The organism is Pseudoalteromonas sp. Cn5-37 (assembly GCF_021532495.1).
Classification (GTDB): domain Bacteria; phylum Pseudomonadota; class Gammaproteobacteria; order Enterobacterales; family Alteromonadaceae; genus Pseudoalteromonas; species Pseudoalteromonas simplex.
In genome coordinates this window covers 1-57,671 of record NZ_JAKGBA010000010.1, presented here as the reverse complement: position 1 = coordinate 57,671, position 57,671 = coordinate 1, and the positions used below count along the sequence as shown (strand labels likewise).

General features: G+C 41.9%; 52 protein-coding genes, 1 pseudogene and 1 riboswitch (1 of these 54 running past the window's edge). Of the genes and pseudogenes, 33 read left to right on the top strand and 20 right to left on the bottom strand.

Annotated elements, in window-relative coordinates; genetic code table 11:
• A protein-coding gene (locus tag L1266_RS13220; protein ID WP_235377677.1) for an endonuclease crosses the window boundary here: on the bottom strand, nt 1-1,384 show its 5' portion. The gene continues 257 nt to the left of window position 1, outside the view; only the first 1,384 of its 1,641 coding nucleotides appear in the window; it begins with the start codon at nt 1,382-1,384; its stop codon lies off the left edge, out of view.
• A 349-nt stretch (nt 1,385-1,733) separates the two neighbouring features.
• Here L1266_RS13220 and L1266_RS13215 point away from each other — a divergent pair, with 349 nt between their 5' ends.
• From L1266_RS13215 to L1266_RS13195, 5 genes are all read left to right on the top strand, one after another.
• Nucleotides 1,734-3,548: an assimilatory sulfite reductase (NADPH) flavoprotein subunit gene (locus L1266_RS13215; protein WP_235377676.1), complete on the top strand. Its 1,815-nt coding sequence runs from the start codon at nt 1,734-1,736 to the stop codon at nt 3,546-3,548.
• Between the two features lie 48 nt (nt 3,549-3,596).
• On the top strand, nt 3,597-5,294 hold the full coding sequence (gene cysI, locus L1266_RS13210) for an assimilatory sulfite reductase (NADPH) hemoprotein subunit (protein WP_138599061.1): 1,698 nt from the start codon (nt 3,597-3,599) through the stop codon (nt 5,292-5,294).
• Nucleotides 5,295-5,332: 38 nt separating this feature from the next.
• Nucleotides 5,333-6,073 (top strand): phosphoadenylyl-sulfate reductase, encoded by a 741-nt coding sequence (locus tag L1266_RS13205; protein WP_138618038.1) that lies wholly within the window; start codon nt 5,333-5,335, stop codon nt 6,071-6,073.
• 100 nt (nt 6,074-6,173) lie between these two features.
• Nucleotides 6,174-6,902: a substrate-binding periplasmic protein gene (locus L1266_RS13200; protein WP_054552380.1), complete on the top strand. Its 729-nt coding sequence runs from the start codon at nt 6,174-6,176 to the stop codon at nt 6,900-6,902.
• A 12-nt stretch (nt 6,903-6,914) separates the two neighbouring features.
• Nucleotides 6,915-7,457, top strand: a complete 543-nt coding sequence (locus tag L1266_RS13195; protein WP_235377675.1) for a DUF4124 domain-containing protein — start codon at nt 6,915-6,917, stop codon at nt 7,455-7,457.
• On the opposite strand, the gene L1266_RS13190 is transcribed toward L1266_RS13195, so the two are convergent.
• The 4 genes from L1266_RS13190 to L1266_RS13175 all read right to left on the bottom strand — a co-directional run bounded on the left by L1266_RS13190 (nt 7,454) and on the right by L1266_RS13175 (nt 11,921).
• Nucleotides 7,454-7,699: a hypothetical protein gene (locus L1266_RS13190; protein WP_054552382.1), complete on the bottom strand. Its 246-nt coding sequence runs from the start codon at nt 7,697-7,699 to the stop codon at nt 7,454-7,456. The genes L1266_RS13195 and L1266_RS13190 overlap by 4 nt on opposite strands.
• A gap of 386 nt (nt 7,700-8,085) precedes the next feature.
• The gene (gene acnA / locus L1266_RS13185; RefSeq protein ID WP_235377674.1) at nt 8,086-10,836 is read right to left on the bottom strand and encodes an aconitate hydratase AcnA; all 2,751 of its coding nucleotides are present in this window, start codon (nt 10,834-10,836) and stop codon (nt 8,086-8,088) included.
• Between the two features lie 220 nt (nt 10,837-11,056).
• Complete coding sequence (locus L1266_RS13180) at nt 11,057-11,476, bottom strand: hypothetical protein (RefSeq protein ID WP_054552384.1); 420 nt, start codon at nt 11,474-11,476, stop codon at nt 11,057-11,059.
• Nucleotides 11,477-11,546: 70 nt separating this feature from the next.
• Nucleotides 11,547-11,921: an RNA-binding S4 domain-containing protein gene (locus L1266_RS13175; RefSeq protein WP_138599152.1), complete on the bottom strand. Its 375-nt coding sequence runs from the start codon at nt 11,919-11,921 to the stop codon at nt 11,547-11,549.
• A gap of 235 nt (nt 11,922-12,156) precedes the next feature.
• On the opposite strand from L1266_RS13175, the gene L1266_RS13170 reads away from it, so the two are divergent.
• Nucleotides 12,157-12,444, top strand: coding sequence for a hypothetical protein (locus L1266_RS13170; RefSeq protein WP_062566674.1), 288 nt, complete (start codon nt 12,157-12,159; stop codon nt 12,442-12,444).
• 57 nt (nt 12,445-12,501) lie between these two features.
• Nucleotides 12,502-13,164 carry a hypothetical protein gene (locus L1266_RS13165; protein WP_054552386.1) on the top strand — a complete coding sequence of 221 codons (663 nt, stop codon included), beginning with the start codon at nt 12,502-12,504 and terminating at the stop codon, nt 13,162-13,164.
• Here L1266_RS13165 and L1266_RS13160 read toward each other — a convergent pair.
• The 5 genes from L1266_RS13160 to glnA form a co-directional block, all read right to left on the bottom strand.
• Nucleotides 13,161-13,619, bottom strand: coding sequence for a cyclic nucleotide-binding domain-containing protein (locus tag L1266_RS13160; RefSeq protein ID WP_138599054.1), 459 nt, complete (start codon nt 13,617-13,619; stop codon nt 13,161-13,163). The two genes, L1266_RS13165 and L1266_RS13160, sit on opposite strands and share 4 nt — an antisense overlap.
• Before the next feature lie 24 nt (nt 13,620-13,643).
• Nucleotides 13,644-15,029: a nitrogen regulation protein NR(I) gene (gene ntrC / locus L1266_RS13155; RefSeq protein ID WP_235377673.1), complete on the bottom strand. Its 1,386-nt coding sequence runs from the start codon at nt 15,027-15,029 to the stop codon at nt 13,644-13,646.
• An 18-nt stretch (nt 15,030-15,047) separates the two neighbouring features.
• On the bottom strand, nt 15,048-16,118 hold the full coding sequence (glnL, locus tag L1266_RS13150) for a nitrogen regulation protein NR(II) (RefSeq protein WP_054552389.1): 1,071 nt from the start codon (nt 16,116-16,118) through the stop codon (nt 15,048-15,050).
• An 80-nt stretch (nt 16,119-16,198) separates the two neighbouring features.
• Entirely contained in the window at nt 16,199-16,735 is a 537-nt protein-coding gene (locus L1266_RS13145) for a DUF4124 domain-containing protein (RefSeq protein ID WP_054552390.1), read from the bottom strand.
• 118 nt (nt 16,736-16,853) lie between these two features.
• Nucleotides 16,854-18,260, bottom strand: a complete 1,407-nt coding sequence (gene glnA, locus L1266_RS13140; RefSeq protein WP_054552391.1) for a glutamate--ammonia ligase — start codon at nt 18,258-18,260, stop codon at nt 16,854-16,856.
• A gap of 507 nt (nt 18,261-18,767) precedes the next feature.
• Between glnA and typA the strand changes: the two genes are divergently transcribed.
• Entirely contained in the window at nt 18,768-20,591 is a 1,824-nt protein-coding gene (gene typA / locus L1266_RS13135) for a translational GTPase TypA (protein WP_054552393.1), read from the top strand.
• Between the two features lie 393 nt (nt 20,592-20,984).
• A complete protein-coding gene (locus tag L1266_RS13130; protein WP_054552394.1) occupies nt 20,985-21,410 on the top strand; it encodes a BLUF domain-containing protein in 426 nt (141 codons plus the stop codon).
• A 15-nt stretch (nt 21,411-21,425) separates the two neighbouring features.
• Here L1266_RS13130 and L1266_RS13125 read toward each other — a convergent pair whose 3' ends face one another.
• Together L1266_RS13125 and L1266_RS13120 are read right to left on the bottom strand one after the other, a co-directional pair.
• Nucleotides 21,426-22,517: an MBL fold metallo-hydrolase gene (locus L1266_RS13125; RefSeq protein ID WP_138602667.1), complete on the bottom strand. Its 1,092-nt coding sequence runs from the start codon at nt 22,515-22,517 to the stop codon at nt 21,426-21,428.
• Nucleotides 22,518-22,649: 132 nt separating this feature from the next.
• Nucleotides 22,650-23,306, bottom strand: a complete 657-nt coding sequence (locus tag L1266_RS13120; protein WP_054552396.1) for a DUF2959 domain-containing protein — start codon at nt 23,304-23,306, stop codon at nt 22,650-22,652.
• An 86-nt stretch (nt 23,307-23,392) separates the two neighbouring features.
• Here L1266_RS13120 and L1266_RS13115 point away from each other — a divergent pair, with 86 nt between their 5' ends.
• The 3 genes from L1266_RS13115 to dtd are packed head-to-tail and all read left to right on the top strand — an operon-like array spanning nt 23,393 to nt 25,669.
• Nucleotides 23,393-24,265, top strand: coding sequence for a virulence factor BrkB family protein (locus tag L1266_RS13115; protein ID WP_054552397.1), 873 nt, complete (start codon nt 23,393-23,395; stop codon nt 24,263-24,265).
• A 25-nt stretch (nt 24,266-24,290) separates the two neighbouring features.
• The gene (locus tag L1266_RS13110; RefSeq protein ID WP_235377672.1) at nt 24,291-25,244 is read left to right on the top strand and encodes an alpha/beta fold hydrolase; all 954 of its coding nucleotides are present in this window, start codon (nt 24,291-24,293) and stop codon (nt 25,242-25,244) included.
• On the top strand, nt 25,232-25,669 hold the full coding sequence (dtd, locus tag L1266_RS13105; protein WP_054552399.1) for a D-aminoacyl-tRNA deacylase: 438 nt from the start codon (nt 25,232-25,234) through the stop codon (nt 25,667-25,669). The genes L1266_RS13110 and dtd overlap by 13 nt, the downstream gene beginning before the upstream one ends.
• 7 nt (nt 25,670-25,676) lie before the next feature.
• Here the strand turns inward: dtd and L1266_RS13100 are convergent, their stop codons facing one another.
• Nucleotides 25,677-26,366 (bottom strand): spermidine synthase, encoded by a 690-nt coding sequence (locus L1266_RS13100; protein ID WP_138618022.1) that lies wholly within the window; start codon nt 26,364-26,366, stop codon nt 25,677-25,679.
• Between the two features lie 228 nt (nt 26,367-26,594).
• Here L1266_RS13100 and L1266_RS13095 point away from each other — a divergent pair, with 228 nt between their 5' ends.
• Entirely contained in the window at nt 26,595-27,488 is an 894-nt protein-coding gene (locus L1266_RS13095; protein ID WP_054552401.1) for a bifunctional GNAT family N-acetyltransferase/hotdog fold thioesterase, read from the top strand.
• 66 nt (nt 27,489-27,554) lie between these two features.
• On the opposite strand, the gene L1266_RS13090 is transcribed toward L1266_RS13095, so the two are convergent.
• From L1266_RS13090 to dapA, 5 genes are all read right to left on the bottom strand, one after another.
• Complete coding sequence (locus L1266_RS13090) at nt 27,555-28,592, bottom strand: phospholipase A (protein WP_194442218.1); 1,038 nt, start codon at nt 28,590-28,592, stop codon at nt 27,555-27,557.
• Between the two features lie 186 nt (nt 28,593-28,778).
• Nucleotides 28,779-29,897 carry a succinylglutamate desuccinylase/aspartoacylase family protein gene (locus L1266_RS13085; RefSeq protein ID WP_235377671.1) on the bottom strand — a complete coding sequence of 373 codons (1,119 nt, stop codon included), beginning with the start codon at nt 29,895-29,897 and terminating at the stop codon, nt 28,779-28,781.
• A 5-nt stretch (nt 29,898-29,902) separates the two neighbouring features.
• A complete protein-coding gene (locus L1266_RS13080) occupies nt 29,903-31,108 on the bottom strand; it encodes a PLP-dependent decarboxylase (RefSeq protein WP_235377670.1) in 1,206 nt (401 codons plus the stop codon).
• Nucleotides 31,108-31,848: a 2,3,4,5-tetrahydropyridine-2,6-dicarboxylate N-succinyltransferase gene (locus tag L1266_RS13075; RefSeq protein ID WP_235377669.1), complete on the bottom strand. Its 741-nt coding sequence runs from the start codon at nt 31,846-31,848 to the stop codon at nt 31,108-31,110. Before L1266_RS13075 ends, L1266_RS13080 begins: the two co-directional genes overlap by 1 nt.
• Nucleotides 31,849-31,862: 14 nt before the next feature.
• Nucleotides 31,863-32,747 (bottom strand): 4-hydroxy-tetrahydrodipicolinate synthase, encoded by an 885-nt coding sequence (dapA, locus tag L1266_RS13070; protein ID WP_235377668.1) that lies wholly within the window; start codon nt 32,745-32,747, stop codon nt 31,863-31,865.
• 137 nt (nt 32,748-32,884) lie between these two features.
• A riboswitch (Lysine riboswitch) is annotated at nt 32,885-33,081 on the bottom strand.
• A gap of 183 nt (nt 33,082-33,264) precedes the next feature.
• On the opposite strand from dapA, the gene L1266_RS13065 reads away from it, so the two are divergent.
• From L1266_RS13065 to L1266_RS13035, 7 genes are all read left to right on the top strand, one after another.
• Nucleotides 33,265-33,960: a DNA-3-methyladenine glycosylase I gene (locus tag L1266_RS13065; protein ID WP_054552407.1), complete on the top strand. Its 696-nt coding sequence runs from the start codon at nt 33,265-33,267 to the stop codon at nt 33,958-33,960.
• Between the two features lie 8 nt (nt 33,961-33,968).
• On the top strand, nt 33,969-35,381 hold the full coding sequence (locus tag L1266_RS13060; protein ID WP_235377667.1) for a protein adenylyltransferase SelO: 1,413 nt from the start codon (nt 33,969-33,971) through the stop codon (nt 35,379-35,381).
• A gap of 329 nt (nt 35,382-35,710) precedes the next feature.
• A complete protein-coding gene (locus L1266_RS13055; RefSeq protein WP_054552409.1) occupies nt 35,711-36,772 on the top strand; it encodes an OmpA family protein in 1,062 nt (353 codons plus the stop codon).
• Nucleotides 36,773-37,221: 449 nt separating this feature from the next.
• Nucleotides 37,222-38,292, top strand: coding sequence for an OmpA family protein (locus L1266_RS13050; RefSeq protein ID WP_054552410.1), 1,071 nt, complete (start codon nt 37,222-37,224; stop codon nt 38,290-38,292).
• Nucleotides 38,293-38,588: 296 nt separating this feature from the next.
• Nucleotides 38,589-41,186, top strand: a complete 2,598-nt coding sequence (gene acnB, locus L1266_RS13045) for a bifunctional aconitate hydratase 2/2-methylisocitrate dehydratase (RefSeq protein ID WP_054552411.1) — start codon at nt 38,589-38,591, stop codon at nt 41,184-41,186.
• 195 nt (nt 41,187-41,381) lie between these two features.
• Entirely contained in the window at nt 41,382-42,014 is a 633-nt protein-coding gene (locus L1266_RS13040; RefSeq protein WP_235377666.1) for a 2OG-Fe dioxygenase family protein, read from the top strand.
• A gap of 9 nt (nt 42,015-42,023) precedes the next feature.
• Nucleotides 42,024-43,262: a cysteine desulfurase-like protein gene (locus L1266_RS13035; RefSeq protein WP_235377665.1), complete on the top strand. Its 1,239-nt coding sequence runs from the start codon at nt 42,024-42,026 to the stop codon at nt 43,260-43,262.
• 113 nt (nt 43,263-43,375) lie between these two features.
• On the opposite strand, the gene L1266_RS13030 is transcribed toward L1266_RS13035, so the two are convergent.
• Entirely contained in the window at nt 43,376-44,080 is a 705-nt protein-coding gene (locus L1266_RS13030) for a 2OG-Fe(II) oxygenase (protein ID WP_235377664.1), read from the bottom strand.
• Nucleotides 44,081-44,116: 36 nt separating this feature from the next.
• On the opposite strand from L1266_RS13030, the gene L1266_RS13025 reads away from it, so the two are divergent.
• From L1266_RS13025 to L1266_RS12965, 13 genes and pseudogenes are all read left to right on the top strand, one after another.
• Nucleotides 44,117-44,515, top strand: coding sequence for an acyl-CoA thioesterase (locus L1266_RS13025; RefSeq protein WP_187489512.1), 399 nt, complete (start codon nt 44,117-44,119; stop codon nt 44,513-44,515).
• 82 nt (nt 44,516-44,597) lie between these two features.
• Nucleotides 44,598-45,176, top strand: a complete 579-nt coding sequence (locus tag L1266_RS13020; RefSeq protein ID WP_138602457.1) for an anthranilate synthase component II — start codon at nt 44,598-44,600, stop codon at nt 45,174-45,176.
• Between the two features lie 48 nt (nt 45,177-45,224).
• Complete coding sequence (locus L1266_RS13015; RefSeq protein WP_138602479.1) at nt 45,225-46,385, top strand: HDOD domain-containing protein; 1,161 nt, start codon at nt 45,225-45,227, stop codon at nt 46,383-46,385.
• A gap of 369 nt (nt 46,386-46,754) precedes the next feature.
• Nucleotides 46,755-47,960: an aspartate aminotransferase family protein gene (locus L1266_RS13010; RefSeq protein WP_054552417.1), complete on the top strand. Its 1,206-nt coding sequence runs from the start codon at nt 46,755-46,757 to the stop codon at nt 47,958-47,960.
• Nucleotides 47,961-48,040: 80 nt separating this feature from the next.
• Nucleotides 48,041-49,057: an arginine N-succinyltransferase gene (gene astA / locus L1266_RS13005; protein WP_054552418.1), complete on the top strand. Its 1,017-nt coding sequence runs from the start codon at nt 48,041-48,043 to the stop codon at nt 49,055-49,057.
• Nucleotides 49,058-49,075: 18 nt separating this feature from the next.
• Nucleotides 49,076-50,545 carry a succinylglutamate-semialdehyde dehydrogenase gene (gene astD / locus L1266_RS13000; RefSeq protein ID WP_166340658.1) on the top strand — a complete coding sequence of 490 codons (1,470 nt, stop codon included), beginning with the start codon at nt 49,076-49,078 and terminating at the stop codon, nt 50,543-50,545.
• 128 nt (nt 50,546-50,673) lie between these two features.
• Complete coding sequence (locus L1266_RS12995; RefSeq protein ID WP_235377663.1) at nt 50,674-51,021, top strand: DUF3802 family protein; 348 nt, start codon at nt 50,674-50,676, stop codon at nt 51,019-51,021.
• Nucleotides 51,022-51,167: 146 nt separating this feature from the next.
• Complete coding sequence (locus L1266_RS12990; protein ID WP_054552421.1) at nt 51,168-51,581, top strand: OsmC family protein; 414 nt, start codon at nt 51,168-51,170, stop codon at nt 51,579-51,581.
• Between the two features lie 88 nt (nt 51,582-51,669).
• Nucleotides 51,670-52,482 carry an adenosylmethionine decarboxylase gene (gene speD, locus L1266_RS12985; RefSeq protein WP_054552422.1) on the top strand — a complete coding sequence of 271 codons (813 nt, stop codon included), beginning with the start codon at nt 51,670-51,672 and terminating at the stop codon, nt 52,480-52,482.
• 118 nt (nt 52,483-52,600) lie between these two features.
• On the top strand, nt 52,601-54,079 hold the full coding sequence (locus L1266_RS12980; protein WP_235377662.1) for an NAD(P)H-hydrate dehydratase: 1,479 nt from the start codon (nt 52,601-52,603) through the stop codon (nt 54,077-54,079).
• Nucleotides 54,080-54,499: 420 nt separating this feature from the next.
• Nucleotides 54,500-55,447: pseudogene (locus tag L1266_RS12975) on the top strand (IS30 family transposase).
• Between the two features lie 208 nt (nt 55,448-55,655).
• Nucleotides 55,656-56,360 carry an HNH endonuclease gene (locus L1266_RS12970; protein WP_235377661.1) on the top strand — a complete coding sequence of 235 codons (705 nt, stop codon included), beginning with the start codon at nt 55,656-55,658 and terminating at the stop codon, nt 56,358-56,360.
• A gap of 72 nt (nt 56,361-56,432) precedes the next feature.
• Nucleotides 56,433-56,879, top strand: a complete 447-nt coding sequence (locus L1266_RS12965; protein ID WP_235377660.1) for an MbcA/ParS/Xre antitoxin family protein — start codon at nt 56,433-56,435, stop codon at nt 56,877-56,879.
• A gap of 114 nt (nt 56,880-56,993) precedes the next feature.
• Here L1266_RS12965 and L1266_RS12960 read toward each other — a convergent pair whose 3' ends face one another.
• Nucleotides 56,994-57,182 (bottom strand): helix-turn-helix transcriptional regulator, encoded by a 189-nt coding sequence (locus tag L1266_RS12960; protein WP_235377659.1) that lies wholly within the window; start codon nt 57,180-57,182, stop codon nt 56,994-56,996.
• Nucleotides 57,183-57,671 lie beyond the last annotated feature (489 nt).

Sequence of the window (57,671 nt, the reverse complement as noted above, 5' to 3'; positions counted from 1 at the left end):
TTGCAAAGTCACCTTTAAATTCATCAATTGGTTCAAAAACCGTTCCTGAGTAATTTAATGAGCTGGCTGCACTACCTACTTTGCTGCCGTTACTAGAGGTATAGTTTGCACTAGCTACTTCACCAAATGGGTAGTTACTGCGTTTTGAATTGACATAACCGTCAGTGGCAAAAATATGATGTACGTCTGAATTCATTGGCTCAATTGTTCCACCAAACCAACTTTTCGGGAAAGAATGCTCACGGTTGTAGCAGTCTGCTTCGCTGTTGTATGTCCCACATTGGTCGCTCACAGCAACATAGTTGTAGCTGTCTTGGCCTGCAGGGTTTTCTGAATAACGATCTAAAATAGAGTTGTCGTTTTCAAAATACTTATCGCGTGAAGCAACATCGTAAAAGCTCCAAATCGCAGAATAGCCTTGTGAGTTGTGATCTTTAATGATGTTGTATAACTCTGTTTTTAGTGCATAACCACTAAGGCCTTGCGTTGTAACATAGTATCCCGATGGCTCTGTTGGGGTTGTACCACCACCGTCACCGCCGCCTGAGCTATCGCCTAGGCTAAACGGCGTTGCTTCTGAGCTTTGGAAGTTTGCACCACTGGCAAGTACTGTTTGACCTAATGAAAGGCTGTAACTGCCATTGCCGAATGAGCAGCATATGCCATCACCATAACTATCAAAAATAGTAAAGCTATAGTCACCATCCGTTAAACATGCTTGCTCACTGTACTGAGTATTTGCTACATAGCTGCCGCCTGATGCTACTGCACTACCTTGGCTATTGGTGATTTGCCAGCTGGTTTCTTCTCCATAGTTATCGGTAGTGAGGGTTAAAGACACTTGGTTATAGGCGCAGCTGCCCGAAGGTGGTGGGGTTGCGCCAGTGCTTGGTGCAAAGTTATCTACATAAACTACTTCGCTGCCATCAAAACCAGTTACGTCGTAAAAGCGCAGGCCAATATTAATTGATGTGGTAGCAGAGGCTGTGTACTGATAACTGATTTGTTGCCATTGATTAGTTAATGCTGAATTAGAATAGCCTTGATAGCCATCAACCACTAAGCGAGCTTTTACGCCGCCTTCTGTATGGTAAACCCAAGCTGAAAACTCATAAGTTTCACCCGCCACTACATCAACTAGCTGCTGTAAATCGGTATTACTTTGCGTGCCAGTATTAACCACGACTTGCGCTGAGTAATTACCTGAGTAAACCACATTACTATTAGCGCTAAGGCTAATACCGCTATCTATGGTGCTCCAGCTTGCAGGGGTGTTTGCTGACCAGCTTTCGAAGCTGGCGTTATTAACATTTGCCAATGCTGAACTCGCTAGGCACAGTAAGCCACTGGCTAGCATATATTTTTTACATGTCCCGTGTGACATTGTATTTTCCTTTTCATATTTTTTAATAGTTATTGCTGTTCTTAAAATGAACACAGCGAGTATAGGCTAATTGTCTTATGTTGCAATAATGTTAATTAATAAAAGTTTCTTATTTGGGAATTTTTGCTTTTAACATGTTTTTTTTGGATAAATACTAAATTAATAACTAAATGGAATATCAAAGCAGATTCTATTCTTTTTTAATCGCCTCAGACCTCGTTATTCTTCACGCTCAGATAAACCTTTAAAGCGTTTTTATTAGGTCTTTAAAGTCGAAAAAATTGTTCGCGAAATGACGGTAGCAAGTTCGTTTCGCAGTTAACTTTTCAGGGTTACGAGGAATAAATTCATGTTGTTAAGTCAACTAAATGCAGCGGCGAGCCCGCTATCGCAAGAGCAAGTACAAAAGCTGCAAGGCTTAGTGGCTGAACTTAATCCAATTCAGCAAGCGTGGGTAAGTGGTTACTTAGCTGCAAATGCCAACGCAGGTGCATTAACCGGTGGTGTTGCAGCCGCTCCAGATGCAGGTGATGCGGCCCCGCTAACTATTTTATACGGCTCGCAAACGGGTAACGCAAAAGGCGTGGCAAGTAAGTTAAAAGAGCAAGCAGAGTCGCGCGGTCTAACGGTTAAGTTAGTAAACATGGCTGACTACAAACCAACTGCCCTGAAAAAAGAAAAGTTCATCACGGTTGTTGTTTCAACTTACGGTGAGGGTGAACCACCAGAAGACGCTGAAAGTCTGCATGAATTCTTAACGACTAAAAAAGCACCAAAACTAGATGGTGTTAAAGTGGCTGTGATCGGCTTAGGTGATTCAAGCTACGAGTTCTTCTGCCAAACAGCAAAAGATTTTGAAGAGCGTTTTAACAAGCTTGGCGCAGAAACTATTTTCCAGCGTGCTGACTTAGATGTTGATTACGATGATGAAGCTGCTAAGTGGATTGACGGTGCACTTGATGCGTTTGAACCTGATCTTAAAGCGCAGCAGCAAGCAAGTGGTGGTCAAGTTGTGGCGATGCCATTTGGTGCCGCGGCACCAGCAGCAAGCCAATACACCAAGCAAAACCCATTTGCTGCAGAGCTAAGCGTTGTGCAAAAAATTACCGGTCGTGATTCAACCAAAGATGTGCGTCATGTTGAAATTTCATTAGAAGGTTCAGACATTACCTATACACCGGGTGACTCGCTAGGCGTTTACTTCTTAAATGACGAAGCGCTTGTTGATGAAGTACTTACGCTTACACAAATCGATTCATCTAGTACGGTTAAACTCGGCGACGAAGAACTAAGTATTCGTGATGCATTAATCGAAAAATTAGAATTAACTCAGTCTTATCCTGGCTTTGTTGAAAAATATGCAACAGCAACGGGCAACCCTGATTTATTAAAGCTAGTTGAAGATAGAGCGGCAATGCGTGAGTACATTGAGCCTCGCCAAATCTTCGATATTATTCGTCAAAACCCAGCTCAACTAGAAGCGCAAACATTAGTAGACTGCTTACGTAAACTACAAGCACGTTTATATTCGATTGCATCTAGCCAAGCAGAAGTTGAAGAAGAAGTTCATTTAACGGTGGGCTTGGTTGAGTTTGATGCATTCGGTAGCGAGCACTTAGGTGGTTGTTCTGGCTATTTAGCACGTCGTGCTGAGGAAGGCTGCAAAGTAAAAGTATTCAGCGAGCATAACGATAACTTCCGTTTACCGGCTAACGATGAAACGCCAATTATCATGGTAGGTCCGGGTACGGGTATTGCACCTTTCCGTGCGTTTTTACAAGAGCGTGATGCCCGTGAAGCAAGCGGTAAAAACTGGTTATTCTTTGGTAACCCACACTTTACCCAAGACTTTTTATATCAAGTAGAAATTCAAGGTTACTTGAAGTCAGGTTTACTGACTAAAGTGGATGTGGCGTTTAGCCGTGACCAAGCGGAAAAAGTATATGTTCAAGACAAACTTCGTAAAAACAGCCAAGAAGTATTTGCTTGGTTAGAAGCGGGTGCTCATTTCTATATCTGTGGTGATGCAAACCGTATGGCGAAAGATGTTCATCAGGCGCTTGTAGACATTATCAAAGAAAATAGCGGCAAAGATGATGAACAAGCTGAGCAATATTTAAAAGATTTACGTAGCGCAAATCGCTATCAGAAAGACGTGTACTAATCACGTTTAAAGCTAACAGCCGTCACTGTAACAAATTTAGGAAATACCATGAGCGAACAAGACAAAAACGTAAAGCTTTCTGATAACGAGCGTTTGAAAAGAGAAAGTAACTTTTTACGTGGCACAATTGAGCAAGATTTAAAAGACGAGATCACCGGTGGTTTCACTGCTGATAACTTCCAACTGATCCGTTTCCACGGCATGTACCAGCAAGATGACCGTGATATTCGCCCTGAGCGCGCTAAACAAAAATTAGAGCCGTTACATAACGTAATGTTACGTGCTCGTATGCCTGGCGGTATCATCAAGCCAGAGCAATGGTTAGCGATTGATAAGTTTGCTGAAGAGAAAACCAGCTATGGCAGTATTCGTTTAACCACGCGTCAAACGTTCCAGTTCCATGGTGTGCTTAAGCCAAACATTAAAGGCATGCACCAAATGCTCAATAGCGTGGGTATTGACTCAATTGCAACGGCGGGCGACGTAAACCGAAACGTATTATGTACAACGAACCCAGTTGAGTCTGAGCTTCACCAAGAAGCTTACGAGTGGGCAGCGAAGATCTCTGAGCACCTATTACCAAAAACCAAAGCGTACGCTGAAATTTGGTTAAATGGCGAAAAGAGTGAAACCACTGAAGAGCCAATCTTAGGTTCAACTTACTTACCGCGTAAGTTTAAAACCACAGTAACAATTCCACCGAACAATGAAGTGGATGTGCATGCGAACGACTTAAACTTCGTGGCAATCGCAGAAAACGGCAAGTTGGTTGGCTTTAACGTGTTAGTGGGTGGTGGTCTTGCGATGACTCACGGTGATACAGCAACGTATCCTCGTAAAGCAGATGACTTTGGTTTCATTCCACTTGAGCACACGTTAAAAATTGCTGAGCACGTGGTGTCTGTACAGCGTGATTGGGGTAACCGCTCAAATCGTAAAAATGCGAAAACTAAATACACACTAGACCGTGTAGGTTCTGATGTATTTAAAGCTGAAGTTGAAAAACGTGCCGGTGTTCAATTTCAGCAGAGCCGCCCGTATGAGTTCACTCACCGTGGTGACCGTATCGGTTGGGTTGAAGGTATTGATGGTAAGCACCACTTAACGCTGTTTATCCAAAGTGGCCGTATTTTAGATTACCCAAACCAACCACTTAAAACAGGCTGTCGTAAAATTGCTGAAATTCACCAAGGTGATTTCCGCATGACTGCAAACCAAAACTTGATCATCGCAGGTGTTCCGGCTGATCAAAAAGCGGTAATCGAAGAAATTGCTCGCAACCATGGCTTAATTGATGACAGCCATACAGAGCAGCGTAAAAACTCAATGGCGTGTGTGGCATTACCAACCTGTCCGCTAGCGATGGCTGAGGCAGAGCGTTATTTACCAAGCTTAATTGAGAAAACAGAAGCGCTATTAGCTAAGCACGGCATTAGCGATGACAACATCATTATGCGTGTTGTGGGTTGTCCGAATGGCTGTGGCCGCGCCATGTTGGCAGAAGCGGGTCTGGTTGGTAAAGGTCCGGGTAAATACAACGTGTACTTAGGCGGTAACCGCGAAGGCACGCGTATTCCAAAATTGTATTTAGAAAATGTCGGCGAAGACGTATACCTAGACGCATTCGATAAGCTAATTGGCCAATGGGCAAGTGAGCGTAATGAAGGCGAGTGTTTTGGTGATTTTGTAATTCGCAAAGGCATTGTTGCTGAAGTTAAAGTTTCAGTAACCGATTTTCACGCATAATTTTATAAGCGACACCGCTTTAAGGTTTGGAATTAACCATGAGTGAATTTAAAGACATCTTAACGATGAGTAAAGAAGACCAAACAGCCATGCTGGCTGATATTAATGGTCTTCTGACTGATAAAAGCGCAGAAGAGCGTGTTGCGTGGGCACTTGAAAACTTACCAAGCACTCACTTTTTGTCGTCGAGCTTTGGTATTCAAGCGGCGGTGATGTTGCATTTAGTGACATCGCAGCAGCCAGATATTCCAGTGGTACTGACTGACACGGGCTATTTGTTCCCTGAGACTTATCAGTTCATCGAGCAAATGACCGAGCGACTTTCGCTTAATCTTAAAGTTTATAAAGCACAGCTTAGCCCAGCGTGGCAAGAAGCGAAGTTTGGTAAACTTTGGGAGCAAGGTGAAGCCGGTATTAAGCAATACAATCAACTGAATAAAGTTGAGCCAATGACTCGCGCTTTAAACGAGCTGGAAGCAGGCACCTGGTTTAGTGGTTTGCGCCGTGACCAGTCATCAAGCCGTGCTGATAAGCAAATTGTTGAAATTAGCCGTGGCACAGTGAAAGTGTACCCACTTATCGAGTGGAATAACCGCGATATTTATCAGTATCTAACTAAGCATGATTTGCCGTATCACCCGCTTTGGGAGCAAGGTTATGTGTCTATGGGTGATGTTCACACCACCCGTAAACTTGAGCCAGGCATGACAGAAGAAGAAACGCGTTTCTTCGGTTTAAACCGTGAATGTGGCTTACATATTGATGGTGACGGTATCTAATCCTAAATTCCTATCAGAATTTTCTCAAAGCGCAGCTTAGCCTGCGCTTTTTTTGTGCTATTTATATACAATCCCTGGCTCAATTTTATGAGAGAAAATTATGAGTCGTGCCGTTGTTTTTTTATTATTGCTATTAATTACGCCTTTAGTGCGAGCAGAAACTTTACGTGTTGCGTTGTATGACACGGATTACCCACCTTATCATTTTGTTGATAGCGGTCAAAAAGGCCTAGTCGCTGACCTATTAAGCCGCTTTGCCGAAAAATATAATTATGATCTTCAGTACATGCTGGTACCAGAAGTGCGTTCGCAGCATTTACTTGATGAGGGTCAGGTTGATGTTCGTTTAGAGTCTGAGCAATGGTATCGTGGAGATAATCAATATTATTGGAGTGATAGTATTGCGATTGTTGAAGATATTTTAGTTATGCCCAGAGGTTGTCATATTCCAGCGATTGATGAGCTCGGCGGCTATGTGTTGATGGCTCGCTTTGGTTACACTTACCCGCAATTTGAAGCATTGTTTGCAGCTGGCAAGTTGCATCGTGAAGATTTTTACTCTGAAATAGATATGTTGAATGCTTTAGTCGATATGCAGCAAAATCAACGTGTTGCCGTCATCTCAAAAAACACATTGCAGTGGTATGCCTCAAGAAATCATGTCTTTAAGAAATTCACGGTAAGTGATTACAGTGTGGGTAGAGCGCCGATGCAATTACAGTTTACATACAATGAAAAAGGTAAGCATATGAGCGAGCAATTTAACGAATTTATGAAAAATCTTAAATCATCCGGTGAATTTGCTAAGATTGAGAGTAACTACCAATAATCGGTAAATGGAATGATTAAGCGTTTTTGTTATCTTGCGGTTATGTTGCTACTGACCAGTGTTGCCCTGCTGTTTTACATTAAAAAGCCAGACGGTAAACCTTACCTAGAGCTGAGCATGTTCGAGCGTTACGCAGAAAATGTAAGTGGTGATGTGAGTGATTTTGCTTCGCAAGGTGCCGATACACTGACCAGCCAAGCAAAAAAGCTCACTGAGACGTTGAGCTTTAGCAAAAACGCGGATGCACCTGTCGTCGTGTATAAATGGCAAGATGAACATGGTCAGTGGCACTATGCTGATACCCCTCACCCTAATTACGTTAGTACTACAGTAACTTTGGATCCGAACGATATAACTGTGTTACCTGCAGAGACTTTTCAAGCTGATGAAAAGCAAGCTGCAACAGTTAAAACTGACGAAGTACCTTCAGCGCTTGGGATATACGACCCTAAAAATGTACAAAAGATGATGCAAGATGCTGAGCAAGTAAAACAGCTTATGGAGCAACGTAACAAGCAACTTGAGCAGCAGCTCAAAGAGCAAGGTGGGAATTAGCTTTGTTTGTTTTGAGCTGTGAGATCGCTTTCCATTTTCATCAGTAAAATAGTGAGATAAATTTTGGTGGGTAACGAGAACAGCACACCAACAGCAATACACGCTGCGCTTATCATAATGCCATGTATACCCATGCTATCACTTAAGTAATTGCCGGCTAATAAAGAATGCCCCAAAATGATTAGACAAATACCTAAAATAATAAAGGTTTTTAAGATTCGAATGATGGTTTGTTCAGTCATACAAGCACCTCACTTTAGCCTTAATTAAAGTGTAGGTACTGTTGTCATTAAGAGGATTGTTCTAAATCAAGCAAGTGTCGGTTACTTGTCTAATTTTAACGCGCTGGTTTTTATGCGCTTTTCATTTTTTGTAAATAAGTGTGTTGCTCTAAACTGTAATTTATACCAATTCGCTTAATTAAGTGGTCTATTTTGAGGCAATAAAACCTCGTTGATAACAAGGCAAAAATTTCGTTATTTAGTTTGTTCTAAATCAGAAATTTTTAACGCAGGTAGCGACAGGTTTAATCCCTCAAAATGATTAAGTATTATTGCGGATTGGTATTACTGGTGTTCTAAACAAAAAAGGGGCTGAAAATTCAGCCCCTTAGTTAACTTAAAAGCAATTACTGCTCAGCCAGCATATTACGCAGAACATACTGTAAAATACCGCCATGTTTGTAGTAGTCCCATTCTTTCGGGGTATCTATACGTACATCAACACTAAAGCTAATTTGTTTTCCTTCGCTGTTAGTGGCAATCACACTGACTTCATTGGTTTTGTCGTATAAGCCTTCAAAATCGAACGACTCTTGGCCGGTTAAACCGAGTGACTCATAGCTTTCACCTTCTTTAAATTGTAGGGGTAAAACACCCATACCAATCAGGTTTGAACGGTGAATACGCTCATAGCTTTGTGCAATAACGGCTTTAACACCAAGCAGAAGTGAACCTTTAGCAGCCCAGTCGCGTGATGAGCCTGTGCCATATTCCGCGCCCGCTAAAATAATCAGTGGCGTGCCATCTTGCTGATATTGCATCGCTGCATCATAAATGCTGGCGAGCTCATCGCTTGGTTGCATACGGGTCACACCACCTTCGGTACCCGGTGCTAATAGATTACGTAAACGCACATTAGCAAAGGTACCTCGCATCATTACTTCGTGGTTACCACGACGCGAACCGTACGAGTTAAATTGTGCTTTTTGCACACCGTGCTCTTGCAAGTAAAGACCTGCTGGGGCATCTGCTTTAATCGCACCTGCTGGCGAAATGTGGTCAGTGGTTACTGAGTCACCTAATTTTGCTAAACAGCGCGCACCACTAATGCTAGGAATGCCAGGAGGCTCAATCTCCATGCCATCAAAGAATGGCGCTTTTTTGATGTAGGTTGACGCATCATCCCAATCATAAAGTTTGCCATCAGGAATTTGAATTTTCTGCCAACGATCATCACCTTGATACACATTGCCATAGCTTGATGCGAACATTTCTTTGGTGACAGTTTCGCGCACGAGTTCGTTCACTTCACTAACACTTGGCCAGATATTTTTTAGATAAATGTCATTACCATTAGGGTCTTGCGCAAGCGGCTCGTTATACACGTCTATATCTGTACGACCCGCAATTGCGTATGCAACCACAAGCGGTGGTGACGCTAAAAAGTTCATTTTCACATCTTGGTGAATACGGCCTTCAAAGTTACGGTTACCCGATAAAATAGAGCTTACAACTAGTTTATGCTTTTGAATAGCTTCACTGATTTCATCAGCTAGTGGGCCTGAGTTACCGATACAGGTTGTACAACCATAACCGACAAGGTTAAAGCCTAACGCATCTAAATCATCCATTAAGTCGGCTTTTTTCAAGTAATCAGTCACCACTTGTGAGCCCGGAGCAAGTGAGGTTTTAACCCATGGCTTAACCTTTAAGCCTAATTGTTTGGCTTTTTTAGCCACTAGGCCAGCAGCTAAAATAACACTTGGGTTTGACGTGTTTGTACAACTTGTAATTGCAGCAATGACACACGCACCATCATTAAGCTCAAACTCTTCGCCTTTAAAGTTAACCTTAGCTGCGCCCATAAACTGTGCTTCGTTTACTGGCTCATCAGGGTTAGTGGTTGGGCCCTCGTCTTCAATGCGCGCCTCTTGAACATCGCTTTTATCGCGATGTTGCATACGCTCTTCTTGAAAGCCTTTTAAATGCTCACCAATGATGCTACCTGCTTTATCAAGGGCAATTCTATCTTGCGGGCGCTTAGGTCCGGCAAGGCTTGGCACAACATCATCAAGTGATAGCTCTAGTGTGTCGGTATAATGAGCCTCATCGCCAGGGTTACGCCATAAACCTTGGTGCTTAGCATAGTCCTCGATGAGTTTGAGTTGTTTGTCATCGCGGTTAGTTAAACGTAGGTAGTTGATGGTTTCATCATCAATTGGGAAAATACCGCAGGTTGCACCATACTCAGGCGCCATGTTTGCAATAGTTGCACGGTCTGCAAGTGGTAAATCAGCTAGACCATCACCATAAAACTCAACAAATTTACCTACTACGCCATGCTTACGCAGCATTTCTGTCACGGTTAGTACAAGGTCGGTTGCAGTTGTGCCTTCTGGCAGGCGACCATTTAGCTTAAAGCCAATGACCTGTGGAATGAGTAAGCTGATTGGTTGACCAAGCATTGCGGCCTCGGCTTCAATACCACCGACACCCCAGCCTAGTACCCCAAGACCATTGATCATGGTGGTGTGCGAATCGGTTCCGACTAGGGTATCTGGGTAGGCGAGTGATTTACCATTTTTACTATCGTTAAATACCACGCGGGCTAAATATTCTAAATTTACTTGGTGTACGATGCCGGTTGCTGGTGGCACGACTTTCAAGTTATCGAAGGCAGTTTGCCCCCAGCGTAAAAATTCGTAACGCTCTTTGTTACGCTCATATTCAAGTTTTGCATTTAAGTCGAATGAACCATCTTCACCGTAGCCGTCAACTTGTACTGAATGGTCAATAACAAGCTCGGCAGGCGACAGCGGATTAATCTTCGCAGGGTCGCCGCCAAGTTTTTCCATGGCATCACGCATCGCGGCTAAATCGACAATGGCGGGTACGCCGGTAAAATCTTGCATGACAACACGAGCAGGCGTAAACGCGACTTCTGCTGATGGTTTCGCTTGAGGGTCCCAGTTTAATAAGGCATCGATATCTTGCTTTTTAATATTAACGCCATCTTCATTGCGCAACAGGTTTTCAAGTAAGATTTTTAGAGAGAATGGCAGACGTTTTGCTTTGTCGCCTAAACCTTGTAAAGAGTGAATATGGTATTGCTCACCATTAATCGTAAGCTGCTTTTGGGTATCAAAACTGTTATTCATTATTTGCCCCTGTGGTTTGAGCAAGCAATTTGGCTTGCTTTGTTGTTTCCTTTTCGAAATAGACACAGTGTTATTGCAAACTTAATACCAGCTGAGAAATTCATCTAGCTGATGAAAAAATATGCTACCTAATATAGTTGCTGCTGATGTGATTTATTTCAAGGGAAGGAGGCAGATAAAAAGGGTAGTCACTTTAAACTACCCTCAGAAATAAGTGTTTTTAGTTAAGCCAGTTTTGTTGTTTACCTTTATGGCTAATAAACAGTAATAGTAAACCAATAACGATAACACACAATGGCATTGCTAATGCGCTAGTACCAAACATAGCAAGGCTATCTATCACCACAAAATTATAATATTGCTGGACTAATACGGCGATAAACGAGATTAAAAATAACTCGCGCGCAAGGGCTTTTTTTACCAGTAATAAGATGCTCGCGAAGCTTGCTGCAAACACGGCTATCGCAAAGGCAGCCGTTGACCAGAGCGGTATGTCGCGGTATGCGGCTTGTTGTGCTTCGGGGAGTTGGTTAATCATTTCGGGTGTGATCAACAGTTGCATTATAAATGCAATGACACCTAAAAGATTCCATACAAGGGCTGCCCAAGCAAGTGGCTTGAGCCAAGCTGGAGGATTCATAAATCACCTTTTATTGTTGTTATAATCGCATTCAATTAAAGGTGATTTATGCTAACTAAGCAAGCTCTAGTTAACCAAAAGAGATAGGGCGGCGACCGGTTTTTTCGTCTACTTTTGGTTTTTTAGTACGTTTACGCTTCGATTTTTTTGGCGCTTCTTCAGTGCTTTGTGGTTGTGCTTTTTGTACAGGTTCCGGTGGGCGAGGATTCGGTGTTGCATCTTCGCTTAAAGTAAGTTGGAACAACTCACCATCGAAAGCCAACACGTCACCACTGTATAATTTTTTCCGTTTTATTGTACAAATTTCATAGTTAACCCCAACATAACCTTCACCAATTAAGGCTTTTGCTTGGCCACCAGTTTCGACTAGGTCGAGCACTTTTAACAAGTTGCATAACTCTATTGGCTCTTCTTCTAGTTCAATTTCGATGAAATCTTCGTTCATGTTGGTCTCTCTTAATTCAATCGCAGCCATTATAGAGCCTAGCACTCAATTGAACCAAGATTAAATTTTTAAGCTCTTCAGGCGGTTAAAATTTACAGCAATAAAAAATCTGACATTTTTATAAACAGTAAAAAAACTGCAGTATTTACTGGGTACACTGCGCGCGTTCGGAATTGGTGTACAAATTGCTAAATGCATGTCCGTTTCATTTTTTATTCGTTCAGGAGAAGTTGTAATGGGCGTAAGATCAGCGCTAAGAAAAGAGTTAATGGGTTTGCAAGATTCGTCATTGCTTGCTGCAGATGATGTGCGAGCTTTGTTAACGCAAACAATTAAATCTCAGCCTGAAAAGTCAGAACAAGGTTTTGCGTTAATTTCGCGTTTTAATGATAATCATAGCCAGTTAAGTTCAGGTGAAACAAATAAAGAAAAACTGCTTCAGCATCAAACTCACCGTTTATTTAAAGATATTTTATATACCCGTCAAAGTGTTAATAGTTGGCTAAAAAAACATCTTAATTAATTGATTTATTGTTTTTCTCACTTTAGACTACACTTGTAATCTAAAGTGAGAAAGAATATGAAAAGGATAATTTCGGCAGCCATATTTTTAATTTTGGCTGGTTGTCAGCAAGCTACAGTCTACGTATACACAGAAAATCTTGATCAGTCGCAGTTGCAATCATTAGAGCAAGCATTAAATAAGCAAAGCTTACCCTATGAATACACTCAGCTCCCAGTGCCAAGAGAGTTTGCGGATGCAACCTTAATGTTATCGAGTGATAAAATCCTCACTCATGAAACTGAGCAACTTGCTGAAATTATGCAAGGATTGGGTTATGAAGTTGAAATCAAATACACCACAGATGCCAACCACTTTTACAATCATGGCAATATTGGCTTTTATTTAAAAGCTAAAAATACTACCACTAATTTTACTATGCCGGCTCGTGTACTCACCACAGGATGTGTTGAAGACAAGTATAATGATCTTGTTGTTACATTCAGTGATAAGCAAGCTCACTTTACTCTTGCTGGCGGTAGTAAAGTTACTCTTGATTGGGAATACTTATACGGCCACCTAGTCATTTATTATAAAAACTATTCGCAAAGTTACAGCCATTTAACGCCAGAAGTGAGTACCCCTTTTGGTATGAAACCATCAGACACCTACCGTTACACGGCTCGCGTTAATAGCCCAAGTTGGTTAAATTGCTCATTTCAAATTGTGTATATGGACTAGCTACGTGACTCAAGGTAAGTGCTTAACTTAGTAATACGTTCACTCATACCTTCGATTATGCGATCTTTAATTTTCTCGCGGATCACATTCGGCAAGCGGGTAAGTGCCTCAGGGGTGATAGCTAACAAAATGGTATCAACTTTTGCGCGCGCACTGGTACTGTGCTCGCGGTTATTGATAAAAGCACCTTCACCGATAAATTCACCGGGCTCAATGGTACCAAGTTCGAGTAAATGGCTTTGTTTGAACACCATCAGTGAGCCGCTTAGCACAATATAAAGTCGTTTATCAGTATCGTATTGTTTGAAAACAGCGCGGCCTTGCTTGACCAAATACAAATGACTGAATGACTCTAATAACACTTGTCGTTCGCTTAATGTGAACTCTCTAAAAAATGGTAATCTGTTAATAATTTCCATTTGTTTAATTAGTGGAATGTGCTCGATTAAATTCATTGACTCACATTGGGTTGCGCGAAATTAGCTAATATTGCGCTCTTTTAGCTTGCGGGTCAATGTATTACGACCCCAGCCGATCTTCACTGCGGCTTCTTGCTTGTGCCCAGCGCAGTTGGCAAGAGCAGTTTTAATCAAGCGAGTCTCGAGTTGTGCTTGAATGGCAGGCCAAATATTTTCTTTACCTTGTTTAAGCTCAAGGTTAAGCCATTGTTGAAATGCATCTAGCCAGTCGCCTTCTTGCTCGATTGGTGTAACTGCGAAGATTTCAGGTGGTAAATCTTGTTCACTTATAAGTTCACCCGGCGCCATAACGGTTAACCAACGACAGGTGTTCTCTAATTGGCGCACGTTACCTGGCCAGTTAAATAGGCGTAGTTGCTCAGTGGCTTTTGGGCTTAAAATTTTGCTGTCAACTTGCAGCTCTTTGGCACTTTTATGTAAAAAGTGTTGTGCTAGTCGTTCAATATCTTCCGTACGCTCACGCAGCGCGGGTAAGCGTAAACGCACTACGTTTAAGCGGTGGAATAAGTCGTCACGAAACTTACCTTGTTTTACCAAGTCTTCGAGGTTTTGGTGCGTTGCAGCAATAATACGTACATCAACTTTAATACTTTGATGGCCGCCCACGCGGTAAAACTCACCATCGGCTAACACGCGTAATAAACGTGTTTGAACGTCGAGTGGCATATCACCAATTTCATCTAAAAATAAAGTGCCACCATTCGCCTGTTCGAAACGGCCTTTACGAATGCTGTCGGCTCCAGTAAATGCGCCTTTTTCGTGGCCAAATAACTCTGACTCAACTAATTCTTTAGGAATGGCAGCCATATTCAGTGCTATAAATTGGTTTACTTTGCGTGGGCTGTGGTTATGCAGGGCGCTTGCAACTAGCTCTTTACCTGTCCCTGACTCACCATTAATCAGCACGCTCATACTTGATGCTGATAATTTACCGATCGCGCGAAACACCTCTTGCATTGCAGGTGCTTCGCCTATGATATGCGCATTGGTTTGTGGTGCTTGTTTGCGTTTAGTTTTCTTCGTTGAGTTAGCACGACAGGCGCTTTCTACCAGTGCCACGGCTTCGTCTAAGTCAAACGGTTTGGCGAGGTACTCAAACGCCCCTTTTTGGAAGGCATTTACCGCCGAATCTAAATCCGAGTGAGCTGTCATGATAATAACAGGTAAGCCAGGATTTTGCTCGGCAATTGTTTCGAGTAACGCCATGCCGTCCATGCCAGGCATACGCACATCAGATACCAATACCGTGGGCTGGCTAAACTTTAATGCGTTAAGCACATCTTGTGCGTTTGCATAGCTTTCAGTGTCAAATCCTGCACGTGCCAACGCTTTTTCCAATACAAAGCGAATTGAGGCATCATCATCAACTAACCAGACTGTTTTCATGACTACTCCAAAAAACCATTAATCCGTAAAAGGCAAATAGATATTAAATTCTGTATGGCCTGGCCAACTGTCACAATCAATGTGGCCGTCATGTTGGTCAACCAAGGTTTGCGCTATCGATAAACCAAGCCCTGATCCATTTTCTTTGTTGGTGATCATTGGGTAGAACAAGGTTTCACGTAAGCTCTTGTCTATACCTGGGCCGTTATCCGAAATTTGGATCAGCAAGGTTTTTTTCGGTGCCTTACCCGGGCGCCTGTGTTGATGATTGATGCGAGTTTTTATTCTTATCTCGCCACCATCAACAAGTGCCTGTTGTGCATTACGAATAATGTTCAGTACCACTTGCTGAATTTTACTCTGATCTATGTATACACTCGGTATACTTGGATCATAGTCTTTCACTAAAGTGATATTGGCATTGTTGTCTAACATGCTCAGTTTAATCACCGACTCTAACGCTTGGTGAATATTGCCATGGGATTTGTGTGGCAGTTGATTCGGACCAAGTAAACGGTCGACAAGCTCGCGTAAACGGTCTGCTTGTTCAATGATTAATTCGGCACATTGATCACGTTCTTGCTGATCAACCTCATACTGCAATAATTGCGCCGCTCCGCGAATTCCACCTAAAGGATTTTTAATTTCATGTGCTAAACCACGAATAAGGTTACGGGCAGCTTGATATTGATGCATTTGATTCGAAGCTTGGTCATGGCGAATTTCATCATCCATTTGGCGGCATTCGAACAGGATATAATTTTCATCGTTGCTACTTATTCGGCGTGTGCTAATAGTTAACTTGGCATGGCGAGAATCGACGAACACCACGTCAGCTCTATGTTGGTGGCAATCGACACCGTCAAACAACGAATACTGAGCAATACGTTTTAAATCTATCGAGTGGTAGTTAAATAGGTTGTCGAACGGTTGGTTGATGATACGTTTTGGGCCTAAACCTAAAAGCTCACTGGCGCTATCGTTTGCGTAAACCAGTTTAAAATCATGATCGAGTAAAATAACAGCAGTACTTAAATTTTTCCAAATACTGTCGAGTAATTGAGAATTAAAATGTAAATCTCTGAGCATGGTTGCACCATTTTAGTGCGTTTCAATTTAGTGCAGCTTAGCATAGTCTTTTTGCTTTGCGAGACATCATGTCGAAAATTCTAATTTCCGTTATTAATTGAAGTTCTGTGCATGAAAAAAGTGCTGACTGGGCTAACTGAAACGAGTTTATTATTTGCATCAAAAAGTTTCGCTTGTAATGTGTGTTCGCCTCGAAAGACCTCTCTTAGAGCAAAGGTCGTGCTATTACTTGGTGCGCCATGAGGTGAACCATCAACGAGTAATTGAACTTTGAAACCAGTTTCAAAACGGGGGCTGATTCGTGTAGTAACATAAACAGAACCTGTATTTTCTCTCACAGTTTCTTCATTTGCGGGGGCTGCAATTGACACTTTAAAGTTAACAGGGACTGCACTTGGAGCAGTATCAAGAATACTGGTATCAGCTGCAGGCATTGTAAGGTTTTGGGTATTTAACTTGACCTCAGTAGCACCGGGGCGAGGAGTATCAGAAAATACTAATACACCATTCTCATCTTTCCAAGAATAGACTTTTTGTGCTGCTGTATAACCAAAAAAGCTTGCAAATAATAACGATAATACCAATAAGGTTGTGCTTTTCACCCTGCGACCCTGCATTTTTTCACTTAACTAAAACTGTAGAGTAGAACCCGCTCAATTACCATTAAAAAAGCCCGCAGAGCGGGCTTGAGAACACACATTTATTATCTTTTAGATAATTCTGATACAGCGTGTATTACACGCTGTAGTACATTTCGAACTCAACTGGGTGAGTTGTCATGTTAAGTTTTTCAACTTCTTGGCTCTTAAGCGCGATGTATGCATCGATTAGGTCATCAGTGAATACGCCACCTTGAGTTAAGAACTCACGGTCTGCGTCTAATGATGCAAGTGCTTCTTGTAAAGAAGATGCAACTTGTGGGATCTCAGCTGCTTCTTCAGCAGGTAGATCGTATAAATCTTTGTCCATTGCATCGCCAGGGTGGATCTTGTTCTTGATACCGTCTAGGCCAGCCATAAGCATTGCAGAGAATGCTAAGTATGGGTTAGCTGTTGGATCAGGGAAACGTACTTCGATACGACGTGCTTTTGCAGACGGTACCACTGGGATACGGATTGAAGCAGAACGGTTACGTGCAGAGTATGCAAGCATTACAGGAGCTTCGAAGCCTGGTACTAAACGCTTGTATGAGTTCGTTGACGCGTTAGCGAATGCGTTGATTGCTTTAGCGTGCTTGATGATACCACCGATGTAGTAAAGTGCTTCTTCAGAAAGACCTGCGTATTTGTCACCCGCGAAGATGTTTACGCCATCTTTACCTAGAGATTGGTGACAGTGCATACCAGAACCGTTATCACCTACGATTGGTTTAGGCATGAATGTCGCTGTTTTTCCGTATAAGTGAGCCATGTTATGGATAACATATTTCATCTCTTGGATTTCGTCAGCTTTTAATACCATTGTATTGAAGCGAGTTGCGATCTCATTTTGACCTGCAGTTGCTACTTCGTGGTGGTGAGCTTCTACTACTTGACCTAGTTCTTCAAGAACTAAACAAGTTGCTGAACGCCAGTCATGTGATGAATCAACAGGTGAACACGGGAAGTAACCGCCTTTAACACCTGGACGGTGACCCATGTTGCCACCTTCGTAATCTTTATCTGAGTTCCAAGCAGCTTCTACAGAATCGATTTTGTACATAGAACCAGACATGTCTGATTTGTATTTAACGTCATCAAAAAGGAAGAATTCTGGCTCTGGACCGAATAATACAGTGTCAGCAATACCAGTAGAGCGCATGTACTCTTCAGCGCGTTTTGCAACAGAACGTGGATCACGCTCGTAACCTTGAAGTGTTGAAGGCTCAACTACGTCACAACGTACGATTAGTGTAGCTTCTTCAGAAAACGGGTCCATTTTCGCAGACTCAGGAACAGGCATAAGTACCATGTCTGATTCGTTGATACCTTTCCAGCCAGCAATTGAAGAACCGTCAAACATTTTGCCGTCTTCGAAGAAATCTTCATCAATTTGATGATGAGGAATAGAAACATGCTGTTCTTTACCTTTGGTATCAGTAAAGCGTAAATCAATGAACTTAACGTCATTTTCTTTGATAAAATCTAAAACCGATTGTGACATGTGTCCTCCAATTGTTGGGTTTTATTTTTGCTGCATTATTGCTTTTCGCTTATATAAGCTGGTTTCGTGCCATGTTTTTAACACCTTGTTTAGGCTTGTAAAAAGTGAACAGGGCTTCGTTTTGTCAACTTTCGTTGCACTAAGTTGGTGCGTAAAAAGATCATTCTGGTGCGTAAAAAGTGCGACCTTGTTTTGCACAATTATTGAGCGTGCCAATTTTTCGGTTATGAACACGATTTAGTGCCAAAATATGGTTCAAAAACTAAAATTTCGCCAGTTTTGAGCTCAGATTCACTTTAATTTTCATAAATTTGTCATTTATAAAACAGATACTTATAAAAAGCCTGAAGAAAGTTTATAAATTTATATTGGATAAACTTTCATCCATGCCATTATTAAGGGATAATATGCGCCCTTTTAAATCCTATGCTGGGACATCTGGTGAAAACGCAGGTGACTGCGTAGATCTTGCAGGATCAATGAGATTCAATTTCTCTGAGAAAAAATATGAGCATCGAAAAGTTAAGAAATATAGCGATTATCGCCCACGTTGACCACGGTAAAACAACTTTGGTTGATAAACTGCTTGAGCAATCAGGCACATTAGAAACGCGCGGCGGTAACGAAGAGCGCGTAATGGACTCAAACGACATTGAGAAAGAACGTGGTATTACCATTTTAGCTAAGAACACAGCTATCTCTTGGAACGACTACCATATCAATATCGTAGACACCCCAGGACACGCCGACTTCGGTGGTGAAGTAGAACGTGTACTTTCGATGGCTGACTCAGTATTACTACTTGTTGATGCTCAAGAAGGTCCAATGCCGCAAACGCGTTTCGTAACGCAAAAAGCATTCGCACAAGGTTTAACGCCGATTGTTGTTATCAACAAAATCGACAAACCTGGTGCACGTCCTGACTGGGTTATGGACCAAGTTTTCGATTTATTCGATAACCTAGGTGCAACTGACGAACAGTTAGACTTTAAAGTAATCTATGCATCAGCTATCAACGGCTGGGCAACAATGGATTTAGACGAGCCATCAGATAACATGGAACCAATGTTCCAGATGATCGTTGACGAAGTATCTCCACCGGATGCAGATCCTGAAGGTGCTTTCCAAATGCAAATTTCTCAGCTTGACTACAACTCATACATCGGTGTTATCGGTGTAGGTCGTATCAAGCGTGGTACTGTTCGTCCTAACCAACAGGTTACTGTTGTAAGCGCAGACGGTACTAAGCGTAACGGTAAAGTTGGCCAAGTAATGAGCTACTTAGGTCTTGAGCGTCATGAAGCAGAATCTGCAGGCGCAGGTGACATCATTGCAATCACTGGTCTTGGTGAGCTGAAAATCTCAGACACTATCTGTGATGTAAATACCGTTGAAGCATTACCACCACTAAGCGTTGATGAGCCTACAGTAACAATGACGTTCTCTGTAAACACATCACCATTTGCTGGTAAAGAAGGTAAATTCGTAACGTCACGTAACATTCTTGAGCGTTTACAAGCTGAGCTTGTTCACAACGTTGCATTACGTGTTGAAGAAACTGACAACCCAGATAGCTTCCGTGTTTCTGGTCGTGGTGAGTTACACTTAGGTATCTTAATCGAGAACATGCGTCGTGAAGGTTACGAGCTTGCGGTATCTCGTCCACAAGTAATCCTTCGTGAAGTTGATGGTCAAAAAGAAGAGCCATACGAAACACTTACAATCGACTGTCAAGAAGAGCACCAAGGTTCTATCATGGAACAAATTGGTCTTCGTAAGGGTGAACTAACAGACATGTCTCCAGATGGTAAAGGCCGTGTACGTATGGACTTTATGATCCCAAGCCGTGGCTTAATTGGTTTCCAAACTGAATTCATGACATTAACGTCTGGTTCTGGTCTTCTTTACCACACATTCGATCACTACGGTCCACATAAAGGCGGTACTATCGGTGCTCGTAAGAATGGTGTAATGATTGCAAACGCAACTGGTAAAGCACTTACTAACGCATTATTCAACTTACAAGACCGTGGTAAGTTATTCATCGGTCACGGTGTTGAAGTTTACGAAGGTATGGTTATCGGTATCCACAGCCGTGACAACGACCTAACTGTAAACGCGCTTAAAGGTAAGCAACTTACAAACGTTCGTGCATCGGGTACAGATGAAGCACAAACGCTTGTTCCACCACTAAACTACACGCTTGAACAAGCGATTGAGTTCATCGATGATGACGAGTTAGTGGAAGTAACACCTGAGAACATCCGTATTCGTAAGCGTCACTTAACTGAAAGTGAGCGTAAGCGTGCGAGCCGCGCAGCTAAAGACTAATAACGTCTTTTAGTTTTGCAAAATAGAAGCCGCCGTATTGAAAAATACGGCGGTTTTTTGTTGTAATGATTAGCCGTCAGCCGTCAGCCGTCAGCCGTCAGCCGTCAGCCGTCAGCCGTCAGCCGTCAGCCGTCAGCCGTCAGCCGTCAGCCGTCAGCCGTAAAAAATCGAGAAGTTAGATTTCAGAAGTCAGATATCAGTTGATCGAGAGGGTGGTTTTATTTTTTATGTAATTACACAAACAATCTTGTTGTTGAGGAATGTATTTTACTTTGTTCTAACCACTAACCACTAACCACTAACCACTAACCACTAACCACTAACCACTAACCACTTTTTACTAACTCCCCCATCTGTACTATCTTTTCTAAATCCAACTTGCAGGAGAGTAAGATGTATTTAGTTAGACTGATTTATACAAGTGAAATTAGCGATGGGTTTGGGCCTAATGATATTGAGGATATTCTCGAAAAGGCGAAAAAGAAAAATGCTGAATGTAATGTAACAGGGCTACTTTGTTTTAATAGTACTCATTTTATGCAATGTCTTGAAGGATCGCGAAAAGCAGTGAATGCAACGTATCATCGTATTTTGAATGATAAAAGGCATCGCAACATTATCATGCTGAACTATTGCGAAATTGCAGAGCGGGAATTCGAAAAATGGTCGATGGGGTACATACCATATTCAAAATTAACAACGCCATTAAATATTAAATACTCAGGTACTAGCGATTTTAATCCATTAGCAATGTCAGCAGGAAGTGCTCACAAATTGATGCTTGCTTTGCGAGACTCCATGCTGGATAAAGTTATTTAATATTAGCCCGTACCTTTAAAGCGAGATTTGCTCTCCTTCGTTCATTATATAAACCGGAACTTGGCTGTTCATCTGCTTTTGCATATTTAACAACCTAAGTAATGCCGAATGACTTGAATGGTCACCCATTTGCCAGCTTGAGTTGCCGTAACCCCATGGGATCATCACTTTACAGCTTAACTCTTCTGCCGCGTTTAATGCATCTTCAGGTGTAGTATGAACATAACGATACCACTTACCATCTTCTTCATGGTAGTAGGAAGCAATTGGCATTAAGCACACATCAATCTCGCCGTATTTTTGCTTAATATCTTGAAAGTGTTTTGAGTAACCGGTATCACCAGCAAAAAACAAGGTCTTGCCATTTTGCTCAAGTAACCAACCATTCCATAAGTCTTTATTGTGGTCGTCGTAAATGAAAGGCACCATAATGCGACTGCTAAAATGATGGGCCGGCACCGAATGAATCGTTAGGTCATTAATTTGTGTACTTGCATACCACGCCATCTCTGAAATATTAAAGCCACCAGTCGGAAAATTATCTGCAAAGCCTAGTGGCACTAAATAGCGGGGAGCATTACCAATTTCTTCGATATCTGCTTTATTAAAATGGTCATAGTGAATGTGTGAGTACATTACCGCGTTTAAACCTTCGAGCTCTGACTTAGTAGGCCAAAATCCGGGCTTACGATAACTGCCACCAGCAAGTTTAAAGGCCAAGTCTACGGGTGAGTCAAACTGATCTTTAACAGGGTCAAACAACAGTTGTTCACCATTTGGTGATTGAATATAAAAGCCTGCATGACCTAACCAACGGACTATAAACCCTGTATTTGTTGCTGGAACTATTTGTTCAGCTTGATATTGGCACTGAGAATTGCTGTCATCACATATAAGTAGCTCTGATGGTTCATAGCAATTGTCTGTACAGGTTGTTGGGTATTCTTTATCACCCGGATAAAGGTTGTGGTAGCGACCTTCGAAGTCACCTTCAGTTTTTAATGGGGTTATAGTGCCTTCACCGGCAATAACATTCACTGTATTCGAGTTGCTACATGCGCTTATAAGTGCTGCTGCAATAAGTGTTGAGAGTGTTTTTAAATGCATACTATGCTTACTTTTTATTCTTTGCCGTGAGTTTAGCAAAATAAAAATTAAGATAAATCATTAAAAAGTAACAAGAGGTTACACAAAAAAGCCTACGTTTAAGTAGGCTTTGATATTAATAGCTTGAGCTGATTAGCCCGCTTTATTCATTTGCTCAATGAACTTATTCGAGTCTTCAATTGATTTGTTCATATCGTCCATTAACACTTTAATATCGCGTTTAAGATTTGTGAACTCACCTTTGATAGCTGTAACAGCCTGTGCGTTTAGGTTATGTTTTAAGTACAAAACGTTGTCATGTAAAGATGATAATACCGGCTCCATTTTGCTCTCTGCACTGCGCATTGAGCGAAGCAGTTGATCAAATTGGCGCTTAGTTGCGTTGAGCTTTTTGCTGCTTTCACGTTTTAGTGAGGCGCTTTTGTATTGTTCTAGCTCGTCGGCCCATTCATCAAACAGTGCCTCAGCTACATCTTCTACTTTATTGATATTGTTTGTAACGTCGTTCGCTGCAGCTAAGCTCGACTCGTAATCATCATTCAGTTGATTGTAGGCATCTTGTAGCTCACCACCATCAAAGTTGATCAGCGTGGTTAATCTGTCTAGTGCTGATTGAAACTCTTCTTGTGACTCTTGCTGTGCTTCTTTTGTTTCTTCTACGCGGTCCACTAAAATGTCGCGTTTATGCACACCGACAGACTCCATGGCTGAGTAATAAGCTGACTGGCAGCCCGATAATGCCATTGTAACTGCAAATAGTGGTGCACTTAAAAGTGTCAGTTTTTTCATTGAGAATCCTTTTTAGGTACCTGTCATTTCAAATTATGTGGTGGATTGCTATGATTATCAAAACATTTTAGCAGAAATTAGATTCTATGGACGAGAAGCTCAGTCGGTATAAGCTGCAAATAAGCATTTTCTTAAAACAACAACCTGCTTGGTGGATGCAGTATCTCAATCGTTGTATTGACGATCAAATCACAGTCAATGCGGGTTATTTGGCTTATGTAACCTTATTATCAATCGTGCCTTTAGTGGCGGTTGGTGTGGCTATTTTTTCTGCTTTCCCAGGATTTGAAAGCACGTTAGTGACTATAGAAAACTTCTTGTTTACTAATCTTGTGCCGACCTCTACAGATGTAATTAAAGAGCATATCAGCGCCTTTGCCGGTAATGCGAATAAAATGACTGCCGTTGGTGTGGGCTTTTTAGCGGCGGTATCCTTGTTACTTATTCGCAATGTCGATGCTACATTAAATCGAATTTGGCGTATTAAGAAAAAGCGCCCAATGATGATTTCGTTTGCCGTTTATTGGATGGTGCTTAGTCTAGGCCCTGTATTATTAGGGGCTAGTATTGGTGTTACTTCATACATCGTGTCGTTAGTGTCGTTTGCCGATCAAGGCATTCCCGGCTTTAGCGGCTTTTTATTGAAATTATTACCTTACATAATTTCAATGATTGGCTTCATTATGCTCTATACTTTAGTTCCTAACACACGAGTTCCATTTAGAGCGGCAATTCCGGGCGCTTTGTTTGCAGCTATGTTGTTTGAGCTGACAAAAAAAGGCTTTGCTTTGTACATCAGCCACTTCCCATCATACGAAGTTATTTATGGGGCGTTGGCGACAATCCCTATTTTATTTGTATGGGTGTATTTGTCGTGGATTGTCGTATTACTCGGTGCAGAATTTACTGTATGTATCAGCCCTGAGAATATCGAGGACACGCCTGATATAGAGGTTTAAATTCACTGCACCTAAGGAGAGCGAGGTGCAGTTACATCCACAATATGTTGCCAACCGTGATTATCACTTAAGTGTTGGCGATGGTCATCAAATCCATGTGCAAGAATATGGTGCGTCTACAGGGATTGCTGTGGTGTTATGCCATGGCGGTCCTGGTGCGGGTCTATGCCCTGAAAATTGCCGCTTTTTCGACTTAGAACGTTTTCGAGTGATCATGTTCAGTCAGCGCGGTTGCGGTCACTCAACACCCCATGATAGTTCAACCAATACCACCTCAGAATTAGTTGCCGATCTCGAGTATTTACGCCAGCAACTGGGTATTGAAAAGTGGCTGGTGTGTGGTGAGTCATGGGGGGCCACTTTGGCACTTGTCTATGCTATTTATCACCAAGAGCATGTTGCAGGGCTTATTTTACGGGCTAGCTTTTTAGCATGTAACAGTGACTTCGAGTGGCTTTACACAACAAAAGGAGCCGGCGCGCATTTTTACCCTGAGTGCTTTAATGAATTTGCACATAATTACACTGATTGGCACGCCTTACTCGACTTTTATCAGCAGCAACTAAACAGTGACGATCAAATTAAAGCTAGTAAATTTGCCAAGTTATGGTGTCATTGGGAGCAGGTATTATGTCATGGTGAGCCGTTAACAAACTGGAGTTTACAGGAGCCCCATGTCGGGTTAAACCAAGCAAGGTTAATGGTGCATTACTTTCGTCATCACTGTTTCATTGAAGAAGGCTTTATCGCAGAAAATGCACATTTACTGACTCATTTACCGATTTGGTTTATTCATGGCCGCGCTGATTTGATTTGTCGATATAGTGCCGTACAGCAGCTTGCTGAGCAGTTAAATGCACAATTATTGATTTTAGATGGCATTGGGCACAGCAGCGATAATCAGGTATATTTGGCGGCAATGCGACGTGCCGCAGATTTAATGTATATCAAGTTATCGAGGGATCAATGCAAGGCTTAATTCAAAGAGTAAAACAGGCAAAAGTAGAAGTGGCAGGTGAAGTAGTGGGTGAAATTTCAAACGGTATTTTGCTGCTATTAGGTGTTGAAAAACAGGACACCGAGCAAAGCGCCCAGAAGCTTTTACACAAAGTCAGCAATTACCGCATTTTTACAGATGAACAAGGAAAGATGAACTTAAGTTTGAACGATATCAAAGGTGAGCTTTTAGTGGTTTCGCAGTTTACCTTAGCAGCCGACACTAAAAAGGGTATGCGTCCGAGCTTTTCAAGTGCTGGCACGCCAGAACAAGCCAATACACTCTATGAGTATTTTATTGCAGAGGCTAAAAAAGCAGGCTTAACAGTAGCTACAGGGCAGTTTGGTGCTGATATGCAAGTAAGCCTATGTAACGATGGTCCCGTTACTTTTAATTTATCTATTTAACAGACAACTACTTTTTGATCATCACGATATGATTCACGTAGTCGGGGATTTTTACAATGCTTGGGCGCTTGCCAAACTCGGTGATTAGCAGGTGCTCAAGTTGCTTTAGTTGCGATGGGTGATTAGATAAAAAATTAATGAACAACAAGCCATCTTTTGCCATCGCTGCTCTTAGTTTGGTGTAAAACAGGTGCTTGTATAAAAATAATGGTGCATCTACCTCACTGAATAAATCTAAGATGATCCAATTGTATTCGTTGTTTTGCTCTAATACTTGCTGCGCATCAAAACAGTGCAGGTTACTGGCATGGTCGCCACCAAAGTAACGTTTATAGCAGTGAATTATGTCGGGGTTTTTATCAACCGATGTCAGTTGGCTATCAGGGTAGGTGTGCTGTAAGTAGTTACGAATAGCACCACCACCTAGGCCTAATTCTAAAATCTTTTTCGGTTCCTCTAAGTCTTGCCAAAGCTTTGCAAGGTATTGTAAATGAGGGAAAAGTAATCTGGCAGGTCGGCGTTTTTCAATGACCGATTGCAGGGTTTCGTTGATCAGTAACCAGCGTAATTGGTTAAGTTGCCTAACTTGAATACTGTAATTGCCTTGTTTATGCCAATAAATGAGCTGCCCTAATCGGTGACAGTCCTCAATAAAACTATGTTTTACTGCGCCACTGGGTTCAAGAAAATGTTCCATATTTCGGGCCTTTAGCGTGTTATTATAATAATTAGACAATTATTTCAGCATAGACCAGTAAGCATAAAGTGAAATTGTGCATTAGTTTTTACAGCCATGAATAATAATTTAGGCTGGGTCACCAAAGTATTATTCCAACTTGATAGAAGATCGCGTATCGTAATTCGCATTGCAAAGGCCACGACAGAAAAACAACAGACCCGTGGCTGAATTATCACAGGAGTTTTTATGTTTAAAGTGACCACCCCGCAAAGCAGCGAAGATTGGCAAGCATACTATTCATTACGTTGGCAGGTTTTAAGAGCACCCTGGGGCGAGCCGCGCGGTTCTGAACAAGATGACTTAGAGCAAGACGCAGAGCACCGCTTTATCAAAAATAATGATGGCGAAGTATTAGGCGTAGCTCGCCTGCATTTTAATAATCATCAGCAAGCGCAAGTTCGTTATATGGCGGTTGCTGAAGGTAATCGTAACCAGCATATTGGTAGCCGTTTATTACATGAATTAGAAAAAATCGCATGGACTCAAGATGCAGATGAACTGGTATTGTTTGCTCGTGAGCGAGCCCTTGATTTCTATAAGCGTCATGGCTACGAATTAAAAGAAAAAGCACACCTTGCCTATGACGATGTACAGCATTGGAAAATGGTAAAACAAAAACCCTCTGAGCCGGGTTGGTTCCGTCATCCAAACTGGACACAAGTACTACAAAATACGTGGCGTGAGTCGATCCCTATCAGTGATGCAATGGGAATAAAAGTAGAAAGCTATACCGATTGGCAGTTTACTACGCGCGCTGATCTAGATGCGAACTTAAATCTTCATAACACTATGTTTGCCGGCTCGATTTATAGTTTAGCGACCTTAACAGGCTGGGGCGCAACTTACCTAGCGCTTAAAGAAGCTGGCCTTGAAGGGAATATCGTGTTAGCAGATGCCAACATTAAATACCTTAAACCACTGAATAACGATCCTCGCGGGAGTGTTGAGTTGGCTGGCTGTAAAGGCAAGTTGGCGGAGCTAGAGGACAATGGCAAAGCAAGCTACCATGTGCCAGTGAATGTATACGATGGTGATGTGCTAGTAGCAGAATTTGAAGGTCACTTCATCGTTAAAAAATAACGAATATTCAGAGCGAGCTAACTAAAGCTCGCTCTTTAAGTTAAAGCAAGTCAGTTAACATAACAATTAAAGTAAGTCAGTTAACAGAATACCCACACCAAAACGTTCAATATCAGCGTTGTAATCAATCAAGCTCTCGCCATAACCATTGAAGTATTGTGCGTAGCCACGTAATCGGCCCCAAAGAGGGAAAGACCAGTCTAGTTGGATTGCGCCGCGGTTATCTGAATTTAAGTTATTACGGGTCATAAAGCTAAACTCATGCTCGTTGTAACGGTATGCACCCGAGAATTCAAAGTAACCCATGTATTTGTAGATATCAGGGTTGTCATCACCTTTAGCTTCTAGTTCATCATCTTTTTTATCTTCAGGAATGCGGTACCAAGGCTTAAAGCTAAATACAAAGCCATCTTTTTCCCATAAGAAGTCAGCATAAATACGGTTCCACGAACGTGAATTAGGCTGGCTGCGGCCATTAGATTGATGTGAAGCACCAATTGCAATCGCCATTTCATCGCCCCAAAGCACATGCTCAGGATCAAGGTAGTTCACCCAGAAGATCTCTGGTTCGTAGTTTGTTTCACGAAACGGTGATGAAATATCTTTGTTATAAAACTGCCAAAACGATTGCATGGTAAATGCAAAAAATACGCCTTGGTCTTTATCTGAGAAGCCTTCGAAGATAGGCACTTTGATTGATAATTGGTATTTTACTTCAAGATTATCAAGTGGCTCGCCATCAGTTTGCTCAGCAAGATCCTTTAAACCATCAAAAGGGCGCTCATTCGGATTAGATACGTAAGAAAGCGGTAAAATATAGTTACGCTTATGTGGGGTGATCACATTACGGTTTTTCTTACTTACTTCTTCACGCGCTTTACGTTTGTCTAAAGCGGTGAGCTTTTTGCTTTCATCTAAATCAGAGCACTTTTTACGAAGTTCTTCGAGTGTTTGCTTGCCGTCACCGCCAATAGCTTCGTTCAAAATACACTGCTTTACGAGTTCTAGTGCATCATCTTGTTCGTTAGTTTGTGGTTGTTCAGTTTGAGCAAATACAGGTACAGAAAATAAGCCAGCGGCTGCCAGCCAAATGCGCCATCCCATTGCAGTTCCCTTTCAGTAGACTTGTAAGTAGGTATAATTATAACGATTTTTACATAAGTAACCGTGAACTTGTACTGAATTGTTGAAATTTTAGGTAAATAGAGAGCCCCAAGCTAAGCTTGGAGCCCTGCTGTAACGGCCTAAGAGCATAAGCCGTTGACTCTCACGCAATGAGAAGGGATGAGCTTATAGCTCAAATACATTGGTAAAAAACTTATAAAGTTCGGTACCTTGATTCACGCTTGCTGAAGCAAAATGCAAAATAGCAATGGCGTCTTTATCAAAACTTAATGTTTGTAGCGGCTGCTCAGAAAGGTAGCGCTCCATTCTTAAAATATGAGCGATAGGCTCACCTGCTTTAAAATGGCCGCCCAGTGGGGCAAGGTATTCAACCATGCCACCCATAGGTGCATAGTAAGCTACATAATCTTCAAGCATGCAGGCATAGCGTGTCATCGCTTTTGGATGATACGCAGCATCAACTAATACCTCTTTGTGATTGAGGTAACTTAAAATGCTATTTGCATCTTCATGAGCCGCACTTAAATCGATTTTTTCTTGGCTACCTAGCTCAACGGTGAATGCTTCTACTTGAACAGCAAATTCACGGCCTTGTTTGCCAAGCTCTTCAGACAGTGACCACCATGGACAGAAACTCGCTTCATCCATCGCGCCATCAAAATCACTTGGGATCAATAACACATGTTCGATGTTGAAGTAGCTCGCGCTGTCTTTGGCGTATTCAGGGCAATATAAGTGCTGACTTGAGATAGGCCCAGTGTGAAGGTCTAAAACAATATCTGCCTGATGGGCAAGCTTTTGCAAGTTAAGGGCAATACGCTTACCCGTTGTTAGGCTGTAATCAGGGCCCGTTAATTGACTATCGATGTCAGCAACGAGTGCCTGTTTAAACGCCGCTTTAAGGGTCGCATCATCACAGTCTTTATGCTGTTCAGCAACCTGTGACGGTAATGCTTTATTAAAGCGGTACATGCGGTTCCAGTTGGTGCCCGTAATTGGATCGAAGCGACCTAAAGTAAACTCACCTGATTTTTGATTGCAACCAATAGGGTTGGCATAAGGCACTAGGGTAATATCGCCACGCAGCTTGAGTGATTTTAGCTGCTCAAGCAATTGATAAATTACTGCATTACCTTGTACTTCAGCGCCGTGCATATTGGCTTGTATATACACGTTTGGGCCTGTGCCATCCCCTTTTAAGCGATACACTGGGATTGTCAGAGGTAGGCCGTTGGCAATCTCGCCAACCACAATATTCTCTTGGCTGATTAATTCTTTACTCATGGCGATTACCTTAAATAATAGCTGGCATCTTCAGCGCTACGAATGCACTCAATATTGCCTTGTTCAAGGATGTATTCAGCCGCTAATTCGTGGCATAAAAAGTATGGCATACTTTCGGTAAAGCCATACGCGCCACATTGGCTGAATACCAACCAGTCTTGCTCATTTAAATCGCTCGCTAATTGGTGTTCACCTAAGCAATCAAGGGCGGTGCAAAGCGGGCCGTATAAAGTCATTGCCGCAGGCTCAGCCGTCGATTCGCGAAGTAAGGCCGCAGGGAAATCTTGGCTTGTCACAGCTGGGCGAAGTAAATGGTTAATACCGCCTGATAAAATCACCTGCTGTTGATTGTAATTTACTTTACGCTCAACCACTGGCGTTGCGTAATGGCCGCATTCGCCCACCGCATAGCGGCCAAGTTCCATCCAAAGCTCTTTGACACCGGCATCTGCTTTAATGCTAGCCAAAGTCTCAATAAGTGCAGACCAATCGAGTCGGTTAGCATCTTGAGTATAAGGAATGCCTAAGCCACCCCCTAAGTCGAGAATATTAAGGTTAATGTTTAATGAGCGTGCTAGCTGTTGCAGTGGCGCAATCATCGCGCGCCATAGCTCGGCGAGCTTGTCAGTGCTCAGCATATTGCCCCATTGGAAAATATGCAGACCATCAAAGCTAAGAGCAGGGTAATCACTTGCAGTAAGTGCTTGCCACTCATCACAGCCTAAACCAAAGGGGGTGAGGCTATCACCACCGAGTGGATTCTTTTCGCTGTCTGGCCAACGAAGTTGAACACGCAATAGAACTTGCAGCTGACAATTTGCTTTTGTTGCTTGTTCGTTTAACCAGCGTACTTGGTTAATGCTCTCGGCGACAAAAGTACGTACGCCGCGAGCAATAAAATGTGAAATTTGTTTAGGGCTCTTTGCAGGCCCTGTGTTGAGCACGCGCTCGCTATCGATGCCTTGGGCAAGTACTTGCTCAAGTTCACCTTTACTTGCAACATCAAAGTTAAATCCTGTGCTGTCTAAACATTGAATTATGCGAGACAACGGGTTGGCCTTAACGGCATACCAAAGTTTCACATCGGTTTGCGCAGTCAGTTGATTTAAATGTGCAGTTAATTTATCTAAATCATAGATAAAAAATGGCGTATCAAGATGCGTTGAAACTTGCTCAACCGCTTGCTTGATGGGCGTGCTCAAAAAGCTCATTAACGTAAAACCTCTTCTAACAGTAATGATGCATCGCTTTGTTCATCACGGTATTTCACGATCAATGCACACGACATGCTAAGACCTTGTTCACGAGCCCATGCATTTGAAGCTGGGCGAGAGCCTGGGATCACAATCGCGTTTTCTGGGATGGCTTCACCTTTGTCTAGCTGGCGCTCGTTAACGCAATCGTAAACAGGAATGGTTGCCGATAAGCGTACACCCGGCGCAAGTACAGCACCTTTTTTCACAACCACACCTTCAACAATAACGCAGCCTGCACCGATGAATGCGTCATCTTCAATAACCACAGGGCTGGCACCAATTGGCTCAAGCACACCACCTAATTGTACTGCTGCACTTAGATGAACATTTTTACCCACTTGTGCGCATGAACCCACTAATGCGTGGCTGTCGACCATCGTGCCTTCGTCGATGAACGCGCCAATATTTACATATGCTGGTGGCATGATAATGGTGCCTTTAGCAACGTGTGCGCCACGACGAACACTGCTACCACCTGGTACTATACGCACGCCAGCATCGGCTGCAAAGCCTTGTGGAGCTAAGTTGTGCTTATCAACAAAACCACCCGGGAACTCAGTGTTTGTGCCATTTTTAAAGGCTTCTAAAATGCCTTGTTTAACTTCAACATTGGCGTGCCAGTTGCCGTTCTCGTCCTGTGTTGCCGCGCGAACTGCGCCTGATTCTAAGTTGTTTAATAATTCTAACCAGCTCATGATAAAACCTGTTTTTAGTTCCAAGATAAAATTGTGTTGTTTGCGTGGGTGATGCTGTCTGTTTGCTCAAGCTCTAAATGCGTAAGCGGCGGACGTAAATGCGGGGTATTTATTTTACCTTGCAGGTGCATCAGTACTTTTACGGGGATTGGATTTGCCACAGCGAATAAACTTTGAATCGCTTGCGACCAATCGGTGAATAGATTTGGGTATTGACCACTTAAACTGCGTTTAACAAACTCATGGGTTTGACTCGGCCAAGCATTCGCGGCAACCGAAACTAAACCTTTTGCTCCTGCTTGAGCAAAATACGGCATAAGAGCATCATCGCCACTAAATATGGCCAGTGTTGGCGATGCCGTTCTAAAGCCTTCAAATTTGCTAATGTCGCCACTGGCTTCTTTTAAAGCCCAAAGATTTTTGTGGTCAGCAAGGTTTTTGATCACCTGCGGTGAAATCTCAACTGCACTGCGTCCAGGTACGTTATACAGCATACATGGGTGATTACTTGCATCAAGAAGGCTTTCAAACCAATGTGTTTGGCCAACTACCCCAGGTTTTGCATACAGAGGTGAGCCCAATAGATAGCCATGAATAGGTAGTTGGTTGCAGTATTCAACCCAAGCAACTTGTTGCTTGAGGTTCATGCCGCCCACAGCAACCATGAGTGGTACACTCGGTGCTAATTGGGAAACATGCTCAACGATGGCTTGTTGCTCTTTGAGTGAAAGCGCCAGTCCTTCACCGGTACTGCCAAGTAATAAAATGCCGTTATTTGCATCTTGCTGCTCAGCGACCAGTTGTTCAAGGGCCGTGTAATCGACCTCGCCAGATTCAGAAAATGGCGTGACAAGCGCTGTCCATAATGGATAGTCGTTTAAATCAAAATTGTTGATCATCTCTCACGAACTTATAAGGTATTCGAAGAGTTTATGCGGGAACATTTGAATGGAGCCGCATGTCGTCGTTCGAACAAGGTATAATTCGAAGAGCGAATGGGCTTAAAATAATAAAGACGCGACGGCCTTATTATACTAAGACCAGAAGCTCTCCACCAAACTAATCAATAGCGCTTTGCTATTGTTGGTGACAGTCGCTGGGATTCAGCCCAGTCGCCCGAAATAAGCACCTCACAAACGGTGTTACTTCTCGGCGTTAATTCCCCTCACGTATGATCAACAGAGTCTGTGCTCTTCCCATACGCTACCTGAATAACGCACCTCTTCCAGCCCTTTATGCTCGCTTTAAAGGTTAAAGCCAACATAGTTAAATAGGGTATTTGCAGCGATTAAAGCATTTTAGCCGTCTAGGTGTCAAGGCGAGGAATTTGTTTTTTAGTGACCGAATTTGCAACATGGTTACGTATAACCGTGTTTTTACGTACACTTAGCGCTAACCAAATCAATTGGAAAAATGATGGAAAAATTTAACGATATTTATCAACGAGCCGTATCTCGAAAGGGCAGTGAAGAAATGCTGCAAGCACTGTTATCAAACCCGCTCGACGATGCTGATATTGCTAAAATGCATGACGATTTATGGTTAGAAGAGTTCACGCGTAAAGTCTTTCAAAGCGGTTTTTATTGGTCTGTTATCAATAATAAATGGGCTGGTTTTCGTGATGTGTTTTGGGATTTCAGTGTAGAAAAATTGTTGATGATGCCGCCAGATATGCTCGAGCAAAAAGCCAGTGATGAGCGAATTGTTCGTAATTTTAAAAAAGTACAAACGATCCCAGAAAATGCGTACATGATCCACGAAGTTGCTGAGAAGCATGGCAGCTTTAGCCAATTTATTGCAGATTGGCCTACTGACAATATTATTGGTTTGTGGGCTTATCTTAAAAAGCATGGTGCGCGTTTAGGGGGAAATACTGGCCCATACGCTTTACGAGCGCTTGGTAAAGATACTTTTTTACTTTCTCGGGATGTAGAAGCCTATTTGCGTGCCCATGAGTTGATAGATGGCGGCTTACAAACTAAAAAGTCACTGCAAGCAGCGCAAGATTTTTTCAACGAATTACAACAGCAAAGCGGTTACAGCCTGCAGGCACTAAGCCAACTAGTGGCCTATGGTGTAGGCGATAATCGTGTGGGTGTCGCAACACGTTAAGGACAGTTATGAAACTGCAAACTCGATACACAGATATTAGTGAACTACTTGCTATCAAGGATATGCCGAGCGCCGTTGCCGAGCCGCAATTACTGCTATTTAATGACAAGCTAGCTGATAATTTCGCAATTAAACACGACAGCGAATTTTTAGCTAAATTGCTATCTGGTTCAACGATAGATAACGACGTTGCGCCGGTTGCTCTTGGTTACTCAGGTCATCAATTTGGTTATTTTTCACCGCGTCTTGGTGATGGTAGAGCGCATTTACTTGGGGCTATTGCAGATAAAGATGGCACATTGTGGGACTTGCAGCTAAAAGGCGCTGGAGCAACAGTGTTCTCGCGCGGTGGTGATGGTCGCTGTGCCATTGGTCCAGCTGTTCGAGAGTACATTATGAGTGAGGCACTTCATGCGCTTGGCATCGCAACTACGCGCTGTTTAGCTGTGGTTACAACTGGCGAAACGGTATATCGTCAGCCACCACGCCCGGGGGCAGTTGTTACTCGCCTAGCTAAAAGTCACATCCGTGTTGGTTCATTTCAATACTTAGCTACACAAGGTGATATAGAAGGGCTAGAGAAGCTCGTTGATTACGCAATTAATTGTCATTTTCCTGACATTAGCAGTACGGGTGAGCAGCGTTATATTGAGTTTTTAACTGCTGTACTCGATAAGCAAATAGAGCTGGTTATCAGTTGGATGCGAATTGGCTTTATACACGGTGTGATGAACACAGATAATACCTTGATTAGTGGTGAAACCATTGACTATGGCCCTTGTGCGATGATGAATCAGTTTGACCTAGACACGGTATTTAGTTCGATTGACCATCAAGGGCGTTATGCATTTGGAAATCAACCGAATATTGCTAATTGGAATATTGCACGCTTGGCTGAAAGCTTAATTCCGTTATTTGCTGATCAAGAGAGTGCCGTCGAACAACTCTCACCGGTTGTAAATGGCTTTGCAGCTAAATTTAATGATGCATTTAATACTATGTGGCAGCAGAAATTAGGATTAGCTGGTCAGCACGAAGGCGATCATGCTTTAGTTTCAGAGTTGCTAGGTTTAATGAAGCAACATCAGCTCGATTATACTAATACTTTCAATGCTCTGACTGAATCTTTACTTGCGGATTTTGCAATTCCAACTAGTTTAAAAGAGTGGCATAAAAAGTGGAACGTGAGGATTTCGTCTAAAAGTTATGAAACTATGCGCGCTGTTAATCCTGCAGTCATTCCACGTAATCATACTATTGAAATGATCCTAGCGGAATACGAAGCATCGGGAGAAAGTTCATTAAAAGACGCCTTTTTAGAAGCATTCAACGATCCATATGTTTACGATGAGCGTCACTTTGAATGGCTTCAGGCCCCAAAAGATTATGATAAAAATTATCAAACTTTTTGTGGGACCTAGTCATTTAAATTAACTAGGAAAATTCCTATTTATTGAATTTAACTGTATGCTGATTGAGCGCTCTAATAGGCGGTGGTATTATAGATTTTAGGCTAATCTATTGCTTTAAAAGATGATCTCATACGGTATTCGAAGCTGGTTTGGTCATACATTTAATCGCTTATCTACGAAATTAGGCTAGGCTATTATTAGTACCTTAATAGTTATGGATTAATTAATAAGTTGAATGTCAATGCAAAGTAACTAATCGTTTTTTGTATTGTTAAAGTTTTGATTACTCAAAAAATACGAGCTCTTACGAGCTTTATTATGAAAATGGGAAGGAAACAATGAAACTGAAATCACTGACTATAGCTTTGGCACTTGCTGCAACTAGTGCTTCAACATTTGCTGCTGAGAAACAAGGTTTTTATATCGGCGCATTTGGCGATTACTATGATAATTCATGGGAAAATGTTCGCGATTACGCACCAGGCGGCCTTGATGTTGATGATTCAACAGGCTGGGGTTTAGAGCTGGGTTATCGCTTTAGCGATTACTGGAGTGCTCGCTTAGAATATGCTGATATGGATTTTGACTGGACCGCTGAACTAAACGATGGCACATCGATGAGCGGTTCTGAAAGTGGTAAGCGTTACGGTATTGATGGTTTATATCACTTCGGTGGTGGCCCATTTTACGGTATTTTTGGTTTGAAAAACCTTGATGCTGTTGATGAGGATTTAATGTTTGCAAACGTTGGTGCTGGCTACCAACACTACTTCACAGATAACTTTGCTTTCAATGCCGAAACTTCTTTGTACCAAGGCCTTGATCGTGGTTATACCGATGTGGGTGCTAAGTTAGGTTTAAGCTATATCTTTGGTGATCAAAGCAGCTCTGCGGCTCCTGTTGAGCCAGCTCCTGTAGTAAGTGGACCTACAGATAGCGATAACGATGGCGTAATGGACGCTGATGACCAATGCGCAAATACACCAATGACTGATGCGGTAGATAGCAAGGGCTGTACTCTTTATGAAGAAAAAGAGGCAACAATCACTTTACTAGTTACTTTCCCGCATGATGTTGCAGAAGTACCAAATAAATACTTCAGCGATATTGCTGATGTTGCAGCATTTATGAAAGAAAACGAAGGCACATCAGTTGTTCTTGAAGGTCATGCATCAGCAGTTGGTGATGCGGATTACAACATGAAGCTTTCTGAAAAACGTGCTAAAGATGTAGCTGAAGAGTTAGTTAAAGACGGTATCTCATCAGATAGAATCTCTACGGTTGGTTATGGTGAAGAACGCCTGAAGAACAAAGCATATACGCTTGAAGCGCATGCAGAAAATCGTCGTGTTGAAGCACAAATTAGTACGGTTGAACGTGTAAAGGTTATGCGTAAGTAATAGATTACTATTAGCTTATTGTAATTTATTAATAATCTTGAGATTAAAGCTGAACTATTTTTATGGTTCAGCTTTTTTTATACCTTAAAAACGCATTTACTTTTTTAATAAACGCGATACTCTTAAAGGTATACGGCATGGTATAAAAATAAGGTACACTTATATTGATTTGAATCATCGCAGCAAATGGGTGATTATTGTACTATGTTCTTATTGTTATCTCGTGTAATTATCACTAGGTAAATTAGAGTTTTTTTGAGCACTGTTAATTTGGTATGGCATTCTAAGGCATTTCGACGGTGCTAAACGTCACTTTTTTAGGTGGTGTTTTGAAATTAACAAATTTATTGTAGTTTTAGTTTATTAAGTTTGGATTAATTACTCATCATCTATCTTGACAGAGTTTAGGCTACACAGCCTTTAGTTACTTAAATGGAAGGGAAGGAAACATGAAACTAAAATCACTAACTATAGCTTTAGCTCTTGCTGCAACAAGTGCTTCTAGCTTCGCTGCTGAAAAGCAAGGTTTTTATATTGGTGCGTTTGGCGATTACTATGATAATTCATGGGAAAATGTTCGTGACTACGCACCAGGCGGTCTTGATGTTGATGATTCAACAGGCTGGGGTCTAGAGTTAGGTTACCGCTTCAGTGATTACTGGAGTGCGCGTCTAGAATACGCTGATATGGATTTTGACTGGAAAGCTGAATTAAACGACGGTACGTCGATGAGTGGTTCAGAAAGTGGTAAGCGTTACGGTATTGATGGTCTTTACCACTTTGGTGGTGGTCCTTTCTACGGTATTTTTGGTTTAAAAAATCTTGATGCGGTTGATGAAGATTTAATGTTTGCTAATGTGGGTGCAGGTTATCAACACTACTTTACAGAGCATTTCGCATTTAATGCAGAAACGTCTTTATACCAAGGTCTAGATCGTGGTTATACAGATGTGGGTGCTAAATTAGGTCTTAGCTACATCTTCGGTGCTCAAAGCGCGCCAGCTGAGCCTGTAGAGCCTGCTCCTACGGTTGTTCCTGTTGCTGTAGAACCAGTAGATAGCGATGGCGATAATATCCCTGATGCAGACGATCAATGTGCAAATACACCAATGACTGACGCTGTTGATGGCACTGGTTGTACGCTATATGAAGATCGTGAAGTAACTAAGAGCTTACTAATCACGTTCCCTAACAACACATCTAAAGTATCTCAACAATACCTAGATGATATTGATGCTGCAGCAGCATTCTTAAAAGAGCACCCAGGTACTGACGTAGTGCTTGAAGGTCATTCTTCATCAGTAGGTAAAGCTGACTACAATAAGTGGTTATCTAAGAAACGTGCTGATGCGGTTGCTAAGAAACTAATCGAAGATGGCATTGATCCAATGCGTCTAACTACTGTTGGTATGGGTGAAGAGCGTCTTAAAAACCCAGCTAACACACCAGAAGCTCACGCCGAAAACCGTCGTGTTGAAGCGAAAGTAACTGTTATTGAACGTGTTAAAGTAGAGCGTTAATCTAACTCTTTACGCAAATTTTAAAAACCCAGCCTAGTGCTGGGTTTTTTCTTTTCTAAGTACTAGGAATTGGTTAGATAGGAATGATTCTTAATAAATATTCATTTGAATAGCGTTTTTTTCTAGTACTATTCATGATATTTATAGTGACTATTAAACTCCTTACTTACCGCATGGATTTTCATCTATACTTAAAAGCTTTATAATTAACTGTCAGAATACTATAAGTACTGGGTCTTAATTGGTATTTAGCTTAATACTACCGAGTACTTTCACGTCACCAAGAGGGCAATATTGTGCTACAAGAATATCGTAAACACGTAGAAGAACGTGCCGCGTTAGGTATCGTACCAGCGCCATTAGATGCTCAGCAAACGGCTGATCTTATTGAATTAATCAAAAATCCACCGGCAGGTGAAGAAGAGTTTATCGTTGATCTTCTAGTTAACCGTGTACCACCAGGTGTTGATGATGCTGCTTACATCAAAGCAGGTTTCTTGGCTGCAGTTGCAAAAGGTGAAGCGAGCTCTCCACTTGTATCAAAAGAAAAAGCAGCTGAGCTACTTGGTACTATGCTAGGTGGTTACAACATCGCGCCTATGATTGACCTTTTAGATGACGAAGCGTTAGCGCCAATCGTTGTTAAAGGTTTATCAAACACATTATTAATGTTTGATGCTTTTTATGATGTAGAAGAAAAAGCGAAAGCGGGTAACGAATTTGCTAAGCAAGTAATCGAATCTTGGGCAAATGCTGAGTGGTTTGTGAACAAGCCTGCAGTTGCTGAAAAAATCTCAGTTACCGTATTCAAAGTAACTGGCGAAACAAATACTGATGATCTTTCACCTGCTCCAGATGCATGGTCTCGCCCTGATATTCCACTACACGCTTTAGCAATGCTGAAGAACGAACGTGATGGTATCAATCCTGAAAAGCCAGGTGAAGTTGGTCCAATCTCACAACTAGAAGAGCTTAAAACGAAAGGTTTACCTCTTGCATACGTTGGTGATGTAGTTGGTACGGGTTCGTCTCGTAAATCTGCAACTAACTCTGTACTTTGGTTCATGGGTGATGATATTCCTCACGTACCGAACAAACGCGTTGGTGGTGTATGTTTAGGCGGTAAAATCGCTCCTATCTTCTTCAACACAATGGAAGACTCTGGTGCATTACCAATCGAACTACCTGTTGATGAGCTAAACATGGGTGACCAAATCGATATCTTCCCATACGAAGGTGTTGTTAAGCGTCACGGTACTGATGAAGTAATCTCGACTTTCTCTCTTAAATCAGACGTAATTCTTGATGAAGTGCGTGCTGGTGGTCGTATTCCATTGATCATTGGTCGTGGTTTAACTGATAAAGCACGTGCATCGCTAGGTATGGAAGCAGAAGATATCTTCCGTAAGCCAGCGCTTGTAACTGACTCTGGTAAAGGCTTCACATTAGCTCAGAAGATGGTTGGTAAAGCATGTAACATGCCAGGCGTACGTCCTGGTCAATACTGTGAGCCGAAAATGACAACTGTTGGTTCGCAAGATACAACAGGTCCTATGACGCGTGACGAACTTAAAGACCTTGCGTGTTTAGGTTTCTCTGCAGATTTAACAATGCAGTCTTTCTGTCATACATCAGCTTATCCTAAGCCAATCGACGTAAACACTCACCACACACTTCCTGATTTCATCATGAACCGTGGCGGTGTATCACTACGTCCTGGTGACGGTGTAATCCACTCATGGTTAAACCGTATGTTATTACCAGATACAGTAGGTACTGGTGGTGACTCACATACTCGTTTCCCTCTAGGTATTTCATTCCCAGCGGGTTCAGGTGCGGTAGCATTCGCAGCAGCAACAGGTGTAATGCCTCTTGATATGCCTGAGTCAATCTTAGTACGTTTCAAAGGTGAAATGCAGCCAGGTATCACACTACGTGACCTAGTTCATGCTATCCCTTACTACGGTATCAAAGAAGGTCTTCTTACAGTTGAGAAGAAAGGTAAGATCAACGAATTCTCTGGTCGCGTACTAGAAATCGAAGGTGTTGAGCACCTAACGGTTGAGCAAGCTTTCGAACTTTCTGATGCATCAGCTGAGCGTTCAGCGGCAGGTTGTACTGTTAAACTTTCTAAAGAGTCTATTGCTGAATACCTTGAGTCAAACATCGTAATGCTTAAGTGGATGATCTCTGAAGGTTACGGCGATGTTCGTACTATTGAGCGTCGTATCACAGCAATGCAAGAGTGGTTAGCTAACCCAGAACTTATGGAAGCTGATGCAGATGCAGAGTACAAGCACGTACTTGAAATCGATCTTGCAGACATCAAAGAGCCAATCCTTTGTGCTCCAAATGACCCAGATGATGCGCGTCTTCTTTCAGACGTAACAGGCGAGAAAATCGACGAAGTATTCATCGGTTCTTGTATGACTAACATCGGTCACTTCCGTGCTGCAGGTAAACTACTAGATGGTTTCAGTGGCCGTATCCCAACTCAACTTTGGGTTGCACCACCAACGAAGATGGACAAAGACCAGCTTACTGACGAAGGTTACTACGGTATCTTTGGTCGCGTAGGTGCACGTATCGAAACGCCAGGGTGTTCACTATGTATGGGTAACCAAGCACGTGTTGCTGATAAAGCAACAGTTGTTTCTACCTCTACGCGTAACTTCCCTAACCGTCTTGGTACTGGCGCTAACGTATTCTTAGCATCAGCTGAGCTTGCAGCAGTAGCGGCAATCTTAGGTAAACTACCTACACCTGCTGAGTACCAAGAGTATGCAGATAAGATCAATGCAACTGCAGCTGATACTTATCGTTACCTGAACTTCCACCGTATGCCTCAATATACTAAAAAGGCAGACAAAGTAATCGTTCAGCAAGCTGTTTAATTTTAGCTAAATTAAATGACAAGAAAGCCCGCTTTTAGCGGGCTTTTTATTTTAGATAAAATTTCTAAAATATTTATAAATACGATCTTAAAGCTACATAAATCATCATCAGCGTTTACATAATAACGCAAAAATTTCCTACCAATTGCATTAAAATCCTCGCCAATATTCTCAACGTATTAAGGCGAGATCGAAATGACTACATTAAACAACCAGAACCTTTTACAGCTTCGTTTTGTAAGCCAAGCACATATTGACGCAGTTAAGCCTTCTTTTGCTAACCTACCTGCAAACCCATACGCAGATGGTGAATTTCGTAAGCGTCGTTATTCAGTAATCAAAGTTGTTGATGGTGAATTAAAACTACAACCAACAAAAGCATTTGTGCAAGATGACTCAATCAATACCTTCCAAGGTAATGTTGAGCGTACTTATGAAAATCTAGAAGATAGCTTATTAGCGACTGATGGCATGAAGCAAATCGTTAATCAATTTCGCGATATGACGGGTATCAGTGATGATCGCGTTATTGAAATTCATCAGTTCAGAATGCTTGCGATCGACAGCGACACTCCAGCTGCACCTGAAGGTGTTCACCAAGATGGTTTTGATCACGTATGCGTATGTGGTGTATCACACGAAAACCTAGAGGGTGGTGAGCTACTTGTTTATGAACACCAACAAGCTGAACCATGTTTCAAAATGGAAATTAAAGACGGCATGTTCGCACTGATTAATGACCGTGAAGTATGGCACAACGCTACACCAATGAATAAATTAGACGTAAGCAAAGAAGGTTACCTTGATTGCTTCGTACTAACTGCGTAAGGGTAAACCATGAACTTAACGCAATTACGTCGCCAGTTCCCTGCACTTATGCAACAAGTTGCAGGTCAGTCACCGATTTTCCTTGATGGTCCGGGTGGCTCGCAAGTACCACAGTCAGTTCTAAGCGCTATGAGTGCATATTTGGGTTACTTCAACTCAAACTTAGGCGGTGCATTTTTCTCAAGTGATAAAACGGTAGAGTTAATGGCAAATGCTCGCCAAGCTGCAGCCGATTTATTAAATGCGCCATCTAAAGAGCAAATCGTGTTTGGTGCAAACATGACAAGCTTAACGTTTAGCTTTAGTCGTGCCATCTCACGTGATTGGACTGCTGATGATGAAATTATTGTCACCAATGCTGATCACTTCTCAAACGTATCATCTTGGCAGCAAGCTGCTGAAGATAAAGGCGCGACAGTAAAAACTACCCTTATCAACGAAGCTGATTGCAGCCTAGATATGGCACATTTTGAAAGCCTTTTATCTAGCAAAACAAAGCTTGTTGCTGTGACATATGCATCAAACACCACTGGTTCAATTAATGACATTAAACGCATCGTTGAGCTTGCACATGCTGTTGGTGCGCTAGTTTATGTTGATGCCGTACATTATGCACCTCATGAGCTAGTAGACGTACAAGCACTTGATTGTGACTTCTTGGCCTGCTCTGCATATAAGTTCTTTGGCCCTCACCTTGGTATTGTCTATGGCAAACGTGAGCATCTTGAAGGTTTCACACCATATAAAGTTGAACCTGCAAAAGATGTTGCGCCAGGTCGCTGGGAAACGGGTACACAAAGCTTTGAAGCGCTAGCTGGATTAATTGCTGCTGTTGATTACATTGCTGCAATTAGTGAGCTTGATGATACTCATTCACGCCGAGAAAAATTAGCTGCTGCATTTGCTATGACTAAACAGCACGAAATGACATTAAGTAAGCACTTTTTATCTCGTTTAGCAGATTACCCACGCATCAAGTTATTTGGTATTGATGATCTAGAGCGTATAGCTTATCGCACACCGACTTTTGCTTTAACTTTTGAAGGCATCGAGCCACGTGTTGTGTCTGAATTTTTAGGTAAGCAACATATTTGTGTGTGGGATGGTAACTTCTACGCTCAAGGCTTATGTAAGCAGCTAGGTGTATTAGAATCAGGCGGTGTAGTACGCATTGGTTGTATGCATTACAACACAATTGAAGAGCTTGATAAGGTTTTTGATTTATTTGATCAATTACTGGCAGATTAAAGCTGAGTTGTTGGTTTTAAGCTATTAGTTTTAAGCAGCCCGAGTGGGCTGCTTTTTGTTAGCATAAAAAGCGTGATATCAAACGTTGCATTCTTTCTACTAACAGCTTGCCGCTAAGATTGTGGTTGGCCATATATTTGTTCCGCGCGGTTGAATAAGACCCACGAGGTTAAAATATACTTATCATTTGAAATTGGCTTATTACCACGGTGTGTGTGGGTAAAATAGCCCGGTGCTACGACCATAGAACCCTGTTTAGGCGATATTTTTCGTTGTTGATAGTAAAACTCAGTTTCACCACCTTCTTCTACATCATTTAAATAAAACATAAATAACAGCACACGATGCAGAGCTTCGTTGTGGCCTGCTTGCGGATATACCTCGCTATGCCAATAAGGGTAACCACCTTTATTGATATCGTATTTTTGTGCTTGAATTGGACCCATACGAAAAATCTGCTGCACGAGTAATGGCAATTGTGGTTTGCCGACTTCTTCAAAGTTATCTTGTGTTAGGTCAACAGGTTTGCCTGTTTGCGGATGGTAAACCTTTAAACCAAAGGCGCCAATCATCATAAAAATATGCTCTTCAAGGTATTTGAAGACGTAACCCGCAGTCGTTTGTTGAATATGCTTAAGTTGCTCAGCGTATTCAGAGTGATTATTAAGGTATAAATCGCGGCTGTCTTTTTTCGCTAAATCTACTCCGCCTGAGGTAGTGCCTTGTTTTAAATGAGGGCTTTGTTCAAATACCGTGATAAAGTTGTCGCAAAATTCTTTGCTGAGGGCGTTTTCGTATACGCGAATAAAGTCCGTCATGAGCTACCTTTAGTTTATATTTTTTATAGGGTTACTATGTTTACTGAAACTATCACACCACGCTTTAGCGAAACAGATGTGCTAGGGCACATCAACAATACCGTACTCCCTGTATGGTTTGAAGCCGCCCGAGCGCCTATTTTCAGGTTTTTTACGCCTGATTTAAACCCTTATGAATGGAAACTGATCATTGCTAAGGTTGAAGTAAGCTTTGTGGGTGAGTTGTTTTATGGTCACGATGTCACAGTGAAAACCAGTGTTGAGCATGTCGGCTCTAGTTCATTCGTACTGCGCCAAGAGGCTTGGCAGCAGGATAACTGCTGTGCCGTTGGTAAAACCGTACTAGTACGTTACGACTTTGCAAATAAATGCTCGCAAAAACTTAATGAGCAAGAAAGGGCTGACCTCACAGCGCATCTAATCGCTGATGAATAAGCCATTTTTTGCCGACATTTATGTGTGCTTGGGGTAAAATGCGCCTTCATTATTTTGACTGAGTAATTTTGGGTTACACGCAATGCTGTTAATGATCGACAATTATGATTCGTTTACATACAACCTAGTGCAATATTTTCAGCGCTTGGATCAAGATGTATTAGTTAAACGAAACGATGAGATCAGTATCGCTGAGATTAAACAACTTAACCCAGAGCACGTCGTACTGTCACCTGGGCCCTGTTCGCCAAACGAAGCGGGTATTTCTTTACAAGTGGTGGAACAACTAAAAGGGCAGTTGCCAATTCTCGGTATTTGCTTAGGGCACCAAACCATTGCTCAGGCTCTGGGTGCTGATGTTATTCGCGCTAAGCAAGTGATGCATGGTAAAACATCATTAGTTAAGCATAGCAACCAAGGTGTGTTTAATGGTTTAGCTAACCCGCTGACGGTGTGTCGTTATCACTCACTTGTGGTTGATAAACAAAGCTTACCTAGTGACTTCACTATTACTGCATGGACAGAACAAAATTCTGATTTTGATGAAATTATGGGGATCATGCATAATGATTTAGCACTTGAAGGTGTGCAATTTCACCCCGAAGCAATTTTGACCCAACAAGGGCTTGAATTACTTGCTAACTTTTTAACTCGCTTCTAATCTTAGGCTAGTGAATTAACAAATATGACCGACAATACGCCTGTGCAAATGACTGAAGAAACCCGACAACAAAGGACTGCGATGGTGCTTAATGAGCGCGCGCACGATCTTTTGCTTGGTCATAGTTTTGCGCAGCGCCAAATTGGCTTTATTCATACCTTAGAAATCGATTATGGCGAGTCAATGGAGCAACGTACTTTATTAGAAGTAGAAGTTGCTGCTGAAAAAAAACGTCAGAAGGTAAGTACGGCGCATCATAAATATCGTGCTCAAGCGAGTAAGCAGTTACATCAAGTTATTGAAACAGCGATGAATAAGCAGCTTGAAGATATTGATACTGTAATTCACGAAACGATTGGGATTCAAGACAGTGTACCTGCTATTTTAGATATTTTAGCTGTACGTTCAGCTTCAGTGGGTCGACTTGAGCCTTTGGTTAAAGATTTAAGCTGGCTGGGGCGCGAGCTAGTCGCGTTTGTGAACTTGCCTTTTTACCGTCAACAACGTAATAAGCATACTTCCGTTAAAGTTGATAACCCGCTTTTAGCACTTCGTTACATTGGTTTAGATAACTTGAAGTTTGTCGTGCCGACATTTGCTGTACGCCACTGGATGCCCCATAGTACTGAGCCATTCCCGCTTTTAAAGCGTCGACTAAGAGATAATTCAATGGCGTGTGCCATTGCAGCGCAAGAAATAGCAAAGCTAAATGGCGTAAATGAAGAACATGCATTTACGCTTGGAATGCTGCTTGATGTTGGGAAGATTGCCTTAGTACGTTTGTATTTACGCACTTTTGAGCGAGTTTGGCAGCGTAAAGTAACTATGGCGCGTGATGAACAAAAGAAAGACTTGCATACTGCATTATTAGAGCTCAAGCCTGATCCTTTGTTTTTAAGTAGTTTGCTTAGCAAGTTGTCATTAAAAGTAACCGCAACAGTAATTGAACAAATGGCCTTTAGGTATTTACCATTTAATGCGGTGATGCAGCAGTTAACGACTCCATTAGCTAAAAACGATGAATATTTGCCGCTTACCAAGGTGATTTTAAAAGCACGTTGTTACGCTCAGTTTTTAAGTTTAAATGAGCATCAATTGGTCGAAAGTGACGAAACTGAGCGTTGGTTTGCACACTTCGATTTCACTAAGGAGGAGCTTGAACAGTTAGCTAAATGCAATTTTGAGCACTTTCATATCCAAATTAATTAAAAAAATTGTTAATTTTTTTGCGACTATTCATTCATTGTTTATCAATCCACAGCGACAAAGTTTTTGTCATTAGCCAGTGCTTGGCTCACTAGCCTTACGCCTTTTTGTAGTATTTCGAGCAAAAAAAGGCCTTCAAATAGTTATTCACTATCCATGAAAAAATATCTCAAGCCCTTTGTTTTCAAGGCCTGCATGAAAGTTTTCTAAGAGACATAACGAAAATTTTCTGAAATAATGGATGAATGAAAATTGAACCAAAGAGTAATTTTGGTGATTTTGCGCTAAGCTCAATCGGCTAAGTAAAATGGCTTAGTTTTGCTTTAAAGCGCCACCAAACTCTGTGTGTGCTTACAATTATGAGGATATAAAATGACAGTCAATCGCGAATTATTTGATCAAGTAATGGTTCCAAACTATGCACCATCAAGTGTTATTCCTGTTCGAGGCGAAGGTTCTCGCGTATGGGACCAAGAAGGTCGCGAATTTATCGATTTTGCGGGTGGTATTGCTGTTAACTGTCTTGGCCATTGTCACCCAGCTCTTGTAAGTGCATTAAAAGAGCAAGGCGAAAAGATTTGGCACTTATCAAATGTAATGACTAATGAGCCAGCGCTTCGCTTAGCTAAAAAGCTAACTGACGCAACGTTCGCTGAAAAAGTATATTTTGCTAATTCAGGTGCAGAGGCAAATGAAGCGGCACTTAAACTTGCACGCCGTTTTGCACTTGATAACTTTGGTGAGCAAAAGTCACAAATTATCTCATTCAACAAAGGTTTCCACGGCCGTACTTTCTTCACTGTAACAGTAGGCGGTCAAGCTGCATACTCTGATGGTTTTGGTCCAAAACCTGGTGATATCGTTCACTGTGACTACAACGATTTAGCGGCATTTGAAGCGCTTATCTCAGACAATACTTGTGCGGTAATGATGGAACCTCTACAAGGTGAAGGTGGCATTATTTCGCCAACTGCTGAGTTTGTTGAGGGTGTTCGTGAACTGTGTACTAAACACAATGCACTACTAATCTTTGATGAAGTACAAACCGGTGTTGGCCGTACGGGTGAGCTTTATGCTTATCAAGGTCTAAATGTAACTCCAGATATCTTAACGACTGCAAAAGCATTAGGTGGTGGTTTCCCTATCGGTGCGATGATCACCACAACTGATATTGCTAAGCACTTAAAAGTGGGTACTCATGGTTCTACTTACGGTGGTAACCCACTTGCGTGTGCAGTAGCTGAAGCTGCATTCGACACAGTAAATACACCAGAAGTACTTAACGGAGTTAAAGAAAAGTCAGCGTTATTCCGTGAGTTACTAACTGCGATTAACGAAAAGTACAATGTATTCACTGAAATCCGTGGCGAAGGTCTATTAATTGGTGCTGTAGTAACAGAGCAATTCAAAGGTCGTGCAAAAGAGTTTTTAGTGGCTGGTACTGCAGAAGGCGTTATGTCTTTAGTAGCTGGCGCTGATGTTGTTCGTTTCACTCCGTCACTTGTAATTCCAGAAGCTGATATCCGCGAAGGTATGGCTCGTTTCGAAAAAGCAGTTGCAAAAGTCGTTAACGGCTAAACGAAACTGTCATTTCAGGGCAAGTTAAGCTTGCCCACATTTCTTAATTTACCGTTATTTATAAGGGAGCAAGCGGACTTATGATGATCCTTCGCCCAATCCAGCAAAGCGATTACCAAGCGTTAGTAAAGATTGCTGATGAGTCAGGCCATGGCTTTACGTCTTTGCCTAATAATGAAGAGTTATTACAAAAGAAAATTGATCATTCTGTCAGCTCATTTGCAAAAGCTGCGCAACAGCCAGGTGATGAAGGTTACTTGTTTGTTCTTGAAGATAGCGAAACGGGTGAAGTTGTAGGGACTTCGGGGATTGAAGCTGCAGTTGGTTTAGATGATGCTTTTTATCATTATCATCTAAGCAAAGTGATTCATTCTTCTCGTACGTTAGACGTGTATAAAGCCGTTGATATATTAACCCTGTGTAACGATTACACCGGCGCAACTGAGCTGTGCACATTATTCTTAAAAGATGGCTACCGTAAAAATAATAACGGTAAATTGCTTTCAAAAGCGCGTTTTATGTTTATTAATCAACATAAAGAGCGTTTTGCTGACACCGTAATTGCTGAGATGCGTGGTGTTTCTGATGACAATGGCGAAAGCCCATTCTGGCAATGGCTAGAAGAGCACTTTTTCTCGATGGACTTTCCAACGGCAGATTACTTAACGGGTATTGGCCAAAAAGTATTTATTGCCGAGTTAATGCCTAAGTATCCTATTTACGTCAACTTACTGAGCAAAGATGCGCAAGCTGTGATTGGTCAAGTGCATGATAATACTCGCCCTGCGATTGAACTTTTAAAGAGCGAAGGTTTTACGTTCAATGGTTATGTAGACATTTTTGATGCAGGCCCAACTGTTGAAGCAAAAGTTGATAACATTGCTACAGTGAGAAATGCCCAAACGGTTAAAGTAGAAATTGGTGAAAGCCAAGGCGACACTACGGTATTGTTAGCAAATGATAAAATTGCTGATTTTAGAGCAACCGTGACTCAAGTTAGCCTATCATGTGATGCCGATAGCATTACAATCTCAAGTGAATTAGCAAAAGCACTTCACTTAGAAGCGGGTGATTCAGTATCACTTGCAAAACTATAGAATTCAGGAGACATATTAATGACTCATGCAGCGCAATTTATTAATGGTCAATGGCAAGCAGGCCTTGGTCATACTTTTCAATCTGTAAACCCAGCAAATAATGATGTAATTTGGCAAGCAAACACTGCCACTGCTGAACAAGTAGACGGCGCAGTCGCTGCTGCACGTGAAGCATTTTACAGCTGGGCTGATAAAACATTTGCAGAGCGTTTAGCGATTGTAAAAACATTCGCAGAAACGCTTAAAGAGCACAGCGAAGAATTAGCGATTGCTATCGCACAAGAAACAGGTAAACCACTTTGGGAAACACGCACTGAAGCAGGTGCGATGGTGGGTAAAATTGCTATCTCTGAAAAAGCATTTTTAGAGCGCACAGGTGATGTTGAAAACCCAATGCCACAAGGGCGTGCGATGATCCGCCACAAGCCTCATGGTGTAGTAGCTGTGTTTGGTCCTTATAATTTCCCTGGTCACTTACCAAATGGTCACATTGTGCCTGCACTTCTAGCTGGTAATACCGTGGTATTTAAGCCGTCTGAGCTAACGCCAGCAGTTGCTGAGTTAACGTTAAAGTTATGGCAAAAGGCTGGCCTGCCTGCAGGTGTTATCAACCTTGTGCAAGGTGAAGTAGAAACGGGTAAAGCGCTGGCATCTCATAAAGGGATTGACGGTTTATTCTTTACGGGCTCTTCGCGCACTGGTCATATTTTACATGAACAGTTTGCTGGTCAACCGGGTAAAATCTTAGCCTTAGAAATGGGTGGTAATAACCCGCTTATCGTTACTGATGTTGCTGATACTAAAGCGGCTATCCACGATATTATTCAATCTGCGTTTATCTCTACAGGTCAGCGTTGTACATGTGCGCGTAAGTTATTTTTACCAGCAGGCGAGCAGGGTGACGCCATCCTAGCGGGTCTTATTAAAGCAACGAAAGCAATTAAAGTCGGTGACTACGACGCAGAAGATCAACCTTTCATCGGGTCAATGATTTCTTCAGCGGCAGCAGCTGGTATGGTCAAAGCGCAACAGCAGCTTGTTGAGCTTGGCGCAGAAGTGCTTGTTGAGCTTACACATAAAGAAAATACCGGTTTCGTAACTCCGGGTATTTTAGAGTGTACAAATGTAGCTAACTTCCCAGACGAAGAGCACTTTGGACCACTGCTTAAAGTATTCCGTTTCACTGATTTTGATGCTGCTATTGATAAAGCGAATGACACAAGCTTTGGTTTATCAGCTGGCTTATTAAGCGACAGTGCAGCAGATTACGACCATTTCCTACGTCGTATTCGTGCGGGTATCGTAAACTGGAACCGTCCTATCACGGGTGCATCAAGTGCTGCACCATTTGGTGGTATTGGTGCATCAGGTAACCACAGAGCAAGCGCATATTATGCTGCTGACTATTGTGCATATCCGGTTGCTTCGGTAGAACTTGAAAAAGTAGCAATGCCAGCGACATTAAGCCCAGGCTTAAAAATTGATTAATAATCGTAAGTCATTACAAAAAGCAGCTTCGGCTGCTTTTTTTGTATGAGATGCTTGGCAAAGGTAGCAATTAAAAGCGCTTTCTGCTTAAATCTAAAGAGATAGTTTTTTATTAGGTGTGTAGTCGTATGGTTTTAGATAGGCAAGGGTACGATGATCTTGTCATGTATCTCACTCAAAATTTAGCGCTTTTTGAGAAGCCGGGTCAAATTAAACCAGGAGCTCCAACAGTGTTAGAGCTGATTGAAGATATGATAGCTGAAAATGTCATGTTACTTTGCGAGCAACACACTGAGCTTAGTACTGAACAACGCAGCCAAATTGTTCGCGAAGTCGACGGTATCGTATATGACTTACAAGAAGTGCTAAGCAGCGTCACCAATCATACAGTAACCGTTGAACAGCACGCGTTTATAGATGAGTTTGCTGGATTAGTGAAAAACTTATTTGATAGTGCTGTTGTAGAAAGTGCTTAATGTATAAAGCACAACACAATTTCTAGTCTTTAAGCGAGCAGCTCAACGTTAGGCAACTCGCTTTCCTTTAAAGCTCACCTCTTATCCCTTGCATCTGTGTGTGACTTGCTTACAATCAAGCAAAATAACTTTAAGAGATAAAGCACATGCAAGCGAATGTAAAATGGGTAGAAGGCGATACGTTTATTGGCCTTTCAAATTCAGGTCATAATGTAGTTTTTGATGCAGGTAGCGATAGTGCTGCGCCAAGCCCAATGGAAATGGTTTTAATGTCAGCAGGTTGTTGTTCATCTGTTGATGTTGTTAGTATTTTAAAAAAAGCCAAGCAGTCATTTTCTGATGTGCAAGTTAAGCTAACAGCTGAGCGTGCTGAATCAGCGCCTCGCGTGTTTACTAAGATTAACCTACACTTTGTGGTTACCGGTGATAATGTCTCTGAAAAGCACCTTGCAAGAGCGGTACAACTGTCTGCTGAAAAGTATTGTTCTGTAGCCTTAATGCTTGATAAAACAGTAGAAATTACGCATAGTCATGAAGTTGTGCAAGAACAGGTAAAATAACGCTTTTTCCGAGCAGAAAATTCGTATAAAATCCGCGAACTTTTATTTCTGCTGGTGCAGGTTTCACTCGTTTTAAGGTTGGTTTAGCATGAATAAACCCTTCGATAAAATTAAGCTTCATGGCTTTAATAACTTAACTAAGAGCTTAAGCTTTAGTATTTACGATATTTGTTACGCAAAGACGGAACAACAGCGTAAAGAATATATTGAATATATCGACGAACAGTACAGTGCTGATCGCCTTACCGATATTTTAGGTGAAGTTGTGGATATTATTGGCGCAAACATTCTAAATGTTTCTCGCCAAGATTATGATCCGCAAGGTGCCAGCGTGACAATCTTGATCTCTGAAGAGCCAATTGAGCAACAAACAACGTATGACGTTGATGAGGCGCCGGGCCCTCTTCCTGAAACAGTAGTAGCGCACTTAGACAAGAGCCACATCTGTGTTCACACATACCCAGAAGCACACCCTGATGATGGTATTTGTACGTTCCGTGCTGATATCGAAGTATCAACGTGTGGCATTATTTCGCCATTAAAAGCGTTAAACTTCTTAATTCACAGCCTTGAGTCTGATGTTGTAACAATTGACTACCGCGTACGTGGTTTTACTCGTGACGTAGATGGTGTTAAACACTATATCGATCACGCAATTAACTCAATTCAGAACTACATGACTGAAGATACCAAAGAAGCGTACCAAATGATGGACGTGAACGTGTATCAAGAGAACTTGTTCCACACGAAGATGATGTTAAAAGAAACTGACTTGAATACTTACCTATTCGGTGTTTCTACAGCAGATCTTTCTGAAGAAGAAGAAGAAGTTATCTACTCTAAGCTGACCCGCGAGATGCAAGAAATCTTCTACGGTCGCAACTTACCAGACACTGAGTAAGTCACTAAAGCTTTAAAGAAACGGCGCGTAATGTAAGTTACGCGCCGTTTTTTTATGCCTCATTGACTGCACTTATCTGTGCTTATATGCTGATTAAAAGGCCAATTTAAGGATAGATATGTCAGTTGTTCTCTCGCAGTCAGTATTTTTAGCAGAGCAAGTGCGTGACCATGAAGGACCCGCAGCTAAGCGTTCTGGTATCACCTTGTATGAGCTTATGGAGCGAGCAGGGCTGGCAACTTATCAGCAAGCTATCAGCTATTTTCCTAAAGCAAGAACATTCGTTGTGTTAGCGGGCGTTGGTAATAATGCCGGTGATGGTTATGTTGTTGCTCGTTTAGCTAAACAAGCGGGCAAACAGGTTACGGTTATTGCAGCAATACCTGATAAACCGCTCAAAGGTGATGCGCTCAGTGCTCAGCAAGCTTGGCTCAACGCAGGAGGGACAATTACCGCTGATGCCAGTGCTATTGAGCAAGCAGATATCATTATTGATGGCCTGCTTGGCACGGGAATTCAAAGCGCGGTGCGCGAGCCTTTTTCACAGCTGATTAAAGCTGCCAACGAAAGCCAAGTGCCGATAGTTGCTATTGATCTACCTTCAGGCATTCATGCAGACACAGGTGTCGTACAAGGAGTGGCAATAAAAGCCGCGCTCACTGTGACTTTTGTGGGGATTAAACAAGGTTTAGTGACAGGGCAAGGTAGAGCGCATGCAGGGACATTAGAGTTTAATGATTTAGGTATTGAAGATGCCTTTTTAAAACTGACATCACCCACGGCAGAGCTTATCAATTATCAGACACAGCCGAGGCTTTCTGATCGCGATAACAACAGCCATAAAACCAGCCATGGTAAATTGCTGTGTATTGGTGGTAATTCAGGCACTGCAGGCGCTATTCGTTTAACTGCAGAGGCAGCGCTTCGCACCGGTGCGGGCATGGTCAAAGTGTATACCCATAGTAGCTCTATTCTACCAGTGAGTATTGGCCGGCCAGAACTAATGGTGACAGATACAAACCTGATTAGCGCCCTAGAGTGGGCAACCTGTGTGGCTATTGGCCCAGGACTTGGTCAAGACACTTGGTCGGAAACAACCTTTGAAGCAGTAATGCAGTATTGCTTTACTAATAATAAGCCTCTGGTTATTGATGCAGATGCACTTAATTTAATGGCTCAGCATGCTTCGTCATTTCCATTGGCTAATACCGTAATCACACCACACCCCGGTGAGGCTGCAAGGTTACTTAATTGTCGCGCTCGCGATATTGAAGAAAATCGCTTTCATGCGGTAAAGCAGCTCGCACGTAGCTATACCACTACTTGTGTACTCAAAGGTGCTGGCAGTTTAATTGCTGATAATAACCAAACATGGGTGTGTACCGACGGTAACCCTGCACTTGCAGTTGGTGGCAGTGGCGATGTATTAACAGGTATCATAGCGGCACTAATCGCACAGGGGCTTACTCCTCAGCAAGCAGCTTGCTTAGGCGTAACCTTACATGCAAAAGCCGGTGACATTGCCGCAGAACGTGAAGGCGAAAGAGGCATGTTAGCGAGTGATTTGTTTGTGATAGTGAGGGAGTTGGTTAACTGAGCCGTCAGCCGTCAGCCGTCAGCCGTCAGCCGTCAGCCGTCAGCCGTCAGCCGTCAGCCGTCAGCCGTCAGCCGTCAGTTTCTGATAGCTGACAGCTTAAAACTGATAGCTAAAAGAAAACCCAGCCGAAGCTGGGTTTTTTAAGCGAGGTGCTTGGGGATGATTACATCATGCCGCCCACCTGCAGGCTTTCAAAGACTTTGAAAAGAGTTCTTCTAATTTATACCCCAAAAAATCCCCCTAACTCAATGAAGAGAGGGATATTAATACGTTTCTAATCAAATCAGTTTTTCAATGGAAAGTAAATAGAGAAGACCCAAATTCAGATAATAAGTGCACCACTCATGGTTAAACGGTGAGAAGAGATCAACTGCCTGTTGGTTGTACTCTATCGTCGCCAAACAAACAGAAGCATTTACCATGAGTTACAAGCAGTTGAACGCAGGACAAAGATACAAGATAGAAGCCTACTTACGCGAGGGCTTTAGTTATCGAGAGATAGGCAAACGCCTGAAAGTCAGTCATAGCACCATTAGCCGAGAAATCAGACTAAATAGAATCCGGGAAAATCACTATCTACCCGAAGTCGCCCAAGCAAAGACACTCAAAAGGCACGTTCAAGCCTCAAAGTCGGTCTATCTAAGCTTACCATCACCTTTGTTGAGTTCGGATTAAAACAAAAGTGGAGTCCCGAGCAAATTGCAGGCGTGGCCGGGTTATTGGGCTTTCAGTGAGTCATGCGTGGATTTACGATATGTGCAACGGGATAAATTGAGTGGCGGCAAGTTGTTTAGGCACTTACGACAAGGCCATCGACGATATCGCAAAGGTCGTCGTGCGAAGCGTGTCATTATCCCGAACCGGGTGGGCATTGAGCACCGCCCAGCGATTGTTGACAAGAAAAGACGGTTCGGTGACTGGGAAGCCGATACCGTACTGGGTAAGCATGGAATGGGTGCCATAGTCAGCCTAGTTGAATGCCAAAGCAAGCTTTATTTAATACGTAAAGTGCCAGCAAAGAGCGCGGCAGACGTAAGCAGAGCCATGATAGGCATGCTGTGGCGATATCGCCGTCATGTGCATACGATAACCGCTGATAATTGCAGCGAGTTCTGTGACCACGAGCTAGTTGCAGATAAGCTCAACACTGATATTTATTTTGCGAATCCGTACTCCTCATGGGAGCGCGGATTGAATGAAAACTTCAACGGTTTACTGCGCCAGTACATACGCAAAGGCACGGATTTAAGAACGGTAACGGATAAGCAGGTTGCCGATGTAGAACGTGCGCTAAACGCCAGACCTAGAAAGTGCCTAGGTTACAAACAGCCTGTCGTTGTGTTTAACGAATTACGCAATTCAGCCTAATTTAGCGAATGGTGCACTTCTGGGTTGAATTCGCGCATAAATGATGAAATAGTTTTTGTAAGTCATAAATCATTAGTCGTTTGTTTAAAAGCTGTATTGAAGTGCCAGATAATTTGCTTCAGTATTGGAAGATAATAAAAAGGAGTCATTCAATTTGAAATCAAAATCAACAAGTTGAATGCTTATTCAAAAAAGGAAATCATACAAGATGAGTTATAAAAAGCTTAATAGTGCTGAGGCTATTTTAGAGGCAATTCAAGAGTACAAGGCTCTTGGACGTGAAAAATATTTTATAAAGTACCATTGTAAGCCTTCGACAAATAAAAATTTTACTTATTTTTTGTGTCACGAAGGAGTGCTTTACGAGTGTAAACCTATATTTATAGGGGCATATTATAATCAGTTCGGTCATCATCTAGAGAATACAGCCACAAGTGGAGTAAAAAACTCCCTAAAACCAATTTTAGAAAGGTTGGGGTTTTCTATTTACTCAGAAAATGATAGTGAGGTACCTGATGACATAGGTGAGCAGGTTTCGAAGCAGCCAAAAAGATCCTCAACATACGTCAATAGAGTAATTCGAAATTCACAGATCGCCGAAGAACTTAAACAGCTATATAATTATAAATGTCAGATATGTAATGAAGCATTAGAAGTACCAAAGGGTTTTTATGCCGAAGGCGCGCATATTAAACCTTTAGGTTCTCCTCATCATGGTCCTGATACGACTGAAAACCTACTATGCCTTTGTCCTAATCACCATTTACTTTTTGATAAGAAAGCTATTGTCATCCAAGATGACCTTACACTAGATTTCAAAGTAAAGAATGATGGGAAAAATATAAAATTAACAGTCCATTCTGCACATAAAATAGATAAATCTTTTATTAAGTATCATAGAGAAGTAGTTTAATAGGAATCTAAACCCTAATGATTTTTGGGGTTATGCATTGCGACTTTATTGCTCTTTACTATTGGTTTTTAAATGACAGAAAAGAATAATATTAAAACGAGTTCACCTGACTTTTTGTGTGTTGTCACGAGTGGAACTTTATCTTTTAAATCTAGTCATTTAGATGAAATAAAGCTAATTAGAGAGGGTATTAAAGCTGAAGGTGTACTTGAACTTGCAAAGTCATTGAACTGGAGCATTGACTACACAGCAAAAGCTTTAGGTACAACAAGTAGAACATTAAGATTTTTTAAAAATAAGCCTTTAAATCAAAAGTTAAGCGAGAATGCAATCGAAATTGCGAGGTTGAGTAGTTTTGGTATTGAATATTTTAATAGTATAGAGGCATGGGGGGAATGGTTAAACAGGCCAAGCTTTCACTTTAATGCCTTGCCTCCTTATTGTTTTTTACAAAGTATCCGAGGGCGCTACTTAATAAAATATATCATCCAAAAGCTACGCTTTGGGTTTACTGCATAATCTGAAAAGTGGATTTTTTATATATATTGTATTTAATAAGTGAATGACTCACTCATTTTGCACTGATTACAGTGCAAAATATGGAGTATTTCTAGCAGGCATTAATTTAACTTCTTAAGTACGTTCTTTTCTAGATATGAGCCAATTGTCTATATCTTTTGCAAAAAAGCCAATTGACCTTGTTCCAAGCGAAATAGCTTTTGGGAACTCAGGATTTGCTCGTAATCGAAATAATGTGCTTTTACTTATGTTTAGTTTTTTTACGAGTTGTTGGGGGCGGATAATTTCATTTTCTAATTTCATTGTATAATTCCTAAAGCATTTTCATAGTCTAATGGAGCTTACAATATTTTAAATGAGCTTATAGTAGAATGTTTGAGGAATGAGGGGTAGTTCACATTAATAATAAATCTACCTTTCTCATTTATAGTGATTCGATGAACCTACCTATATTATCGGATCACATTGCTCCGATGGTTCCAGTTTTAGTATTGCTTCTACATTATCTGAGATCTGTTTAATCTGAATATTTGGTTTACTTGATGTTTAACTAATTCATCAAAAGTATCGGATCACATTGCTCCGGTCGTCGGTGATAATGTGGTTCAGCATTATCTGAGATCGGTTAAATCTGAATATCTGGTTTGCTTGATGTTTCAGTAAATCCATCAAAAGTATCGGAGCACATTGCTCCGGTCGTCGGTGATAATATGGTTCAGCACTATCTGAGATCGGTTTAATCTGAATATCTTGCTTACTTGATGTTCAATGAATTCATCAAAAGTATCGGAG

What these genes read in the sequence shown, in the direction of transcription:
- dtd (WP_054552399.1), top strand. Translation starts at nt 25,232, where the DNA reads ATGCAAGGCTTAATTCAAAGAGTAAAACAGGCAAAAGTAGAAGTGGCA.
- L1266_RS12990 (WP_054552421.1), top strand. Translation starts at nt 51,168, where the DNA reads ATGCAAGCGAATGTAAAATGGGTAGAAGGCGATACGTTTATTGGCCTT.
- L1266_RS13170 (WP_062566674.1), top strand. Translation starts at nt 12,157, where the DNA reads ATGGGCGTAAGATCAGCGCTAAGAAAAGAGTTAATGGGTTTGCAAGAT.
- L1266_RS13060 (WP_235377667.1), top strand. Translation starts at nt 33,969, where the DNA reads ATGAAACTGCAAACTCGATACACAGATATTAGTGAACTACTTGCTATC.
- L1266_RS13065 (WP_054552407.1), top strand. Translation starts at nt 33,265, where the DNA reads ATGGAAAAATTTAACGATATTTATCAACGAGCCGTATCTCGAAAGGGC.
- L1266_RS13020 (WP_138602457.1), top strand. Translation starts at nt 44,598, where the DNA reads ATGCTGTTAATGATCGACAATTATGATTCGTTTACATACAACCTAGTG.
- L1266_RS13205 (WP_138618038.1), top strand. Translation starts at nt 5,333, where the DNA reads ATGAGTGAATTTAAAGACATCTTAACGATGAGTAAAGAAGACCAAACA.
- cysI (WP_138599061.1), top strand. Translation starts at nt 3,597, where the DNA reads ATGAGCGAACAAGACAAAAACGTAAAGCTTTCTGATAACGAGCGTTTG.
- L1266_RS13095 (WP_054552401.1), top strand. Translation starts at nt 26,595, where the DNA reads ATGTTTAAAGTGACCACCCCGCAAAGCAGCGAAGATTGGCAAGCATAC.
- typA (WP_054552393.1), top strand. Translation starts at nt 18,768, where the DNA reads ATGAGCATCGAAAAGTTAAGAAATATAGCGATTATCGCCCACGTTGAC.
- L1266_RS13160 (WP_138599054.1), bottom strand. Translation starts at nt 13,619, where the DNA reads ATGAATTTAATCGAGCACATTCCACTAATTAAACAAATGGAAATTATT.
- L1266_RS13120 (WP_054552396.1), bottom strand. Translation starts at nt 23,306, where the DNA reads ATGAAAAAACTGACACTTTTAAGTGCACCACTATTTGCAGTTACAATG.
- L1266_RS13090 (WP_194442218.1), bottom strand. Translation starts at nt 28,592, where the DNA reads ATGGGATGGCGCATTTGGCTGGCAGCCGCTGGCTTATTTTCTGTACCT.
- L1266_RS13175 (WP_138599152.1), bottom strand. Translation starts at nt 11,921, where the DNA reads ATGAACGAAGATTTCATCGAAATTGAACTAGAAGAAGAGCCAATAGAG.
- L1266_RS13180 (WP_054552384.1), bottom strand. Translation starts at nt 11,476, where the DNA reads ATGAATCCTCCAGCTTGGCTCAAGCCACTTGCTTGGGCAGCCCTTGTA.
- L1266_RS13085 (WP_235377671.1), bottom strand. Translation starts at nt 29,897, where the DNA reads ATGAGTAAAGAATTAATCAGCCAAGAGAATATTGTGGTTGGCGAGATT.
- glnA (WP_054552391.1), bottom strand. Translation starts at nt 18,260, where the DNA reads ATGTCACAATCGGTTTTAGATTTTATCAAAGAAAATGACGTTAAGTTC.
- L1266_RS13145 (WP_054552390.1), bottom strand. Translation starts at nt 16,735, where the DNA reads ATGCAGGGTCGCAGGGTGAAAAGCACAACCTTATTGGTATTATCGTTA.
- acnA (WP_235377674.1), bottom strand. Translation starts at nt 10,836, where the DNA reads ATGAATAACAGTTTTGATACCCAAAAGCAGCTTACGATTAATGGTGAG.
- dapA (WP_235377668.1), bottom strand. Translation starts at nt 32,747, where the DNA reads ATGATCAACAATTTTGATTTAAACGACTATCCATTATGGACAGCGCTT.
- L1266_RS13055 (WP_054552409.1), top strand. Translation starts at nt 35,711, where the DNA reads ATGAAACTGAAATCACTGACTATAGCTTTGGCACTTGCTGCAACTAGT.
- L1266_RS13195 (WP_235377675.1), top strand. Translation starts at nt 6,915, where the DNA reads ATGATTAAGCGTTTTTGTTATCTTGCGGTTATGTTGCTACTGACCAGT.
- L1266_RS12965 (WP_235377660.1), top strand. Translation starts at nt 56,433, where the DNA reads ATGACAGAAAAGAATAATATTAAAACGAGTTCACCTGACTTTTTGTGT.
- glnL (WP_054552389.1), bottom strand. Translation starts at nt 16,118, where the DNA reads ATGCTCAGAGATTTACATTTTAATTCTCAATTACTCGACAGTATTTGG.
- L1266_RS13010 (WP_054552417.1), top strand. Translation starts at nt 46,755, where the DNA reads ATGACAGTCAATCGCGAATTATTTGATCAAGTAATGGTTCCAAACTAT.
- L1266_RS12995 (WP_235377663.1), top strand. Translation starts at nt 50,674, where the DNA reads ATGGTTTTAGATAGGCAAGGGTACGATGATCTTGTCATGTATCTCACT.
- astA (WP_054552418.1), top strand. Translation starts at nt 48,041, where the DNA reads ATGATGATCCTTCGCCCAATCCAGCAAAGCGATTACCAAGCGTTAGTA.
- L1266_RS13015 (WP_138602479.1), top strand. Translation starts at nt 45,225, where the DNA reads ATGACTGAAGAAACCCGACAACAAAGGACTGCGATGGTGCTTAATGAG.
- speD (WP_054552422.1), top strand. Translation starts at nt 51,670, where the DNA reads ATGAATAAACCCTTCGATAAAATTAAGCTTCATGGCTTTAATAACTTA.
- L1266_RS13130 (WP_054552394.1), top strand. Translation starts at nt 20,985, where the DNA reads ATGTATTTAGTTAGACTGATTTATACAAGTGAAATTAGCGATGGGTTT.
- L1266_RS13030 (WP_235377664.1), bottom strand. Translation starts at nt 44,080, where the DNA reads ATGACGGACTTTATTCGCGTATACGAAAACGCCCTCAGCAAAGAATTT.
- astD (WP_166340658.1), top strand. Translation starts at nt 49,076, where the DNA reads ATGACTCATGCAGCGCAATTTATTAATGGTCAATGGCAAGCAGGCCTT.
- L1266_RS13050 (WP_054552410.1), top strand. Translation starts at nt 37,222, where the DNA reads ATGAAACTAAAATCACTAACTATAGCTTTAGCTCTTGCTGCAACAAGT.
- L1266_RS12970 (WP_235377661.1), top strand. Translation starts at nt 55,656, where the DNA reads ATGAGTTATAAAAAGCTTAATAGTGCTGAGGCTATTTTAGAGGCAATT.
- L1266_RS13115 (WP_054552397.1), top strand. Translation starts at nt 23,393, where the DNA reads ATGGACGAGAAGCTCAGTCGGTATAAGCTGCAAATAAGCATTTTCTTA.
- L1266_RS13040 (WP_235377666.1), top strand. Translation starts at nt 41,382, where the DNA reads ATGACTACATTAAACAACCAGAACCTTTTACAGCTTCGTTTTGTAAGC.
- L1266_RS13075 (WP_235377669.1), bottom strand. Translation starts at nt 31,848, where the DNA reads ATGAGCTGGTTAGAATTATTAAACAACTTAGAATCAGGCGCAGTTCGC.
- L1266_RS13190 (WP_054552382.1), bottom strand. Translation starts at nt 7,699, where the DNA reads ATGACTGAACAAACCATCATTCGAATCTTAAAAACCTTTATTATTTTA.
- L1266_RS13100 (WP_138618022.1), bottom strand. Translation starts at nt 26,366, where the DNA reads ATGGAACATTTTCTTGAACCCAGTGGCGCAGTAAAACATAGTTTTATT.
- L1266_RS13035 (WP_235377665.1), top strand. Translation starts at nt 42,024, where the DNA reads ATGAACTTAACGCAATTACGTCGCCAGTTCCCTGCACTTATGCAACAA.
- L1266_RS12960 (WP_235377659.1), bottom strand. Translation starts at nt 57,182, where the DNA reads ATGAAATTAGAAAATGAAATTATCCGCCCCCAACAACTCGTAAAAAAA.
- ntrC (WP_235377673.1), bottom strand. Translation starts at nt 15,029, where the DNA reads ATGAAAACAGTCTGGTTAGTTGATGATGATGCCTCAATTCGCTTTGTA.
- L1266_RS13080 (WP_235377670.1), bottom strand. Translation starts at nt 31,108, where the DNA reads ATGAGCTTTTTGAGCACGCCCATCAAGCAAGCGGTTGAGCAAGTTTCA.
- L1266_RS13025 (WP_187489512.1), top strand. Translation starts at nt 44,117, where the DNA reads ATGTTTACTGAAACTATCACACCACGCTTTAGCGAAACAGATGTGCTA.
- L1266_RS13215 (WP_235377676.1), top strand. Translation starts at nt 1,734, where the DNA reads ATGTTGTTAAGTCAACTAAATGCAGCGGCGAGCCCGCTATCGCAAGAG.
- L1266_RS13200 (WP_054552380.1), top strand. Translation starts at nt 6,174, where the DNA reads ATGAGTCGTGCCGTTGTTTTTTTATTATTGCTATTAATTACGCCTTTA.
- L1266_RS13165 (WP_054552386.1), top strand. Translation starts at nt 12,502, where the DNA reads ATGAAAAGGATAATTTCGGCAGCCATATTTTTAATTTTGGCTGGTTGT.
- L1266_RS12980 (WP_235377662.1), top strand. Translation starts at nt 52,601, where the DNA reads ATGTCAGTTGTTCTCTCGCAGTCAGTATTTTTAGCAGAGCAAGTGCGT.
- L1266_RS13125 (WP_138602667.1), bottom strand. Translation starts at nt 22,517, where the DNA reads ATGCATTTAAAAACACTCTCAACACTTATTGCAGCAGCACTTATAAGC.